The organism is Lentzea sp. NPDC051213, assembly GCF_044455585.1.
GTDB lineage: Bacteria > Actinomycetota > Actinomycetes > Mycobacteriales > Pseudonocardiaceae > Lentzea.
This window is the reverse complement of record NZ_JBITEX010000001.1, coordinates 1,208,155-1,264,515: the sequence shown is the minus strand read 5'-3', so window position 1 is coordinate 1,264,515 and position 56,361 is coordinate 1,208,155. Positions and strand designations below refer to the sequence as shown.

The 56,361-nt window shown below is 69.8% G+C and carries 55 protein-coding genes and 1 pseudogene (2 of these 56 cut by a window edge); 29 read left to right on the top strand and 27 right to left on the bottom strand.

What is annotated here, in order from left to right:
• From ACIA8G_RS05425 to ACIA8G_RS05400, 6 genes are all read right to left on the bottom strand, one after another.
• A protein-coding gene (locus ACIA8G_RS05425) for an ATP-binding protein (protein ID WP_396417023.1) crosses the window boundary here: on the bottom strand, positions 1-238 show its start. It extends 2,693 nt beyond the left edge of the window; only the first 238 of its 2,931 coding nucleotides appear in the window; the start codon lies at positions 236-238; its stop codon lies beyond the left edge, outside the window.
• Between the two features lie 241 nt (positions 239-479).
• On the bottom strand, positions 480-1,223 hold the full coding sequence (locus ACIA8G_RS05420; protein ID WP_396417022.1) for an ABC transporter permease: 744 nt from the start codon (positions 1,221-1,223) through the stop codon (positions 480-482).
• A complete protein-coding gene (locus tag ACIA8G_RS05415; protein WP_396417021.1) occupies positions 1,220-1,987 on the bottom strand; it encodes an ABC transporter permease in 768 nt (255 codons plus the stop codon). Before ACIA8G_RS05415 ends, ACIA8G_RS05420 begins: the two co-directional genes overlap by 4 nt.
• Positions 1,980-2,768 carry an ABC transporter ATP-binding protein gene (locus ACIA8G_RS05410; RefSeq protein ID WP_396417020.1) on the bottom strand — a complete coding sequence of 263 codons (789 nt, stop codon included), beginning with the start codon at positions 2,766-2,768 and terminating at the stop codon, positions 1,980-1,982. Before ACIA8G_RS05410 ends, ACIA8G_RS05415 begins: the two co-directional genes overlap by 8 nt.
• Entirely contained in the window at positions 2,765-3,745 is a 981-nt protein-coding gene (locus ACIA8G_RS05405) for an ABC transporter substrate-binding protein (RefSeq protein WP_396417019.1), read from the bottom strand. The genes ACIA8G_RS05410 and ACIA8G_RS05405 overlap by 4 nt, the downstream gene beginning before the upstream one ends.
• 68 nt (positions 3,746-3,813) lie before the next feature.
• Positions 3,814-4,626 carry a class I SAM-dependent methyltransferase gene (locus ACIA8G_RS05400; RefSeq protein ID WP_396417018.1) on the bottom strand — a complete coding sequence of 271 codons (813 nt, stop codon included), beginning with the start codon at positions 4,624-4,626 and terminating at the stop codon, positions 3,814-3,816.
• A gap of 41 nt (positions 4,627-4,667) precedes the next feature.
• Here ACIA8G_RS05400 and ACIA8G_RS05395 point away from each other — a divergent pair, with 41 nt between their 5' ends.
• The 13 genes from ACIA8G_RS05395 (at position 4,668) to ACIA8G_RS05335 (ending at position 22,349) form a co-directional block, all read left to right on the top strand.
• Positions 4,668-7,493: an AAA family ATPase gene (locus ACIA8G_RS05395; protein WP_396417017.1), complete on the top strand. Its 2,826-nt coding sequence runs from the start codon at positions 4,668-4,670 to the stop codon at positions 7,491-7,493.
• 229 nt (positions 7,494-7,722) lie between these two features.
• Positions 7,723-9,834, top strand: a complete 2,112-nt coding sequence (locus tag ACIA8G_RS05390) for a DNRLRE domain-containing protein (protein ID WP_396417016.1) — start codon at positions 7,723-7,725, stop codon at positions 9,832-9,834.
• 13 nt (positions 9,835-9,847) lie between these two features.
• Complete coding sequence (locus ACIA8G_RS05385) at positions 9,848-11,275, top strand: alpha/beta fold hydrolase (protein WP_396417015.1); 1,428 nt, start codon at positions 9,848-9,850, stop codon at positions 11,273-11,275.
• A gap of 340 nt (positions 11,276-11,615) precedes the next feature.
• Positions 11,616-12,491, top strand: a complete 876-nt coding sequence (locus ACIA8G_RS05380) for a peptidoglycan-binding protein (RefSeq protein ID WP_396417014.1) — start codon at positions 11,616-11,618, stop codon at positions 12,489-12,491.
• 53 nt (positions 12,492-12,544) lie between these two features.
• Complete coding sequence (locus tag ACIA8G_RS05375) at positions 12,545-13,369, top strand: CHAP domain-containing protein (RefSeq protein WP_396417013.1); 825 nt, start codon at positions 12,545-12,547, stop codon at positions 13,367-13,369.
• Between the two features lie 238 nt (positions 13,370-13,607).
• The gene (locus tag ACIA8G_RS05370) at positions 13,608-14,993 is read left to right on the top strand and encodes a hypothetical protein (protein ID WP_396417012.1); all 1,386 of its coding nucleotides are present in this window, start codon (positions 13,608-13,610) and stop codon (positions 14,991-14,993) included.
• On the top strand, positions 14,990-15,265 hold the full coding sequence (locus tag ACIA8G_RS05365) for a 2Fe-2S iron-sulfur cluster-binding protein (protein ID WP_396417011.1): 276 nt from the start codon (positions 14,990-14,992) through the stop codon (positions 15,263-15,265). Before ACIA8G_RS05370 ends, ACIA8G_RS05365 begins: the two co-directional genes overlap by 4 nt.
• 10 nt (positions 15,266-15,275) lie before the next feature.
• Positions 15,276-16,106, top strand: a complete 831-nt coding sequence (locus ACIA8G_RS05360; RefSeq protein ID WP_396417010.1) for a class I SAM-dependent methyltransferase — start codon at positions 15,276-15,278, stop codon at positions 16,104-16,106.
• Between the two features lie 126 nt (positions 16,107-16,232).
• Positions 16,233-16,670 (top strand): YbaB/EbfC family nucleoid-associated protein, encoded by a 438-nt coding sequence (locus ACIA8G_RS05355; RefSeq protein WP_396417009.1) that lies wholly within the window; start codon positions 16,233-16,235, stop codon positions 16,668-16,670.
• Positions 16,671-16,673: 3 nt separating this feature from the next.
• Positions 16,674-16,985 carry a type VII secretion target gene (locus ACIA8G_RS05350; RefSeq protein WP_396417008.1) on the top strand — a complete coding sequence of 104 codons (312 nt, stop codon included), beginning with the start codon at positions 16,674-16,676 and terminating at the stop codon, positions 16,983-16,985.
• On the top strand, positions 16,982-21,418 hold the full coding sequence (locus ACIA8G_RS05345) for a DUF6531 domain-containing protein (protein WP_396417007.1): 4,437 nt from the start codon (positions 16,982-16,984) through the stop codon (positions 21,416-21,418). Before ACIA8G_RS05350 ends, ACIA8G_RS05345 begins: the two co-directional genes overlap by 4 nt.
• A gap of 13 nt (positions 21,419-21,431) precedes the next feature.
• Positions 21,432-21,755, top strand: coding sequence for a hypothetical protein (locus ACIA8G_RS05340; RefSeq protein WP_396417006.1), 324 nt, complete (start codon positions 21,432-21,434; stop codon positions 21,753-21,755).
• Between the two features lie 129 nt (positions 21,756-21,884).
• On the top strand, positions 21,885-22,349 hold the full coding sequence (locus tag ACIA8G_RS05335; RefSeq protein WP_396417005.1) for an SRPBCC domain-containing protein: 465 nt from the start codon (positions 21,885-21,887) through the stop codon (positions 22,347-22,349).
• Between the two features lie 2 nt (positions 22,350-22,351).
• Here the strand turns inward: ACIA8G_RS05335 and ACIA8G_RS05330 are convergent, their stop codons facing one another.
• The 6 genes from ACIA8G_RS05330 to ACIA8G_RS05305 all read right to left on the bottom strand — a co-directional run bounded on the left by ACIA8G_RS05330 (position 22,352) and on the right by ACIA8G_RS05305 (position 26,991).
• Entirely contained in the window at positions 22,352-23,605 is a 1,254-nt protein-coding gene (locus ACIA8G_RS05330; RefSeq protein ID WP_396417004.1) for an ABC1 kinase family protein, read from the bottom strand.
• A gap of 3 nt (positions 23,606-23,608) precedes the next feature.
• Positions 23,609-24,358: a hypothetical protein gene (locus ACIA8G_RS05325; RefSeq protein WP_396417003.1), complete on the bottom strand. Its 750-nt coding sequence runs from the start codon at positions 24,356-24,358 to the stop codon at positions 23,609-23,611.
• A gap of 16 nt (positions 24,359-24,374) precedes the next feature.
• Complete coding sequence (locus ACIA8G_RS05320) at positions 24,375-24,914, bottom strand: DUF6073 family protein (RefSeq protein WP_396417002.1); 540 nt, start codon at positions 24,912-24,914, stop codon at positions 24,375-24,377.
• A gap of 239 nt (positions 24,915-25,153) precedes the next feature.
• A complete protein-coding gene (locus tag ACIA8G_RS05315; protein WP_396417001.1) occupies positions 25,154-25,831 on the bottom strand; it encodes a hypothetical protein in 678 nt (225 codons plus the stop codon).
• 54 nt (positions 25,832-25,885) lie between these two features.
• Positions 25,886-26,242 (bottom strand): hypothetical protein, encoded by a 357-nt coding sequence (locus ACIA8G_RS05310; protein WP_396417000.1) that lies wholly within the window; start codon positions 26,240-26,242, stop codon positions 25,886-25,888.
• A 32-nt stretch (positions 26,243-26,274) separates the two neighbouring features.
• Positions 26,275-26,991 carry a S1 family peptidase gene (locus ACIA8G_RS05305; RefSeq protein ID WP_396416999.1) on the bottom strand — a complete coding sequence of 239 codons (717 nt, stop codon included), beginning with the start codon at positions 26,989-26,991 and terminating at the stop codon, positions 26,275-26,277.
• Positions 26,992-27,260: 269 nt separating this feature from the next.
• Between ACIA8G_RS05305 and ACIA8G_RS05300 the strand changes: the two genes are divergently transcribed.
• Together ACIA8G_RS05300 and ACIA8G_RS05295 are read left to right on the top strand one after the other, a co-directional pair.
• Positions 27,261-27,560, top strand: coding sequence for a hypothetical protein (locus tag ACIA8G_RS05300; RefSeq protein ID WP_396416998.1), 300 nt, complete (start codon positions 27,261-27,263; stop codon positions 27,558-27,560).
• Between the two features lie 16 nt (positions 27,561-27,576).
• Complete coding sequence (locus tag ACIA8G_RS05295) at positions 27,577-27,972, top strand: hypothetical protein (RefSeq protein ID WP_396416997.1); 396 nt, start codon at positions 27,577-27,579, stop codon at positions 27,970-27,972.
• Between the two features lie 54 nt (positions 27,973-28,026).
• On the opposite strand, the gene ACIA8G_RS05290 is transcribed toward ACIA8G_RS05295, so the two are convergent.
• A complete protein-coding gene (locus tag ACIA8G_RS05290; RefSeq protein ID WP_396416996.1) occupies positions 28,027-28,683 on the bottom strand; it encodes a hypothetical protein in 657 nt (218 codons plus the stop codon).
• Between the two features lie 239 nt (positions 28,684-28,922).
• Entirely contained in the window at positions 28,923-30,065 is a 1,143-nt protein-coding gene (locus ACIA8G_RS05285) for an epoxide hydrolase family protein (protein ID WP_396416995.1), read from the bottom strand.
• 63 nt (positions 30,066-30,128) lie between these two features.
• On the opposite strand from ACIA8G_RS05285, the gene ACIA8G_RS05280 reads away from it, so the two are divergent.
• Together ACIA8G_RS05280 and ACIA8G_RS05275 are read left to right on the top strand one after the other, a co-directional pair.
• Positions 30,129-31,088: a helix-turn-helix transcriptional regulator gene (locus ACIA8G_RS05280; RefSeq protein WP_396417319.1), complete on the top strand. Its 960-nt coding sequence runs from the start codon at positions 30,129-30,131 to the stop codon at positions 31,086-31,088.
• Positions 31,089-31,184: 96 nt separating this feature from the next.
• Positions 31,185-32,273: a hypothetical protein gene (locus ACIA8G_RS05275; protein ID WP_396416994.1), complete on the top strand. Its 1,089-nt coding sequence runs from the start codon at positions 31,185-31,187 to the stop codon at positions 32,271-32,273.
• Positions 32,274-32,282: 9 nt separating this feature from the next.
• On the opposite strand, the gene ACIA8G_RS05270 is transcribed toward ACIA8G_RS05275, so the two are convergent.
• On the bottom strand, positions 32,283-33,080 hold the full coding sequence (locus tag ACIA8G_RS05270; protein WP_396416993.1) for a glutaminyl-peptide cyclotransferase: 798 nt from the start codon (positions 33,078-33,080) through the stop codon (positions 32,283-32,285).
• Positions 33,081-33,257: 177 nt separating this feature from the next.
• On the opposite strand from ACIA8G_RS05270, the gene ACIA8G_RS05265 reads away from it, so the two are divergent.
• Complete coding sequence (locus tag ACIA8G_RS05265) at positions 33,258-34,562, top strand: diacylglycerol/lipid kinase family protein (protein WP_396416992.1); 1,305 nt, start codon at positions 33,258-33,260, stop codon at positions 34,560-34,562.
• Positions 34,563-34,721: 159 nt separating this feature from the next.
• On the opposite strand, the gene ACIA8G_RS05260 is transcribed toward ACIA8G_RS05265, so the two are convergent.
• Genes ACIA8G_RS05260 through ACIA8G_RS05250 form a run of 3 tightly spaced genes read right to left on the bottom strand, consistent with a single transcriptional unit; the run spans position 34,722 to position 38,047 of the window.
• The gene (locus tag ACIA8G_RS05260; protein WP_396416991.1) at positions 34,722-35,270 is read right to left on the bottom strand and encodes a hypothetical protein; all 549 of its coding nucleotides are present in this window, start codon (positions 35,268-35,270) and stop codon (positions 34,722-34,724) included.
• 60 nt (positions 35,271-35,330) lie between these two features.
• Complete coding sequence (locus tag ACIA8G_RS05255; RefSeq protein WP_396416990.1) at positions 35,331-36,662, bottom strand: hypothetical protein; 1,332 nt, start codon at positions 36,660-36,662, stop codon at positions 35,331-35,333.
• A 5-nt stretch (positions 36,663-36,667) separates the two neighbouring features.
• On the bottom strand, positions 36,668-38,047 hold the full coding sequence (locus ACIA8G_RS05250; RefSeq protein WP_396416989.1) for an MFS transporter: 1,380 nt from the start codon (positions 38,045-38,047) through the stop codon (positions 36,668-36,670).
• Positions 38,048-38,202: 155 nt separating this feature from the next.
• Here ACIA8G_RS05250 and ACIA8G_RS05245 point away from each other — a divergent pair, with 155 nt between their 5' ends.
• The 3 genes from ACIA8G_RS05245 (at position 38,203) to ACIA8G_RS05235 (ending at position 41,442) form a co-directional block, all read left to right on the top strand.
• Positions 38,203-39,600 carry a DUF2252 domain-containing protein gene (locus ACIA8G_RS05245; RefSeq protein WP_396416988.1) on the top strand — a complete coding sequence of 466 codons (1,398 nt, stop codon included), beginning with the start codon at positions 38,203-38,205 and terminating at the stop codon, positions 39,598-39,600.
• 43 nt (positions 39,601-39,643) lie between these two features.
• The gene (locus ACIA8G_RS05240; RefSeq protein ID WP_396416987.1) at positions 39,644-40,471 is read left to right on the top strand and encodes a class II glutamine amidotransferase; all 828 of its coding nucleotides are present in this window, start codon (positions 39,644-39,646) and stop codon (positions 40,469-40,471) included.
• Between the two features lie 83 nt (positions 40,472-40,554).
• Entirely contained in the window at positions 40,555-41,442 is an 888-nt protein-coding gene (locus ACIA8G_RS05235) for a universal stress protein (protein ID WP_396416986.1), read from the top strand.
• 364 nt (positions 41,443-41,806) lie between these two features.
• Here ACIA8G_RS05235 and ACIA8G_RS05230 read toward each other — a convergent pair whose 3' ends face one another.
• Both ACIA8G_RS05230 and ACIA8G_RS05225 read right to left on the bottom strand, forming a co-directional pair.
• Positions 41,807-42,811 (bottom strand): AI-2E family transporter, encoded by a 1,005-nt coding sequence (locus ACIA8G_RS05230; RefSeq protein ID WP_396416985.1) that lies wholly within the window; start codon positions 42,809-42,811, stop codon positions 41,807-41,809.
• On the bottom strand, positions 42,811-43,209 hold the full coding sequence (locus ACIA8G_RS05225; protein WP_396416984.1) for a hypothetical protein: 399 nt from the start codon (positions 43,207-43,209) through the stop codon (positions 42,811-42,813). Before ACIA8G_RS05225 ends, ACIA8G_RS05230 begins: the two co-directional genes overlap by 1 nt.
• Positions 43,210-43,359: 150 nt before the next feature.
• Between ACIA8G_RS05225 and ACIA8G_RS05220 the strand changes: the two genes are divergently transcribed.
• Together ACIA8G_RS05220 and ACIA8G_RS05215 are read left to right on the top strand one after the other, a co-directional pair.
• Positions 43,360-45,183, top strand: coding sequence for a glycoside hydrolase family 15 protein (locus tag ACIA8G_RS05220; RefSeq protein WP_396416983.1), 1,824 nt, complete (start codon positions 43,360-43,362; stop codon positions 45,181-45,183).
• A gap of 35 nt (positions 45,184-45,218) precedes the next feature.
• Complete coding sequence (locus ACIA8G_RS05215) at positions 45,219-45,704, top strand: DUF1269 domain-containing protein (protein ID WP_396416982.1); 486 nt, start codon at positions 45,219-45,221, stop codon at positions 45,702-45,704.
• A 135-nt stretch (positions 45,705-45,839) separates the two neighbouring features.
• On the opposite strand, the gene ACIA8G_RS05210 is transcribed toward ACIA8G_RS05215, so the two are convergent.
• Positions 45,840-46,547: a hypothetical protein gene (locus ACIA8G_RS05210; RefSeq protein ID WP_396416981.1), complete on the bottom strand. Its 708-nt coding sequence runs from the start codon at positions 46,545-46,547 to the stop codon at positions 45,840-45,842.
• A complete protein-coding gene (locus ACIA8G_RS05205) occupies positions 46,544-47,560 on the bottom strand; it encodes a hypothetical protein (protein ID WP_396416980.1) in 1,017 nt (338 codons plus the stop codon). Before ACIA8G_RS05205 ends, ACIA8G_RS05210 begins: the two co-directional genes overlap by 4 nt.
• 181 nt (positions 47,561-47,741) lie before the next feature.
• On the opposite strand from ACIA8G_RS05205, the gene ACIA8G_RS05200 reads away from it, so the two are divergent.
• The 3 genes from ACIA8G_RS05200 to ACIA8G_RS05190 all read left to right on the top strand — a co-directional run bounded on the left by ACIA8G_RS05200 (position 47,742) and on the right by ACIA8G_RS05190 (position 49,601).
• Positions 47,742-47,978: a hypothetical protein gene (locus ACIA8G_RS05200; protein WP_396416979.1), complete on the top strand. Its 237-nt coding sequence runs from the start codon at positions 47,742-47,744 to the stop codon at positions 47,976-47,978.
• Between the two features lie 331 nt (positions 47,979-48,309).
• On the top strand, positions 48,310-48,504 hold the full coding sequence (locus ACIA8G_RS05195) for a hypothetical protein (protein WP_396416978.1): 195 nt from the start codon (positions 48,310-48,312) through the stop codon (positions 48,502-48,504).
• 89 nt (positions 48,505-48,593) lie between these two features.
• The gene (locus tag ACIA8G_RS05190) at positions 48,594-49,601 is read left to right on the top strand and encodes an RNA polymerase subunit sigma-70 (protein ID WP_396416977.1); all 1,008 of its coding nucleotides are present in this window, start codon (positions 48,594-48,596) and stop codon (positions 49,599-49,601) included.
• Between the two features lie 33 nt (positions 49,602-49,634).
• Here the strand turns inward: ACIA8G_RS05190 and ACIA8G_RS05185 are convergent, their stop codons facing one another.
• Complete coding sequence (locus ACIA8G_RS05185) at positions 49,635-50,201, bottom strand: dihydrofolate reductase family protein (RefSeq protein WP_396416976.1); 567 nt, start codon at positions 50,199-50,201, stop codon at positions 49,635-49,637.
• Positions 50,202-50,316: 115 nt separating this feature from the next.
• Here ACIA8G_RS05185 and ACIA8G_RS05180 point away from each other — a divergent pair.
• Positions 50,317-50,610: pseudogene (locus ACIA8G_RS05180) on the top strand (enoyl-CoA hydratase-related protein); the annotation flags it as partial.
• Between the two features lie 24 nt (positions 50,611-50,634).
• On the opposite strand, the gene ACIA8G_RS05175 reads toward ACIA8G_RS05180, so the two are convergent.
• The 4 genes from ACIA8G_RS05175 to ACIA8G_RS05160 are packed head-to-tail and all read right to left on the bottom strand — an operon-like array spanning position 50,635 to position 55,235.
• Positions 50,635-52,266: an alpha/beta hydrolase gene (locus ACIA8G_RS05175; RefSeq protein WP_396416975.1), complete on the bottom strand. Its 1,632-nt coding sequence runs from the start codon at positions 52,264-52,266 to the stop codon at positions 50,635-50,637.
• A gap of 46 nt (positions 52,267-52,312) precedes the next feature.
• A complete protein-coding gene (locus ACIA8G_RS05170; RefSeq protein ID WP_396416974.1) occupies positions 52,313-53,509 on the bottom strand; it encodes an ABC transporter permease in 1,197 nt (398 codons plus the stop codon).
• Positions 53,506-54,189: an ABC transporter ATP-binding protein gene (locus ACIA8G_RS05165; RefSeq protein WP_396416973.1), complete on the bottom strand. Its 684-nt coding sequence runs from the start codon at positions 54,187-54,189 to the stop codon at positions 53,506-53,508. Before ACIA8G_RS05165 ends, ACIA8G_RS05170 begins: the two co-directional genes overlap by 4 nt.
• Positions 54,186-55,235 carry a peptidoglycan-binding protein gene (locus tag ACIA8G_RS05160; protein ID WP_396416972.1) on the bottom strand — a complete coding sequence of 350 codons (1,050 nt, stop codon included), beginning with the start codon at positions 55,233-55,235 and terminating at the stop codon, positions 54,186-54,188. Before ACIA8G_RS05160 ends, ACIA8G_RS05165 begins: the two co-directional genes overlap by 4 nt.
• 110 nt (positions 55,236-55,345) lie before the next feature.
• On the opposite strand from ACIA8G_RS05160, the gene ACIA8G_RS05155 reads away from it, so the two are divergent.
• Positions 55,346-55,999 (top strand): response regulator transcription factor, encoded by a 654-nt coding sequence (locus ACIA8G_RS05155; RefSeq protein ID WP_396416971.1) that lies wholly within the window; start codon positions 55,346-55,348, stop codon positions 55,997-55,999.
• On the top strand, positions 55,980-56,361 hold the 5' portion of the coding sequence (locus tag ACIA8G_RS05150; RefSeq protein ID WP_396416970.1) for a sensor histidine kinase. It continues 791 nt past the right edge of the window; 382 of the gene's 1,173 nt are visible here — the first part of the coding sequence; its start codon is at positions 55,980-55,982; its stop codon lies off the right edge, out of view. Before ACIA8G_RS05155 ends, ACIA8G_RS05150 begins: the two co-directional genes overlap by 20 nt.

Below are 56,361 nucleotides of genomic sequence, written 5' to 3'. Positions count from 1 at the left end.
CCGGCAGCGAGTGGCGCAGGGTGTGCAGCACGTGCCGCAAGTTGGTCATGGCCTGCGCCTCGGTGGAGTCGGGCCATTGCGCGAACGCCACCCGCTGCCGCGGCTGCGGCTCGTGCCGGTGCAGCAGCAGGAAGGCCAGCACCGACTCGGCGCGGGCGGAGTCCAGCGGCGCCGGAGCGTCACCCCGGAGCACCAGGAACTGCCCGAGCAGCCGGATCGACAACGGCTCCTCTGTCACGATTCCGGACGGTAGGTTCCGCGCTCGTGCGTGTCTACTTGAAGACGGAATCCGTTTCAACGCCGTAAGAGGTGTCGGCCGCCGCGGCGTCCCCGTGGGGGTTTCGGTTTCGATCTCCGCTTTCAGTTCCGGCGCGACGGGGTTGTACCTGGCGTTGTGCTGACCCGGCTCGGTGTCGAAGGCGAGCGTGCCGTCGGCGAAGGTGCGGGTGACCCTGGGCCGCCTCTTCGCCTTGACCGGGCTACTGGTCTGATCGCTGCCAGTGGCGGAGCGAGAGTGCCTCGACGCGGGCGAGGACGGTGGCGGTCAGGTAGCCGAAGACGCCGACGAGGAGGAGCAGGCCCCAGGCGGCGGGCGCGTCGAGGTTCTGCTGGCGTTCGACGAGCAGGCGGCCTATGCCGTGGCCGGTGCCGAAGATGTCGACCAGCAGCGCGACGATCATCGCGGTGGACGAGGCCACGCGGGTGCCGAGCACGATCGCCGGCACGAGTGAGGGCAGGACCAGCTTCCACCAGCGCGCAGGCGGCGAGAGGCCGAGAGTGCGTGCGGTGTCCAGGCGCACGGCCGGGATGGCTCGGGTGGCGGTGACGGTGTTGAGCAGGATGGGCCAGACCACGGCGAACGCCACGTTGAGGACGCTGGTGGATCGGCCCGTGCCGAGCAGCAGAACCGCTACCGGCACGAATGCGGCACCGGGCACGGTGGCGATGAAGTCCAGGGACGGCGTGAGCGCGCGGTCGATGCGGCGAGAGGAGCCGATGGCCGCGCCGGTGAGCGCACCGGCGATGACGGCGACGGTGAGGCCCAGCAGATAGACCGACAGGGTTTCGGCGAGTGCCGGCAGCAGTGCGCCGTCGGCGTGCAACGACGCCAGGGCTTTGAACCATTCGGTCGGCGGCGGAAGCGCGATCGATGCCGCGTCGCCCATCAGCTGCCACCCGGCGAGCAGTGTGAGGAGCGGGAGGAGCCCGCGTTTGGAGCTCATGCCGCGCCTGCCTGGTCGAGGTTCGCCGCGCTGCCGGGCAGGGCGATCCGGACCGCCCGGCGCAGCGTCGCGTTGAGCAAGGCGCCAACGATTCCGCAGGCGAGGGCGTAGGCCCACATGCGCGCGGGATCAAGTGCCTGCATCGACTCGATCAGGCCGCCGCCGAGACCTTCCGGCGTCATGATCATCTCGGCGACGACGGTGACCAGCAGTGCGGTCATCGCGGTGACCCTGGCCCCTGCCAGCCACGCGGGGAGCGCCGCCGGGAACACGATCGTGCGAGCGGTCCTGGCTCGGCTGAGTCGCAACGTTCGCGCTACGTCGTGCAGGCGCGCGGGAACGGTGGCGACGGCGCCCGCGGTGTTGACCAGCACGGGCCACTGGGCTGCCCAGGTCGCGAGGATCAGCTCGGTGCCGGGACCAGGGCCGAACGACAGCAGCGCGACCGGCAGGAGTGCGACCGCGGGGATCGTGCGGAGGAAGTCGACCGAGGCCATGAGGTAGGTCCGCACGATGGGGATCGAGCCGATCGCGAAGCCCAGGACGCCACCCAGCACGAGGGCGAGTGCGGCCGAGATGACGACGATCGCGAGGGTGTGGGCGAGGTCGGCGGCGAGCTCCCCCGACGAGGCGAGGGCGATCAGGGATTCGCCGATCCCGCTCGGGGCGGGCAGGTAGTCGTAGTTCAGCACGCCGGTCGACACCAGCAGCTGCCACGCGCCGACTCCGGCGAGCGGGACGACCAGCCCGATGCGATCACCCATGGTCGGCGCGCAGGGCTTCCCCTAGTTGGTGGCGGACTCGCAGGTAGCCGGGCAGCTCCCTGGTGGCGAGCTGGTCACGCGGCCGGGGCAGTCCGGTCGGCAGGGCCTCGGTGATGGTGCCCGGTGCGCCGGCGAGAACGAGCACGCGGTCGCTGAGGTAGATCGCCTCGTCCAGATCGTGGGTGATGAACACGATCGTCGTGCGGGTCTCCCCGTGGATGTTCAGCAGCACGTCCTGCAGAGCCGACTTGGTGAGCGCGTCGAGTGCGCCGAACGGCTCGTCCATCAGGAGCACGGTCGGTCGCACCGCCAGCGCCCTGGCGATCTGGACGCGCTGCGCCATGCCTCCCGAGAGCCGCCGCGGATACTCTCCGCCGCGTCCTTCCAGCCCCACCAGGCGAAGCGCCCACTCCACCCGTGCACGCCGTTCCCGCCGGGGCAAGGTGCTCTCCAGACCGAGGGCGACGTTGCGCTCGACGGTGCGCCACGGCAGCAGTGCGTTGTCGTAGTCCTGGAACACGACGACAACGTCGGCAGGTGGTCCGTGCACCGCTTGGTCGCCCAGGATCACGGTGCCAGAGCTTGGGGCGAGCAGGCCGCCGAGCACCCGCAGCAGAGTCGTCTTGCCGACTCCGGAACGGCCGACGATCCCGACGATCTCGCCGGCGGCGACGTCGAAGGAGATCTCCCGCAGGACTTGCCGGGGGCCGTCGGTGGAGTTCAGCCGAACCCCGAGGCGGCCGACCTCGTACGCGACCTCGGTTCGCTCGACGGTGCTCACGGATGGTCCTGCCACACCAGCTTGCCCACGTCGGGTTCGGTGTCGATGGTGCCAACGCGCCGGGCGATGGTGACGTACGGGCGCAGGTCCTCCGGCGTGATGTCGATCGTCCAGTCGGGCAACGGCGACCCCTGGGCGACCGCGGGTGGCATCGCCAGCCACGTTTCCAGGTACTTGCGCGCCTCGGCGTCGTGGCCGTTCAGGTAGTCGACGGCCTCCTGCAGCGATCTGCGCCAGGCCCTGACCACGTCAGGGTGATCGCGGGTGTACGCCGCAGTGGCCGCGAACAGCGCTGTCATGCCGCTGGTGACCTTGCCGTCGCTCGCTTTCCGCACCGCCGTTGCGACCAGCTCGGACTGTGCGTGGAACCCGCGGTCGAGCAGTGCGCTGCTGTACGGGATTCCCGCCACGACGGCGTCGACCCGCCCGGCGGCCAGCTGGTCGCCCATCGCGGGGAAGGGGGTCTGCACCAACTCGACCTCGTGGAGGCCGACCCCTTCGTCCAGCAGCAGATACTTCAGGCAGTCCGGGACTGTGCCGGTCAACGCCGGGACGGCGATCTTCTTGCCCCGCAGCGCCGCGAACGAGTCGAGGGATCGGTCCTTGGTGAACAGGGCACCGTTCGGGCTACCGGGCGTCGAGCGCTGCATCCGGTTGACCACCTGGACGTCCAGGCCCTTGTCGGCAGCCACCAGCACGATCGTCGGGAGGCTGAAGACGATGTCGTACCGGCCCGCCGTCAACGCGGGCGCGAACGTCGTGGGCTCCTGGGCCTCGGTCCGTTCGATGCGCAGCCCGTGGCGCGCGAAGATCCCCTGCTTGTCCGCGACGTGCACGGGCAGCGTGCTGCCCAGCGGGATCATCGCCACCCGCACCACGGTGACACCGTCCGGCGAGGACGGGGCGTCGGCTCCGCAGGCGGCGACCGCGCCGGTCAGCAGCAGGGTCGCAGCGGCGCGAATCCAGGTCCTGTTCATGGCGGGCCACCTCGTTGACGTTCGCATGCGTTATCGATCGATCACAGTCGGATGTAACAGCAGCCGGCTCACCGGGGCCGCCTTCCCCACACCGAGACCATGCACAGCGAAGCGGGGAACAACTGATCCGGCTCGGCGAGCAAGGCGCGGTACCGATCGATCTCTGCGGCGGTCATCAGGCCGGCGCCGACGATCTGGTCCCGGACGAGGTCGACCGTCGCAAGGGTGAACCGCGCGACCGGCGGGGTGCGGAGCGGCACCGAGAAGCTCTCACCTCCGAGGTCGCTCAGCCCCGCATCGCGGAACAACCGCGGCACGCGGAGGCCGAGGCCGGGGTCGCCGCCGCGTTGCAGGATCAAGGCGTTGATCGCGCGCCGCACCTCCCGCGCGAGGGCGGCGGCCGCGTCGTCCGCGGGCTCGAAGCACTCGGTCGGCGCCGAGCTCATCTGCTCCAGCATCAGCCATCCGCCGGGCTTGAGTGCGGCGATCATCGACTGCAGCGCCGTCTCCCGCGCGAAACCCAGCACGGCGCGTGCGTGCACCAGGTCGAACGCCGACTCGGGCAGCGCGTCGGCGCCGATGTCGTGTGTGCGCAGCTCCAGGTTCGAGGCCTGCGGTGCCACGAACGCACTGGTGTCGATGTCGGTGGCGAGCACGTACCCGGCCGGGCCGGCACGGTCGCTCAGGTAGCCGGCGATCGAGCCGTGGCCCGCGCCGACCTCGAGACACCGCCAGCCAGGACCGACGCCCAAGGCGTCCAGGTGCCGGCGTGTCGCCGGGTCGTACAGGTCCTCCAGCAGGGCGAGCCGGGCACCCGCGTCCGGTGTGGAGTTGCCGAACGGGTAACAGGGCGGTGCCGCACAGCGACTTTCTGGGCACATAGGCCGATGATCGAGGCGGCGTACCGATGCACCAACGGGGAATGCCCGCAGCTTCGACCGAAGGGTTAGCTGCGACCGGCCTGTCCGGGGACGTGCTGCTCGACCGCGACGACGATCTCGGCGAGATCGATCGGGCCCTCGCACGGGCCCTGACCGGCGACGGCCAGGTCCTGCTGATCGAAGGTGCGCCCGGCATCGGCAAGACGACCCTGCTCGCGGAGCTGCGCGGGCGGGCCCGCGGCGGGGGAATGACCGTGCTGGCCGCCCGGGGTGGTGAGCTGGAGCGAGGCTTCGGGTTCGGGATCGTCCGCCAGCTGCTCGAGGCGCAGGTGGCCGGCGCGACCGAGGACGAACGCGATCGGCTGCTGGCCGGTGCGGCACGCCTGGCCACGCCGGTGTTCACGGCGGCCGACGTCCAGGAGAACAGCGGCGACGTCACCTACGCGACGCTGCACGGGCTGTACTGGCTGGTCGCGAACCTGGCGGAGCGAGCCCCGCTGGTGCTCTCCGTGGACGACGCGCACTGGGCGGACGCGCCGTCCCTGCGCTTCCTCGACCACCTCGCGCACAGGCTCGACGGCCTGCCGGTGATCATCGCGCTGACCGCCAGGTCGGGGAGCGCGGCGCACCGCGAGGACCTGCGGTCACTCACCCTGGAGGCAGCGCTGACGATCCAGCCGCGCCCGCTGAGCGACGCGGCGGTCGGTCTGCTGGTCGAGGCCGGCCTCGGTGACGACGCACCGGTCGCGCTGCGGCTGGCCTGCCGGAAGGCGACGGGTGGGAACCCCTTCCTGCTCTCGGAGCTGCTCAGGGAACTGCGCCGTGGCGCGGATGCCGATCCGGCGGTCGTGCCGCGCATCGGACCGGAGCGGATCGCCGCCTCGGTGCTCCTCCGCGTCAGCCGGCTGCACCCGGCGGCACCAGCGTTCACACGTGCGGTCGCCGTACTCGGTCACCACGCGACACTGGCCAACTGCTGCCGGCTGGCCGAGCTGAGTCCGGCACTGGCGCGATCACTGGTCGACTCGCTCGCGGACCTCGGCGTGCTGGAAGACGGCGACCCGCTGCGGTTCGTCCACCCGATCGTTCGCACAGCCATCTACGACGACGTACCGGCTGCCGAGCGTTCGGTGTCGCACGCCGCGGCGGCGCGAGTGCTCGCCGATCTCCACGCCGATCCGGAGGCGATCGCGGTACATCTGCTGAGCACCCATCCCGCCGGGGATCCGGCAGTGGTGAAGGTGTTGCTCGAGGCGGCTCGCAGGACGATGTCCAGTGGTGCGCCGGACACCGCCGCGGCGCTCCTGCGCCGAGCGATCGCGGAACCCCCGCCCGATGGCGAGCGGCCGGAGGTCGTGCTCGCACTGGCGCGCGCCGAACACGAGCTGAACTCGGCCGAGGCACCTCGCCTGTTCCTGCTCGCGGCCGAGGACGCGGCCGATCCCGTGGTCCGCGCCCGCGCGCTGATCGGCTTCGCCTGGGCGGTGCATCCTGATGTGGCCCGCCTGCGTCCCTACCTGGATTCGTGGCGGGAGGCCGCATCGGCGGTACGCGCGCAGGATCGGGAGATCGCGCTCGAACTGGAGGCGGCCCGGCTCGGCGCGTTGCTGTTCAGCCGTGAGGGTCCAACGTCCTTCGAAGACGAGGTCGAGCGCTTCCGCGACCTGCCAGGACGCACGGCGGCCGAATGCCTGCTGCTGTCCTTCGTCGCACGTAAGGCACTGGCCGAACGTCACGTCGCCGAGGCGGTCGCCTTCGCCCGCCGGGCCGCTGCGCACCCGACGCTCACCAGTCACGCCGGGCACCCGCTGTGGCGGACGAACATCATCTTTCCGCTGATGGCGGGCGAGCAGTACGACCTCGCCGAGCACATCCTGTCCCAGGCGCTCCTCAACGCGGAGCGCTCCGGCTCGCCGCAATGGCTCGGCAGAATCGGGTGGCTGCGCACTCTGATCCGGCACCGGCGCGGCGACCTGCGCGGTGCCGAGGCCGATGCCCGTCTGGTGATCGAGAGACAGCTCCCTGGCCGAGGGAACACGGCCAGCATTCTCATGGCACAGGTCCTCCTCGACCAGGGACGGGCCGGGGAATGCGCGGCCATGCTCGCCGAGCGCGGGCTCGGCGGAGGCTCGGCGCGCGACGACATGCCATCGGTCTGGTTGCTGACGATCACCGGGCGGCTGAAGACCACCCTGGGTGATCTCGACGGAGCCCGTTCCGATCTCGAGGGAGCGCTGGAGCGGGTCCGGAACTTCCGGAACCGCGTGCCCAACGAACACGACATCCGCGTCGCGCTGGTTTCCGTCCTGCACGCCCTCGGCGACGAGGACGCCGCATCCACCGCGGCCGACGACGCACTTGAAGCCGCTACCGCCACCGGTGTCCGGCGCGCGATGGGCGGGGCGCTGCGCGTGTCCGGCCTCGTTCGGGGAGGCGCGGCGGGGCTGGAGCAACTCCGCCACGCCGTCGAGATCCTCGCCGAGTCGCCGTCACTGCTGTGGCGGGCGGAGGCACTGGTCGACTACGGAGCCGCCCTGCGCCGCCAGGGACAGCGCACCGCGGCCCGCGAGCCGCTCCGCGAAGGCATGGACCTGGCTCACCGCTGCGGCGCGGCATCCCTGACCGAACGCGCCGCCGGTGAACTGCGGGCCGCAGGCGCCCGGCCTCGGCGGATGACCGAAACCGGCGCCGACGCCCTCACCCCGAGCGAACGCCGGGTCGCGGAGCTCGCCGCCGCCGGCAAGACCAACAAGGACATCGCGCAGTCCCTCTTCGTCACCCTGCGCACGGTCGAGATGCACCTCTCCAACGCCTACGCCAAGCTCGGCATCGACTCCCGTCAAGGCCTCGCGCAGGCCCTCGCCTAGGCCGTGTCCTGCAAGTCCGTTCGATGAGAGTCACGTCCGAGAGGGCTCCTGGCGGTGCCGCCGCGGACTCGTCATACCGGGCGTATTTCGGGTTCGCGGCGGTGCCGCCAGGAGCCCCCTCGGGCGCGACTGTCGCGGACGAGACTTGCAGGACACGGCCTAATCCTTCGGTCGGTGCTTCGGTCCGGCCCCGTCCCCCCGCAGTCACCTCGCGCGGGACGTTGGGGCCATGAACAGAGCGCTGAGCTTCGTGGTCTTCATCGCGGGCATCGCGTTGGTGCCCCTTGCTGCTCCGGCATCCGCTGACACGTCCGGCATCGAGCTGGTCAGCGCCGCCCCCGGCGGTGGCGCCGGTGACGGGAGCTCGCGCGATGCCGCGGTCTCCGCTGACGGGAGGTTCGTCGCGTACGCCTCGGACGCCGACAACCTCAGCGACGCCGACAACAACGCGTTCACCAACGTCTTCGTCCGCGACCGGGTGAACGGAACGACGATCCTGGTCAGTGGCGGGAACGGCAACGCGGGCAGCCCTTCCATCTCCGCCGACGGACGCCACGTCGCCTTCATCGCGGAGGGCACCGACACCTGCGTCAACCAGTGGTCAGAGATGGTGGCGTGCACCAACGTGTTCCTGCGTGATCTGGCCGACGGCACCACGATGCTCGTCAGCCGGGCGTCGAACGGCGACCCCGCGGACGGGCTCTCCGCCGCGCCCGCGATCTCCGCCGACGGGCGGGTGGTCGTGTTCCACTCGCTCGCCGCGAATCTGAGCGACTCCGACCAGGACGTCTGCGAGAACTGGGAGGGCAGTCCCCCTTGCCCGAAGGCGTTCGTGCGCGACCTCGCCACCGGCACCACCACTTACCTGAAGCCGGGATGGCCCACCGGGTGCGCGCCCGCGATCTCGCCGGACGGAGGCTTTGCGGCTGTCGAGGACTACGGCGACATCACGCTGGTGAACCTGCGGGATCGCACGCAGACCTCGGTCAGCCGGCGCAGCGATGGGAGCTGGGTCCCGTCGTCCTGCCCGTCGATCTCGCTGGATGGCCGCCGGGTCGCTTTCGCGGGCCTTGAGCACTCGGGGGACATCGTCTGCGGCATGCCGCCGGGCGGCTGCAGCAACGGCGACGAGGTCTACGTCCGCGATGTGCAGGCAGGCACAACGAAGTGGGTGAGCCAGCACGCCCCGTTCCCGTCCTTCAGCCACAAGGCCTCGAACGACCCGTCGATCTCCGCCGATGGACGCTTCGTCGCCTTCGACACCGCGAACCCGAACCTCACCGCCTCCGGTGCCGGCGTGTACGTGTCCGACCTGACGACCGGTGCGCTGACCTTCGTTTCACAGGGCGATGATCCGTCGCTGTCAGCAGACGGAACGGTGGTGGCTTTCGACGCCGTGCCTCCCGGTTACGCGGCCCGCAATGTCTTCGCCCGCGCGTGGAGCGTGCGGCCCACCGGTGCGGACCTGTCGTTGACGCTCACCGCCTCGACCACCTCACCGGCGGCCGGTCAGAACGTGACCTACAGCGTGACGGTCACCAACGCCGGTCCAGACGCGGCAACCGGTGTGACGGTCGGAGGCGACGGTCCGTGGTGGGGTTCGAACCTGGTTTCGGCGACACCGTCCCAGGGCTCTCACGACCCGGTGACCGGGCTCTGGACGGTCGGCACGATCCCCGCGGGCGCCACCGCGAACCTTCAGGCCGTCGTCAAGGCCAGCGCCGGCACGAACACCTACTACGCCACGGTGAACACGTCTGATCAGCCCGACCCGGACTCCATCCCCGGCAACTACAACGCGGCGGAGGACGACCAGGCGTCAGTCACGATCACGGCAGCGGCGAACTGCGCGTCGGCCACGACAACCGCAGCCGCCGACAGCTGGGTCGGTCAGAACGAACCCGCCACCACCCACGGCACAGACACCACGCTGCGAACGCGCAGCAAGGCCAACGCCAACGCGCGCACCCTGGTCCGCTTCTCGCTCCCGGCAGCTCCGGCCGGCTGCAAGGTGACCGGCGCGAAGGTGCGGCTGTTCGCCTCGACCGCGGCAACAGGCCGCACGCTGCAACTCACCAGGCTCGGCTCGTCGTTCACGGAATCCGGCGTCACCTGGACCAACCAGCCGGGCGTGACCGGAACGTCGGCCAGTGCGGCCTCTCGCGCCGGCTGGGTCGAGTGGACCGCGACCGACCAGGTCAAGGAGATGTACGCGAGCGGCAACCACGGCTTCCGCGTCCGGGACGCCGCCGAGGGCGCCGCCGCCGAACAGCGGTTCAACAGCCGCGAGAACACCACCAGCAAGCCCGAACTGATCATCACCTTCAGCCCGAACCCATAGGAGGGCGAGACTCGTGAAACACGCAACTGGCAGGTGGTCGCTCGTCCTGTCCGTCACCCTCGTCGCAGGGGCCTTCGGCTCGGGCAACCTCATGGCAACCGCCGCGGCCACCTCGTGCGACAAGGCTCCGACCGGCGTCAGCGTCTCGGACGAGTGGCTGTCGTTCGCCGTACCCGCGGGGCTGATGCCGGACCCGAAGTTCGACGGGCGCACCGCGAAGATCCAGGTGCACCGTGTCAAGCCTGTCTACGCCCGCGGCAAGTGCGCCGGCACACCCAACCGCGCGGCTGTGCTCGTCCACGGCAGCAGAGTTTCCGGCACACCCTCGTTCGACCTGCGGCACAACGCCCCCGGTGGCGGCACGCTCAGCACGCAACAGGCGCTCGCCCTGGCGGGAATCGACACCTTCGCACCCAGCCTGCTCGGCTACGGCCGTTCGACACGGTTCGCCGACGGCCTCGACGATCCCGGCAATGCGAGCCTCAGGCCCTACAACGCCGATGGCAGCTGTTCCCACCTCGAAGGGTGCGACCGCGCGCACCTCCCGATCTTTCCCCTGGACCAGCAGGGCACGCTGCTGCTGACCAACCCCCTCGACGGACAGCGGAGCGCGCACTCCACCGGCACTCGCTTCGCACGGACCGACGTGTTCGTCCGCGACATCCGCCAGGTCGTCAACTACGCCATCGCGCACGCGAAGCCGTCGGACCGCAAGGTCACCCTGATCGGCTGGTCGTTCGGCGCGAACTACGTCGCCGCGACGCTGCACGCCAATCCCGCGTTCAGCAAGAAGGTCAACCGCGTCGTGTTCCACTCCTCCGGTTTCGACACTCCGACTCAGGAAGTCGTCCCCGCGGACGGCTTCACGAGCTTCCCGACGAACCTCGCGACGCGGGACTCCATCGTGTCCGGCCCGACGATGCCGCCTGGCCGTGCCGCGGTCTGCACCGGCCATCGCATCCCCGGAACGCAGGAGCAGCTGTGGAACCAGATGATGCAGGAGGACTCGCTGGGCAGCACCTGGGGAGCGGGCACGGCCGGACTCCACCGCTCACCGACGTTCTCCTTGTACGGCTGGAATTCCGAAGTCGCCGCCGAACTGACCACCCCATCGCTGATCATCCACGGCACCGACGACACGGTCGCGAAACCGGAATGGGGACCCGCCATCTACAACAGCCTCGCCGCACCGAACAAGGTGCTGGTGCAGGTGCAATGCGGCAGCCACCTGTTGCACCTCGCAGGCTGTTCTGGCGACCGCTGCACCCCGGAGTCGGGAACGCCCTACGGAGGCCGCCCCGGCGAACCCTGGGCCGGTCCGTACTCCACCTACCAGGCCGCACTGACCGAGTGGATCAACAACGGCACCTTCGCCGCAACCACGCGAGGACACTTCGTGGTCAACGAGAGCGGAGTGGCGAATCCGTCGTCGGCACGCTGACGTGAAAGGTTGCCGGTACACCGCGTGGACCGAGTGAACAAACTCGGTTCGGACATTCTCTCACCCCACGGGATTCACCAGATTCCCGTGGGGTGATTTGTATTTCGGCAGCGGCGAGCAACGCCGCAGGCTCCGGTCGGTCCTGCCACGACCACTGACGCGACGCAGCCGCCGGTGTCAGAGCTTTGTCAGCGCCATGTCCGAGCCTTGTCCTCAGGCACCGCGCTCCCGCTGACCCTGGCCGTAGGAACTGCACCTCCACGACAAGCCGCACGCACACGATTCCCGGCGCTGAACCGAGGCCGTGGCAGGGCTTTGACCGAATGGAAAGAAACACCGCATGAAGACAAAGATGAAGACCCACGGCGCCATGACGGCACTGGCGACCTTCGCAGTCCTGGGCTGCCTGACGTCGAGCGCGACGCAGGCTTCAGCCGCAGCCCCACCGCCGCTGCCCGCAACCGCCGCCGCGCTGCCCGTCGTCAACATGGAGGCCACCGTCCTGGCCGCCCAGATCGATCCCCGGCGCGCCGACAACACGCTGACCCCGGGCGCCAAGGATTCCGTGCTGGCCGTCGAGCGGGCACTCCAGGCACGCAATCTGCTGGACGCCCAATGGGTCGACGGCTACTTCGGAACCACGACCATCAAGGCGTACGCGGCGTACCAGCGTTCGCTCGGATACACCGGCCTGGCCGCGAACGGGCTGCCCGGCGCGAGTTCGCTGACCACGCTCGGGCAGAGCCGGTTCACCGTCTCCCACGTGATCAAGCCAGGCTCGAAGGTCCAGCGTGACGGGTACGTCGTCAACACCCGCACCCAGGCGATGCTCACCGAGACCGAACGTCTGCTGGGACGTCGCCTCGTGCTGGACCAGGGCTCCTACAACCCCGGCGGCGACCCGACCTCCGCCGGCACCCACGACGGCGGCGGCGTCGTGGACATCAACGTCGACGGCATGACCGCCGCCACCCGCACCGCCGTAGCCCGTGCGCTGCGCCAGGTCGGCTTCGCCGCCTGGGTCCGCAGCCCGTCCCAGGGCGACTGGCCGTGGCACATCCACGCGGTGGCGATCAACGACACCGACCAGGCCACCCAGGCCCAGAACCAGGTCGGTGACTACTACCTCGGCTTCAACGGCCTCGCCAACCACCGCCCCGACGACGGCCCCCGGATCCCGATCAAGACCTGGGAGGACTACCAGCGCGCGCAGTGACCAGAAGCCCTGACACCACCCCGATCATCGACACTTCACGAAAAGGAAAACCCGTGAAAATCGCACGCACGATGCTCGCCGCCGCCGGGGCCGCACTGGCCCTGGTCGCACCCCTCATGGCCGCCACCGCCTCACCCGCGTTCGCCGCGGGCCGGGACGGCGACTGCGACAGCGGAGAGTTCTGCCTCTACTACAACAGCAACCAGGCCGGCTCGATCTCCGACTTCACCGGCTCGATCAGCGATTACGGCGCCACTCAACCGTCCTGCTACGAATTCAAGGGCGAAGGCGCCGGCAAGGGCGTGTGCGTGAAGAACAACGCGGCATCGGTGAAGAACCGCACCAGCCACACGGTGCGCGTCTACTTCAACAGCAACTACGGCGGCGCGAGCCAGGACTTCGCACCCGGCGCGTCCGGCAATCTCAACGCCACGCTGAAGAACAACAACGCCAGCCACAAGTTCCTCACCGGGGGCGGCGGCGGTTCACAAAGCCCCACCAACGACTACGACGGCCGCCCCCGCGGGTTCGCCCAGAACAACTGCACCGCCTTCGCGGCCTACCGGATCGCCAGCAGGCTCGGCGTCCCCAACTTCAGCAACTCCTACGGCGGAACCACCTGGGGCAACGCCGGCACCTGGGACGACGCCGCCCGCCGCGTCGGCGGCGTCACGGTCAACAAGACCCCGAAGGTCGGCGCCATCGCCGTCAACGACGTCCACAGGGTCGGTCACGTCGCCTACGTCAACGCGGTCCACTCCGACGGCTCGTTCGACGTCGAGGAGTACAACTGGAACAACCCGCTCGCCTACGGCACCCGCAAACACGTCCACGTGAGCAACGCCCAGGCCGACTTCCAGTGGATGCTCCACTTCTGACCGGCCAGTGATCACCTGCGAGGTGCCGGTAGCCGCTACCGGCACCTCGTGTTCGCCGGTTACCGCGCCCCTCCCAGATCCGTCGAGTGCACGGGAACGGCCGGGCGGCCGAGCGGACGTTTCGCAGGTCAGCAGGGTACCGGGGGTATGGGGATCCCGATGTTCGTCGATCTGGGTACCAGGCCCGCGTGACGTGGTTAGCATCCCCGTGTCGGACATGAAACTGGGGGAGGAAATCATGTCGCGCAGTAGACCCATGGCGATCGCGCGCCCGTTGTCCGCGCCGGACACGGTGCCGTTGGCTGAACTCGAACCCGACCTGACACCGGTCACCGAACCAGTGTGCGGGGTTCGTCCACTGGACGTTCCGTTGGTGGTGTTGGACGGCGAACGCAGGAGCACGCTGTTCGCGCTCGACGACGGTTCCCGCTTCTCGGCGTTGGCGCCGATGCGGGCGCTCGGCTCACTCGCCTCCACCCAGACCGGATTCCTGCTGGAGCACGCACCTGACTTCCACGGCCCGGTCGCGGACATCGCGCGGGCGGCCGCAGCGGTGTACGCCAAGGGTGACGCTGACGGATTCCGCGCGTGGCTCACGGACCAGGCGGCCGCGTTGCGGCTCGGGACGGTCGGTGACCCGGAACGCCTGATGGTTCCGCTGATCTATCTGAATCACATGTGGCGCCAGGGAAATCCGCACGCCGACCCGGCGACCGGGCCGAGCAGGCTCCCGGAACCGATGGCCGGTCTGCTCGAGCACTCGGCCGGGGCGGTGGGGATGATCCCGCGCTTCAACCAGATCGTGATGACGATGCTGGCGTTCGAGCTCGACGGCGTGGCCGGCGGCACCGAACTGTCCTATCAGGACGTCGCCGCGGTGGACCGCATGCGGCCGGCGTTCTGGCTCAACGAGGGCGACCAGAGCGAACTGGAGCTGTACCAAGCCTTCTACGCCGTCGAGGCGTTCGGTGTCCCGCTCTACGGCTGGGGCTGTCACGCGCTGGAGTGTGCCGCCGCCGACGACCGCAGTGGTGGCGCGCTGGCGTTGCGCATGATTCACGCGGTGATCAGGAACGTCTTCATGATCACCAAGCGGCTGATCCCGCGCATCGACGCCGACGAGTTCCGGCGGATCCAGGTCACCTGCGGCTGGGTCGGTGACGAGGTGACCGGCGTGGCCTCGGGGTACCAGCTCCCGTTCATGCTCATGCTCGACGCGCTGTTCCACGTCAACTTCAGCCACGACGGCGTGATCGCCGCACGCGCGAACAACCTGAGGTTCGTGCCGGAGGACTGGCAGGCGTTCTTCCGGATGATCTACGCGGTGCAGCCCGCGCTCAGGACGTGGGTCCACGAGTCCGGCGACAGCGAGCTCACCCTGGCGTACCGGTCCTGCACGGACATCTTCACCCTCTTCCGCTCCATGCACCGCCACCTCGGCGGTCAGGTGATCAAAGGAGGGACCACGACCGGCCGGGTGTTCGGCAGCGCCACGGAGAACTACGAGCAGTTCATGTCCGAGATGGCAGGTCTGGTCGACGACACCGCGGCCGCGGGCGACCTCTCCGGTCCCGCTGCACCGGACAGCGCCGATGCTGCAGCCAGCCGGGGAGTCCGCTCTTGATCACCGTCACCATCGCGGGCAGCTCCATCGAGGTCGCGGCCGGCACGACCATGCAGCACATCTGCGACGAGAACGACACGCCCGTCACGTTCGGCTGCCGGGCGGCCCGCTGCGGCGCGTGCATGATCAAAGTGATGTCCGGTGCTGACAACCTCAGCCCCGCCGAACCGGACGAGCGCGCGGTGCTCGACGTGCTGGCGATGTCGCCGGACTGCCGCCTCGCCTGCCAGACCACCGTGCACGGCGCCGTGACCATCGAAGTCGCGGACTGAGAGGAAAACCATGACCTACGTTCTGCGGCACTCGGACCACGAGACCCGGCGCCTGGAAACCCAGGCCGCGTTCTACGCAGAGCACACCGAGTGGTTGCTGAAGACCGCCGGGATCACCGCTGGGATGCACGTGCTCGACGTCGGCTGCGGCGCGGGCGACGTGACGATCCAGCTGGCGCGAATCGTCGGACCGACCGGGTCGGTGGTGGGCGTCGACGCCGACGCGAACGTGCTCGAAGCGGCGCGGCAACGGGTGGACCTCGCCAACGTCACGTTCCGCCAGGCCACCCTCCCGGATGTCCCGCTCGACCACCCGGTGGACGCCGTCGTCGGGCGGATGATCCTGATGCACCTGCCCGACCCGGTCACCGCACTCCGCGCACTGTCCACTGTGGTGCGTCCGGGCGGCGTGGTCACGTTCCAGGACATGAACACCACCAGGTTCCGGTCGGTGCCCGCGCTGCCCCTGCTGACCAAGTGCGTCACGACGCTCAACGACAGCCTGCTCGCCGCGGGCCGTGCGCTGGACACCGGCGAGCGCCTGCACTCGCTGTTCCTCGAAGCCGGGCTGCCCGGCCCCGAGCTCGCCGTGGTGGCACCTACGCCCCACGGTGAGGAGAAGGAGGCGGCCGTGGTGATGCTGGGCCAGACGTTGCTGACCGCACTCCCGTTCGCAGAGGAGTGCGGTGTGGTCGCGCCTGGCGAATTCGACCAGGACACGTTGACCGACCAGCTGCTCGACGAGCTGCGGTCCACTCCGTGCGCGGTGTACCTGGCCGAGATGGTCGGTGCGTGGACACGGGTGCCGGGCACCGAGCCGGCATTCGCACGGAGTACGTGACGCCGCCGGCGAACTTGCCGAGCGGCGACGTCCAGGCTGGCACAGTGCTGTGGAATAACGGGATTCTCCTCCCTCGCCCGCCGCCGCCCCGCTACCGTCATCGGAAACATCGTTTGGGGGAGAGCGATGACCGATCCTTTGGCCGACGTCTCGCGCATGGTCGACGACTGGGAGAAGAACGCTGTCGAGAAGGCAGCGAAGTACCAGGCCATGCAGCACGAGGTCGAGCGCATCTCGATCACCGGCACGGCTGCCGGCGGCGCGGTGCGGGTCACCGTGGGCAACAACGGTATTCCCACCGACATCACCATGACCGACGGCGTGAGCAGGCTGCGGCCCGAGGAGATCGCGGCGGCCGTGCTGGAGGCGATGCGGCAGGCACAGGCGGGTTATCCGGCCGAACTCGCGCGCGTCGTTCAGGAGACCGTGGGCGACACGCCGGCCGCGCGGCACATCGTGTCCGTGGCGGACCGCAACTTTCCCGCCGCGGAGCAGGAACCGCCGCCTCGGGCGCCGCGGCGGGACGACGACGGCGACTTCAGCGACGACAGCTTCCTGGGGTGATCTGTGGCTAGCGGATACGAGGTCGCCGCGGGCGAGGTTTCGGCGCTGGCCGGCCGCGTTGACGGGCTGGCCGAGCGGCTGCGCACGGCGGCGGACGCGGCGCGAACCGTCACGATGAACGACTCCGCGTACGGCGTGGTGTGCCAGCCGTTCGCGATGTTGTTGCAGCCGTTCGAGCAGATCGGTGTCGACGCGCTGACCAAGGCTGCCGAGACCGTGTCGGAGAACGCCGCGAAGCTGCGTGAGACGTCGCGGGTCTACGACGACAACGAGTCTGCTCAGGCCGCGCGCATAGGCGGGATCGACGGCGGATGACGAACCCTCTGCTCGCCACTCCCCAGAACGACACCTCCGCGGTCACCGGCATCGGCATCGCCGAGTCGTCCGTCGACCTGGCGACCGGGCTGAGCAACGGCGACTGGGTCGCGGCAGGGCTGGGCGCGGTCGGGGTCGGCCTCGAAGTGCTGTCGATGGTGATCGACCCCATCGGCACGCTCGCCTCCTACGGGGTGTCGTGGCTGATCGAGCACGTCCAGCCGCTCAAGGAGGCGCTCGACTGGTTCGCCGGCGACCCGCCGGTGATCAGGGCGTTCAGCGAGACGTGGGGACGGGTGGCCGGTGAGGTCGCCGCGGTCGCCAAGGAGCTGTCGCGCCAGGACGTGGCGGACTGGCGCGGTGCCGCCGCCGACGCCTACCGGGGTGTCGCCGCGCAGACCGCGGACGCCGTCGCCGGTGCCGGCGCGCTGGCCGACGGCATCAGCGCCGGTGTGATGATCATGGGCGAGGTCGTCGCCGCGGTGCGCGAGATGATTCGCGACCTGGTCGGTGAGGTGGTCGGCAAGCTGATCACGTGGGCACTCGAGGCCGTCGCGACGCTGGGGCTGGCGACGCCGTTGATCGTCGCGCAGGCGGCCTCCACCGTCGCCAAGGTCGTCAACAAGATCTCCGACCTGGTGCGCAAGCTGGTCAAGACGATCAGCAACGTCGCGCCGCGCATCCGCAAGGTGATCGACAAGCTCGGCGAGATCATGGAGAAGCTGCGCAAGCTCGGCCGCCGCGCGGATGGCGGCAGTCCGGGCACCACAAGTCCTGCCGGCGCACCGAACTCACCGGACGCTCCTCCGCCGATTCGTGGTGGTGACGCCACCTCGACGTCGTCGGCGTCGTCGTCGCCCAGCACACCGCAGTCGCCCAGCACCCCCGCGTCACCGAGCACTCCGTCGACGCCGGACACGCCGGACAGCCCCTCCTCCCCCGGCAGCACGACGAGCCCCAGCAGAACCCCCGACGGCCAGCGCAGCCCAGACCGGCCGGACAACCCGAAGGACACCAGCACCCCGGAACCACAACGCCGGTGCGAGAACGACCCGGTCGACGTGGTGACCGGCGAGGTCGTGCTGCCGCAGACCGACGTGGAACTGCCGGGCGCACTGCCGTTGCTGGTCCGCCGCACGCACATCTCGTCGTTCCGCAGCGGCCGGCTGTTCGGCGCCAACTGGGCGTCCACCCTCGACCAGCGCATCGAGCTCGACGAGCTCGGTGCCGTTTACGTGGCTGACGACGGCATGCGCCTGATCTACCCCTCGCCACGCCACGAAGCGGTGATGCCCTCGCACGGCCCGCGATGGCCGCTCGCCCAGACCGCCGACGGGTACACCGTCACGCGCTCGGACGGCACCACCGCCCAGTTCGGCCCCGACGGCAGGCTCGCCGCGATCGTGGACCGCAACGGCCACCGCATGTCGTTGCGTTACGACGACGCCGCGCTCGCCGAGATCGAGCACAGCGGCGGCTACCGGGTGCGGGTGGACACCGCGGACGGCCTCGTCACCGGGCTGCGTCTCACTCACGCCGGCGGTGAGATCGTGCTGATGCGGTACCGGTACGACCAGCGCCGGCTGGCCGAGGTGGTCAACTCCTCGAACCAGCCGATGCGGTTCGACTACGACCAAGACGGTCGCATGACCGGCTGGCAGGACCGCAACGGCAGCTGGTACCGGTACGTGTACGACGACCGCGGCTGGTGCGTCCGGACCGTTGGCGCGGAAGGGTTCCTCGACGGCGCGTTCGAGTACGGCGCGGACGTCACCGTCTTCACCGACTCGCTCGGCGCGCGGAAGACGTTCCGGCTCAACGAGCTCCGGCAGATCGTCGAGGAGACCGACCCGCTCGGCAACACCACGGTGAGCCAGTGGGACCGCTACGACCGGCTGGTCGCGCAGACCGATCCGACCGGCGCCGTCACCCGGTACGAGTACGACGCGGCGGGTGCGGTCGTCCGCATCGTCCGCGCGGACGGCACCGAGACCACGGTGCGGCGCAACGACCTCGGCCTGCCCGTCGAGATCACCGAGCCCGGCGGCGCCGTGTGGCGCCGGGAGTGCGACGAGCGTGGCAACGTCACCGCGGTCACGGATCCGCTCGGGCACACCACCCGGTACCGGTTCGACGAGCGCGGCAACCTCGCCGCCGTGGCGGACCACCTCGGCCACGAGCGCCGGATCCACACGAACGACGCAGGCCTCACCACCGCCCTGATCGACACGGCGGGCAACACGCTGCGGTACGAACGAGACGCCCTCGGCCGCGTCACGTCCGTTGTGGACGCCACCGGCGCGACCGTCCGATATGGATGGACGATCGAGGGGAAGCCGGCCTGGCGCACCCTGGCAGACGGCGCGACGGAGCGGTGGCGCTACGACGGTGAGGGAAACTGCGTCGAGCACGTTTCCCCTGCCGGGCAACGCACACAGGTCACCTACAACGCGTTCGACCTGCCGTCGTCACGGACCCGGCCGGACGGCACCACACTGCGGTTCGGCTACGACACGAACCTGCGCCTGGTCTCGGTGACCGATCCCGAGGGCGCTGTGTGGCGCTACGACTACGACCCAGCGGGCAGAATCGTCCAGGAGACTGACTTCCACGGCCGCGTGCTGCGGTACGGCCACGACGCCGCCGGCCGTCTCGTCGAACGCGTGGACGCCACCGGAACCGTCGTCACGCAGACGCGCGACGTGCTCGGCCGGGTGATCGAGCAGCGGTCCGGCGACAACGTCACGACGTTCTCCTACGATGACGCCGGCCGGATCACCAGAGCGGTCAACCCGGACGCGGACCTGGTCTGCGAACGCGATCTGCTGGGCCGGATCGTCGCCGAGACCTCCAACGGCCACACGGTCACGTCCACCTACGACGAGCTGGGCCGTCGCGTCCGGCGCACCCTTCCGTCCGGTGTGGACAGCGACTGGCAGTTCGACCCGGCCGCCCGACCGGCCCGGCTGGAGTTCGGCGGCCACCGGATCCGGTTCGGCTACGACGCGCTCGGCCGCGAGCACGAGAGGGTGATCGACGACAGGTTCGTGCTGAGCCAGACCTGGGACGCGAGCCACCGGCTGGCCTCCCAGACGCTGACGGCCGGCGACGACGTCCTGCAGCAGCGCAGCTACCAGTACTCCCCCGCCGGTGACCTGCGGGAGGTGACGGACAGGCTGTCCGGGCCGCGGAAGTTCGAGCTCGACGTGCTCGGCAGGGTCACGGCGGTGCGGGCGGCGGGCTGGACCGAGCGGTACGTCTACGACGCGGCGGGCAGGGTCAGGCAGGCGGATTCACCCGACGGCACGTCCGGCCCGCGCGACTACGCCGGGGCACGACTGGTGCGGCGCGGCGCCGACCGGTACCGGTACGACGCGCAGGGCCGCGTGGTGCTGCGCCAGCACAAGCCGCCGTCGGCGAAGGTGCGCAACTGGCATTACACCTGGGACGGCGACCGCATGGTCGGACTCGTCACCCCGGAAGGCGACCGCTGGCGGTACCGGTACGACGCGCTGGGCAGGCGCGTCCGCAAGGAACGCCTGGCAGCCGACGACACGATCGCCGAACACGTCGACTTCGTGTGGGACAGCGCCCGTCTCGTGGAACAGACCCACATCACGGGCACGACCAGCCGCACGACCGCGTGGGACTGGGAACCGGGCAGCTTCCGGCCGGTCGCCCAGCTGGTGCTGGCCCCGCAGGAGGAGATCGACCGGCGGTTCCAGGCGATCGTCACCGACCTCGCGGGCAGTCCCAGCGAGCTGGTCGACCCGGACGCCGGCACCGTGTGGCACAACCAGGCCACGCTCTGGGGCTCCACCTCGGACCCGGACGGCACCCCGCACCGCTTCCAGGGCCAGTACTTCGACGCGGAGTCGGGCCTGCACTACAACTTCCACCGCTACTACGACCCCGGCACCGCGCGATACCTCAGCGCCGACCCGCTCGGTCTCGCCCCCGGCCCCGACCCGTACGCCTACGCCGCCAACCCGCACCGCGAGGCCGACCCGCTGGGCCTCACCGTCGAGGACTGCACCACCCGGCTGAACCTCGGCTCCGGCCAGAACCCCATGCCGGGCGCGGTGAACACGGACATCACCCCCGGTCCCGGCGTCGACGTCGTCGCGGACGCGAACCACCTGCCGTTCGCCGACGGGTCTTTCAACGAGGTGCACTCGGTCAACCCCTACGGCTACCAACCGGTGTCGGCGGAGACAGCGCGGGTGCTCGAACCGGGCGGTACGCTCACCGTCAGCGGGAGCCCGGTGAACAGGTTCATCCGGCGCGCCCCGGACGACCCGAGCGCCTTCGGGCTCGAACTGGTGTCGGAAGGTCCGCTGACCCCACGACATCAGTTCGGCACTCAGACCAGAGTGGACGGATCCACGTTCGACACCGGCAACCACATAACCCGGGTCTACCGGCGAATCTGACGAAGGAGGACCGGTGGCGGCGTCGATGCGGGCCATCATGGACGGGCTCGTGGACCGGCTGCACCCCGACCTGCCGGGTGAGGAGCTGGGCGAGATCTTCGACCACCTCATCTACATGACCGACGACAACGGCGTGGATCTGACGGCGGTTCTGCGCGAGTGGCTGTCCTCCGACGACGTGCGCCGGGTGGACGCGGCCCTGTCGATCAGCGTGCTGTTCCTGTACGACACGCGGGAGAAGCTGGTCGCGAGCATGGGGCCGGCGGCGGAGCGGTTCCCGGAGCTCGCCGCCAAGGTGGACGGCGTGCTGGCCAGGTGGGATCAGCAACGCGGCTGAGCAATCGGGAGTAACTACCAGGAACGATAGTAACTCCGCACGTGTTCACCCCACTGGCCCTAGCCGACCCAAAGGACGTCCCGAATACTCCGACACCATCCACTTAAGAATCAGATAGCGGAGGGTGATGTGGACGAGGTCACGGCCGACGACGTCGACATCGAGGTCGAGGTGCCCGGCTCGCAATCTCGTGTGTGGGCCACGCTTACCACGAAAGCGGAACTGACGTCCTGGCTCGCCGAGGACGCCAGGGTCGGCGCGGGCGTGGGCGACCCGTTCGAGCTGTTCTGGGACGTCGCGAACCCCGACATCAACAGCACCATCGGGTGCCGGATCGTGGAGTGGGAGGAGCCGCGGCGTTTCACCATCGAGTGGAAAGGTCCGGTCCAGTTCGCTTCGATCATGAACGGCGACCCGGTGCCCACGTGGGTCGCGATCGATCTGCGCGCGGCGGGTGACAACACGACGATCGTGCATCTGCGGCACGGCGGCTGGGGCGCGACGCCGGAGTGGGGCGAGGCCAGGGCCTGGCACGAAGCCGTCTGGCGTGGCGCGCTCGACCAGCTTCGGACCCTGCTGCTCAACGCCCGTTAGCCTCAGCATTCACCCAGCGCCTCGGCGAGGTAGCCGACCGCCTCGCGCTGGAAGTCGAGATCCGGCAGGGCGGTCCTGAGCAGACCCTCGACGGCGAGCAGCGACATGATCGCCATGGTGAAACCAGGATCACCCAGGATCGCGTGCCTGCGCTGCACGGCGAACAGTTCCAAGACGAACCGGACGATGTGGAACCGATCAGCGGACGCTCCAGACATCTCCTCGAGGATCCGGCCGAGGTCGTCGGCCAGCTCGCCCATGTTCACCGGGCCGACGAGGGGTGTTCCGCTGTCGGCGACGATCCTGGCGGCACTGTGCGGATCGTTGAACGACACTGCGAGCATCAGCTCGGCGAACGCCCGGCGGTCACGTTCGACCAGCACGGCTGTGTACCCGAAGTCGAGCAGTACCAGCCTGCCCTCCGGCGTGACCAGCAAGTTGCCGGGGTGGAAATCGCAGTGCACCAGCCCGTGGCGGAAGATCATTGCGTAGAGAGCACGCAACGCCGTGCGCACTGCACGCGCCTGGGCGCCTTCCGTCAACGAGGGCGAGTCGATGCGCAGACCGCACTCGACCAGGTCCATCGCGATCACCTCCTCACCGCACAGCTCATCGATGATCGCTGGCACAGCGATGTCCGGCGACCCGGCGAACGCCTCGCAGAAGAAGCGCTGGGTCCGCGCCTCGGCAGCGAAGTCGAGCTGTCCCATGATTGCGGTCTCGAGCTGGTCGACGGCCGTGGCCAGCGGATAGGTCGCCATCGCCGGGATCCGGTTCGCGATCTGGACCAGTGCCCGGATGATCCGCAGATCGGCTCGGAATCGCTCGGCGACCCCCGGTCTGCGAACCTTGAGCACGATCCGCCGGCCGTCACGGGACAGACGCGCGTGGTGGATCTGCGCGACCGAACCGCAGGCGGCGGGCACGGGGTCGACAGCGGCCAGCAGCCCGAGCTGCCGGGCTGACAACGTGGACTCGACAACGTGCCGGATGCGCGGGTACGGATCGGGCGTGGCGCGATCGCACAGCCTGCCGAGCACGACCCGCTGGGGCTCGGACAGCAGGTCCGACCTCGTCGCGAGGAGCTGCGCGGCCTTGTGGAACGCACCGCCGAGATCCTCAGCAATGCGTGCCAGCCGCCGCGTCACCGCGGCGCGGCGATCCCGTTCGACAAGGTCGAGGAGCAGCCCGAACGCCAGCGGGACCACCCGCCCGCCCACGGCCGCCAGACGCCGCGCCACCCCGGTGTCCACCATCGATCACTCCCGCAACATCGTCACCGCCGACGAGGCATCCGTGACCGCGGTCGCGGCTTCGCGGAGTCGCTCCGCGGTGAACAACTTCCGCGCGACGGGGTCGCCGTGGGTCATCGCCACCAGCCGCATGACACTGGAAAATCCCTCCTCCGGCCGCACAACCCGGATGACCGTCGGCGTTGGCATACCGTCGACGACCGCGACCCGATCGGCGCGCAGTTGCCGGAACGGGTCGATCGCGCCGACCTTGATCAGATCGACCGCGACGAGCACACCGTGTTCGTCCACCCTGCCCACCCCCACGACGGGATCGCGGTCCTTGTAGGGCCACATCCCGCGGACCGTGAACCCGCCGTCGGCCGGTTCTGCGCCGATCGCGGCTGTGAGCAGCCGGGGCGTGAACATGCGGATGTCGTCGTAGCCGAAGTCGGTCCCGACGACCTGGTCTTCGCATCGGTGCCGGGCGACCGCGACCGGCCCTTCGGCCGTCGCCGGCCACACCCACATCTGCGGCCGCTTCACGAGCGCCTGCTCGCGCATCAGCACGGCAGTACCCGCGAACGGGCTTCCCGGCAGCACGCACAACACCGAATCGCAGTGCCCGGAGGCCGAGTGCCACACCTGGCCGATCTCCAGCCGCATCTGGACCGTGTCCGCCACGAGAACTTCGACACTGATGCGCCGCACACCGTCACGCAACACCGGACGTCCTACGTGCGCCTTCAGGGCCCGCCGCAGGGTCTCCAAGTCCATCTGCGAACTCGTCGGATCAGCCTGCGGCGACCTGGGCCGTCAGATCGCGCCAGAGCACGCGCGCCGAGACAAGCGTCCCCACCGGCCGCTGCGTCCGGATGTCCAACAGCTTGATCGGCCGCACGCTCACTGTCCGCTCATCCCCGATCGGCGGCACGGTGCGCACAGTGGACTGCAGTTGCATCGGCTCGGCTGTGCGAAGCACCAGATCGTGCTGGGACATGGACACGATCACCGCGATTGCGGCCTTGCAGTCGCCGGCTTTCACCACCCCCACCGCGGGCGAGCGGGTGTCGAGAACGACCGAAACCGGGCCGAACACCTTGCTCTCACCGGTCACAGACAGGGCGACAAACCTTGCTACAACAGTGGAGGTCTCCCACGACACCTCGACGGTGCCGTGGTCCAGCAACGGCACGGCGCGTTCCGCGACAAGGGTTCCTTTCAACGTCACCGTGTCTGTGCCGATCCCTTCGACCTCGTAGGTCTCCTCAAGAGTGATCTCGACGATGTCGGTTCCGACATCGGGAACCGAGAACTCCGCAACATCGACCATGACGATCTCCCCTAGATAGCTTCACTTACAGATACCAATCTACTCCTCTCTGACGTACCCACAAGGCGGCGCCCAGGGCGAGATTGACGCGAGCCGCACTAGAACATCCCATCGGCCACGGCGTCGTTTCCGCCGCGGATCTCACTATAATAATCATTAGCTAGCTGGACTTCCCGTCCAGCGCAAGGAACATCTGCGCGTGCTTTGCGGCGATGAGCATCGTGGCAATTGAGCAGGAGCTAGACGTCCCCGCACCCGGACTCGCCCGGCAACAGCGGCCGGAACACCACGACGAACGACGTCGCGCCGATGCGGAACCGCGTCCCCTTCGGCACGTCGCGCGCGAACCCCGACACCTCTGCGGCGTCCAGCACCACGCAGGAGCCGGCGTCGATCTCCACGTTCAGCGGCGCGAACGGCCACGGGCGCGCGTCCTGTGAAGAGCCAGGCGCCCACCCCACGGCGACGATCTTCGTCGGCTGGTAGGGCGTCGCCGTGCCGTCCACGTGCAGCGTCGAGTGGAAGTCGGCCAGGTCACCCTCCGGGTTCGCGGCCCTGGTGACGAACCGGTGACCGCCGGAGTTCAGCACGAACACCTGCGTGTACCCGTCGACCACCGAGTTGTTCTTGATGTCCTGGTCGCGGTCGAGCCCTGCGTCGTGGGCGTCCTGGTAGAAGCCCACCGCCCTGTCATGTCCTATGTGGACCATCTCGGCCGTCTGCAACGCACCTGCCGCCGGGCCCGGCCGGATCACCGTGCCGTCGCCGTAGAGGCTGAACTCCGGCAGCTCTGCGGGCCGGGGACTGGGCATGCCGACCAGCTGCTTCGCCTGCAGCGCAAGCCCGTCCGGCAACGCCGGGGCGTCCGTCCCGCAGCCGGCCAGCACGATCGCGAGGATCGCCAGGTACCAACGCATCACATTCCCCCTCTCGGGGTTGCCCCAGGACGGGCCTGGGGCAACCCCTCGTGGTCAGGAGACGGAAAGCGTGTAGGTTCCGTTGCCCGCCCTGTTCACCAGCACCACGCTGTAGCAGTCCAGTGCTGGTCCGGGCGCGGTGAACTCGACCTGTTCCGCCTCACCCGGCCCGTGGCCGGTCGAGGACGCGGCGGCCTGAGCCCGTGTTGCGATGACCGGACGACTGCCGTCGGACGACATGACCGCGTTCTCCTTCGAGGAGTACACACAGAGGAGCTTCACGTCGTCCCCGGCCTCCTCGTCGGCCCAGAACTCGCCGTCCTCGCCGAAGTGCCGGGTTTCCCCGCTCGGGCCCGTGGCGACGTGATGCACGTGCCAGAGCAGGAAAACACGACCTCGCGCAACGCTCACGTGCGGTTCCGTCCGTCAGATTCGGGCGTGACTCAGCCGGTGTACTTGGTGATCCACTCGCGGAGCGCGCTCACCTCGATCAGTGCCGCAGAGCCCTGCGAGCAACTCACCCCGAAACGGGACCGGCTGGGAACGAGTCCGATCAGGCGGTAGTCGCCTTCGACGCCCGAGACCATCGGTCCACCCTCGTCGCCGAAGCAGGGGCCGCCGTTGTTCGGGTACCGCGTGCAGAGCCTGTCCTTGTCGGCGCCGCACACCGAGTTCGGTTCGGTATGTCCCTTCACCTGCTGCAGATGTGCGTTCGGACCGCCGCAGCCTGCCTCCGGGCAGTTCTGGCCCCAGCCCAGCACGATCCCGTCGGTTCCCGGCGGCGCCGGCTGGTCGGCGATGGCCACCGGTGTGGCATCCGCCCGGCTGCTCAGCTTGATCAGCGCCACGTCGCTGGTGGGGTGCGGCACGATCGCGGCGGCGGGCACGAGCTGGCCCCTGGTTCCGTAGTAGGTGGAGCCGACCCGGACGTTGAACGACTCGGGGCCCTTGCCTTCCACGCAGCGCTTCGCGGTGATGAGCCACGAGTCCGCGATCAGCGCGCTCCCGCAGAGGTGCGGGGACTGTCCCATGCTCACGGTGTCCTGCACTGATCCCACGAAGTAGATCTGCGTGCCCGGTGTGGGGTCCATGATCGCGTGGGCCGCAGGTGCGGTCGCGGCCAGCAACACCACGGCCATCAGGGTGGCGAACAGTTTCACAGGTCGGCTCCTACCGGACGATCATCTGCAGTGGACAGTTGGGCGCGGACGACAGACCTCAACCGTCACCACCCCCCTTGCGCGGCTCGCCCCCTTGATCCGACCTGCGGATTCAAGATGGCTTCAGGAAACGTGCACGACCCGTGGCGCACTGTTGCCCTGCCATCTCGAAGCACGCCGGACGGAGGCGCACCGTTGCCTCCCTGCCGGCGAAATCTACGGCGGAGGCAACCGAGAGGTCATTGCAGCAGGTAAGAGGGGGAACGCACGTGAAATACCGCTATTCCACATCAATTGGACTATGCGCAGGAGCGCTGCTCGGCACGTTCGTTGCGGCCGGAACCGCCGAGGCAGCCGCCCCGGACTGCGCGGTGGTCAAGCACGAGGCGGCAACCGCCTCGCAGTCGCTCACTGTCACCAACCGCTGTACCTACCAGGTCCACTTCCGCATCCGGACGGCCGAGAGCCTCACCGGTTGCAAGACCTTGAATCCGGGCGGGATCACCACCTACCGGTGGCCGCTGAAGGACGCGTATCAGGGCATCGAATGGAACTGCAACCAACGCTGAAAACGGAGTGATCGCAATGCTCAAACGCACCACGGCCGCCGCCATCACCGCGGCGTCCCTCGCCACGCTCGTCTTCGCGGCCCCGTCGGCGAACGCGGCCGACCCCAGGACCCAGTTCACGAAGCTCGAATACGGCGCGAGCTACGCCGTCGGCTACCTGCGGTGGCACGCGCGATCCGTCGACGTCGACTACTCGCTCAAGGCCAGCTACTGCCGCCGTCTGGTGGTCGACGCCTACAACGCCAACAGCCAGTTCCTCGGGACGGGGAAATCACCGCTCTTCTGCAACTACACCGACACGAAGACGGTGAACGTGCCCTCGAACCAGGTCGGTGGTGCCGCGTACGTCCGCACCTACCTCCTCGACGAGAACAACATCATCCTGGACCAGGACATCGAGTTCCGCCCGTAGTCAGAGCTCTGGGATCGCCCTGGCGACCAGGATCGACGGCGCCGCTCGAAGTGATCAGCAGGTGACCTTGACGGTCGCGGTCGCCTGGAACGACACGTGCACGTGGTCCATGTGGTTGGCCGTGGGACTCCCCCGGTCCTCCATCGGCGACCAGCCGCTGCCGTCGTTGTAGCGCTGGCGCCAGATCACGTAGGTGACGCCGAACGCCTTGCGGTTGGCCAGCACGTGGTCGGCCAGAGCGTTGCCGGTGGCGGTGTTGACCATGAAGTCCAGCGCCAGGCCGGCCGGATGGTCGCCGCCGCCGGCTCGGCCGGCTGCGCCGCCGATGTCGTTGACGTCGAACTTGCCGTCGAGGTGGTGACCCACCTGTGCCACGTGCGGCTTGACTCCGTCCAGGGTGGTCGGACAGGGCGGTGGCGGCGGTGGTGGTGGCGGCGTGGTGGTCGAGGGCGTCGTCGTGGTCACCGGAGGCGTGGTGGTCGACGGAGACTGCGAGGATGGCGGCGCGGTCGATGACGAGGCAGGCCGCAGGTCCTGGCTGACGGTGTTCGACGAGGCGGCCAGCTGGGCGGCCGCTCCGGTTGGATCGACCTGCTGGTCGGAAGCGCGGACCACCCAGAAGGTCACGACCAGGCCCGCGGTGAGGGTGGCGGCGACTGCGATGGGCAGCTTCCGGCTGGCTGTCTGCTCAGTTCTATGTCGGCCCGGCATTCGGGAGCACCTTGCGTTGGGGACGGGGCAGGGTCACACGGCGGGCCACATTACGAAATGAACACGGAAAAGTCACGGGCGAGTGTTGCTGCCCACATTTCCGCTGATGAGCGCGTCGCTACCGTAGGTGACAGCCCTGTCGGTCGTGGACGGTCACGTCGCGCTGTCCGTCGAGGTCACCGGTCCGGGACGCGCGGGACCGGCCGGCCGCTGAGCGGCCTGCCGGCCGTCACGCGGGGTCAGGAAATGCTGCGGAAGAAGGTGCGGATGTCGTCCGCGAGCAGCTTCGGTTCCTCCATCGCGGGGAAGTGACCGCCCTCGGCGAACTCGCTCCAGTGGCCGATCGCCTGCCACGGGTCCATCGCGCGGCGCACGAGCGGGTGGGTGTCGAACACGACCCACCCGGACGGCACGCTGGAGCCCATGACCAGGTCGAGTCCGGAGTGCTCGGACTCGTAGTAGAACTGCGCGCTCGAGGCGCCGCTGCGGGTGAACCAGTACAGGCTGATGTTCGTGAGGAGCTGGTCGCGGTCGACCGTCTCGTCCGGCGTCCGGTAGGCACCGCCGCTCCTGGTCTTGAACTTCTCGGCGATCCACGCGAGCTGACCGACCGGGGAGTCGGTGAGCGCCGCGCCGATCGTGTCGGGACGGTGGTCCTGCATCAGGAGATACCCGCGCTCGGCCGCGGCCTCGGTGCACAGTGCCTCGATCTGGGCGATCTCGTCATCGGTCAGGCCGTCGGGGATGGGGAACTTGTCGCCGAGCAACCCGAGCAACCGGGCGTCGCAGCCGGTGTGCGTGCCGATGACGCGCTCCGGGTAGGCCGCCGCGAGGCGGCCGGTCGTGCCCGCACCGACGTCGGTCCCGTGGGCCGCGAACCTCTCGTAGCCGAGACGCGTCATGATCTCGGCGTAGGCGTCCGCCGTCCGCGCCAGCTCCCAGCCCGTCCCTGACAGCGGGGTGGAGAACCCGAAGCCGGGCAGCGACGGGATGACCACGTGGAACTCGTCGGTCAGCAGCGGGATGAGTCGCTGGTAGTCGACGAACGATCCCGGCCAGCCGTGGTTGAGGACCAGCGGGGTGGCCTCCGGGTTCGCCGACCGAACGTGGACGACGTGGAACGTCTGGCCGTTGACGACCGTCGTGAACTGTTCGTGCTCGTTGAGCTTCGCCTCCTGCGCACGCCAGTCGAATCCGTCGCGCCAGTACTCGGCGAGCTCCTTCAGGTACACCAGCGGGATGCCGCGGCTGAAGTCGGTGCGATCGTCCCGGCCCGGCACGGGGAACGGCCAGCGCGTGTGTGCCAGCCGGTCGCGCAGGTCGTCGACGTCCGCCTGCGGGATGTCGATGCGGAACGGTGTGAGTGCGTTGTTCTCGGTCATGACGTCGACGTTGTCAGCTAATGCGGCAGGTTAGCTTCCGCAATTGCTGGAATGATCGAGACCATGTTGGAGACCTCGGCCCGGCTGCTCGAACTGCTGTCGTTGCTCCAGCTCAAGCGCGACTGGACGAGCACCGAGCTCGCCGGCCGGCTCGACGTGAGCAGGAGGACCGTGCGCGCCGACATCGGCAAGCTGCGGTCGCTCGGGTATCCCGTGGATGCGCGTCCCGGCGTCTCGGGCGGGTACCGGCTGGCCGCCGGGACGGCGATGCCCCCGCTGCTGCTCGACGACGACGAGGCCGTCGCCGTCGCGGTCGGACTGGGTGCGGCCGCGACCCAAAGGCTCGGAGTCGAAGAAACATCGCTCACCGCGCTCGCGAAGCTGGAGCAGGTGCTGCCCTCGCGTCTCCGTCGGCGCGTCGAGGCGGTACGCGAGGCGACGAGCGTTGTTCCAGGGACTGGGCCGCCGCTCGATCTCTCGGTTCTCGGCGCGGTCGCCGCCGCGATCCGCGGCCACGAACGGCTCCGGTTCGGGTACACGAAGCCCAGGGGCGCCGAAGAGGCGCGCCACGCCGAACCGCAACGCCTGGTGAGCTGGGGAGCGCTCTGGTACCTGCTCGCGTGGGATCTCGACCGTGACGACTGGCGGGTCTTCCGCGTCGACCGCATGGTTCCGCACGCGCCGACGGGTGCGCGGTTCCGGCCGCGCGTGATCCCGGAGGACAACGTCGTGGAGTACGTCGTCGCACGCGTCAGCAAGGGGGCCTGGAAGTACCGCGCCCGGGTACTCGTGCACGCTCCCGCCGCCAAGGTCGCCGCGAAGATCTTCATCCCGGTCGACATCGAGGTGGTCGACGAGTCCACGTGCCGTCTCGACGTGGGTTCCGACGACCCGGACCGGCTCGCGCTGTGGATGGCGCAGCTCGACTTCGACATCGAGGTGATCGACGGAGACGAGCTCGCGGTGGCGTTCGATCGCCTCGCGACGAGGTTCCGCCGCGCGGCGGGTGGCGCATCCAAGTGAAGCTCGGCAGGAGATCTGCCCGTTCGGGCGGTGTTGAGGGCAGTACCAGGCTCGAGGTCTGGCGAGGCGAGATGCGGGCTGCCTAGCGTTGATCAGGTGCACGATCATCTGGCCGCACAGGACAATTCGCAGCGCAGGCCGTCCGCGAAGGACCAGCCGGAACCGTCGCTGCTGAAGCTGCAGCGCGCGGCGGGCAACCAGGCTGTGCAGCGCGCGATCACGATCCAGCGCCTGTGGACCGCCGACCAGCGGCGGCAGGCGTTGCGAGCGGCAACTCCGTTCATCCGGGCGCTGACCCCGGTGCTGGCCATGGTCGGCTGGCAGATCACCGGACTCGCCATCGGCCTGCGCGGTTCGTTCGACGCCGGGGCGGGGGTGGGCGCGGGCGTCGGCGCCGACCAGATGTTCTTCATGAACCTGGTGTCCGGCGAGCTGACCGGCGATGTGATCACGTTCGCCGAGGTGGGCGTCGCCGTGACCGCGGGTGGCAGCACCGGGATCGTCGTCGGCATCCGGCTGGGACCGTCCGGCCGGGACGGCAACATGTCCGGCGCCTACGAGGGTGGCAGTGTGGGGGCGAGCGTGAAACTGCTCGCAGGCGTCGGATTCTCCATCGGCACCAGCATCTTCTCGGGCCAGGAAGGCTGGGCCACGGCCGCGATCAGCCTCGGCGCCGAGGCAGGCATGCGCGGCTCGTACAGCTACGGCGTCAGCACCGAGCAGACCGTCGCACCAGCCGTCGCCGCATGGGTCCAGGGCGTCGCGCAAGGTGTCGCCAGTGGCCTGCAGACGGCATCGGCCGTCGGTCGCGGCATCAGCGACCTGGTGGCACAGACATTCGGCAGCGTGGTGAGCATCTACGACCCGGACACGTGGAATCTCGCCGGCTACTCCCCCTCCGAACAACAGGCGTGGCGCCAGCTCGGCGGGTACATGAAACGCGTGATCACCGCCTCGACGCTGGACGCGTTCCTCGCAGGTGAATCGCGGGGCGTCCCGGTGTCACGGCGGATCGCGAGCGTCGGCGATGTCGGGGTGTTCATCAGGGTGTCCGAGGCGATCAACGGGCGCTACCGCCGGGAGAACGGCCTGAGCTCGCGCGACGAGATCTGGCCCGCGAACGCCTTCAACAACCGCACCTATTTGCAGTTCCTGGCATTCCTGCGCGAACAGCGGCTCCTGTAGCACCACCGCTCACGGCCGTGGCTGCAGCCCGATCCGGTAGCGGTGGTGGTAGTGCCTGCCGGTGAGCCACAGCTCCCCGGCCGCGTCCTGCACCGCCGCGATCCCCCCGATCACCTGGTCCCGCCCCGTCGGCAGTTCGGCGATGGTGATGGCGGTGAGGTCGGCGTCCGCGGTGACGGCGCCGGAGGCGATGTCCACCCGGATCATCCAGTCCGTGCCGGTGACCGCCGCCCAGACCTGCGGGCGGCCGTCGATGATCACACAGTGGAGCTCGCCGAGCTGCGCGGTGGACCATTCGCGGGTGTCGACGTGGAGCTCGCGGATCAACGCGGCGGTGTCACGGTCGCGCAGCAGCAGTCTGGTGGAGCCGTCGGACTGCACGAGATGCGTTCCGTCGTAACAGAGTCCCCAGCTTTCCTCAGTGATCGTGGCACGGCGCCGTTCCGCCAGTGACCGCGGATCGAGCAACACCGCGGCACCTGCGCCGGTACGCCACAGCCCGGCCGGTGTCAGCGCGGTTCCGTTGCCCGGCTGCACGGTCCGCTGGGCCTGGATCTCGCCGGTGGCAGGCGCCACCGCGCGGATCACCGGCCCCGTGTTCTCGACGAGGAGATCGCCGACCAGTTCCAGACCGCGTGCGTCGGCACGGTCGTTGGGGACACGCGCGAGCACCTGGGCGCGGAAGTGCCGCGAGGTGGAACGCAGGCCGGCCGGTGCGGGACTGGCCGTGGTCGCTGGTGCCGAGCTGACGTGGGCCACGCGGTGGGGAGCTGAACAGGCGGTGAGGGCCAGCAGTGCCGCGGCCATTGACCAGAGAACTCTGTTGATGCGCAACGGTTTCACCGCACCGATCGTCGCGGCGGCCTGACTGCGGCGCTTCCACCGTCGTGGGTGACCGCCGCCTGGCCCGTTCATCCGGCTGGGGTGAGGCCGTCCACGAGGTGCGCGGCCAGGCTGGACGGACAATCCACTTTGGAGGCCGCCGTGACCGATGTGACTGTGCCGCAGGGACGACAACGCTGGCTGGCCCGGCTCGCCTTCGTGACGGCGGGAACCGCCGTCGTGGTGGTGCTGGTGGCGGCCGGGGTGCGAGCCGGGATCGGGCTGGTGCTGGTCGGTGCGGCGGGGACGGTGATCGCGCTGGTGGGCGCCTGGTGGTTCCTCGCCCACCGCGGCCTGGTGCGATGGCTGGCCGGGATGCTGGTGCTGCTCGCACCGCTGACCGTCGTCGTCCTGTACGTGCAGGCTCGCTTGGCGTGGGTGGTCATCGTGTGTGCGCTGCTGTGGGTGATCGCGCTGGCCTGTGCACGGCGCGCGCTCGCTCTGGGCGGCGAGTCAGGCCGTCCGGCCGAACTGGAGGTGCCACCGCCCCGGCGGCCGTACCTGATCATGAACCCGCGGTCCGGTGGCGGGAAGGTCGGGCGGTTCGGCCTCCCGGAACTGGCGAGGGTGCGCGGCGCGGAGGTCTGCGTGCTCGACGGGTCGCAGGACGTCGCCGTGATCGCCCGCCGAGCTGTCGACGAGGGTGCCGACCTGCTCGGGGTGGCGGGAGGTGATGGCACCCAGGCGATCGTGGCCGGCATCGCGGCGGAACACGGGGTGCCCTTCATGGTCATCTCTGCGGGCACTCGCAACCACTTCGCCCTCGACCTCGGTCTGGACCGGGACGATCCCCGCCGTTGCCTGGACGCGCTCACCGACGGCGTCGAGGTACGGGTGGATCTCGGCATGGCCGGGAACCGCGTCTTCGTCAACAACGCGTCGTTCGGCGCGTACGCCGAGGTTGTGCGGAGCCCCGCCTACCGCGACGGCAAGACGCGCACGACGCTGAACCTGTTGCCCGGCCTGCTGATCGGGCCGCGGGCGGCGGCGCTGCGGGTGCGGGTGGGCGGGGCCTGGCTGACCGGGGCGCAGGCGGTGCTGATCAGCAACAACCCGTACGGGTCAGGCGACCTGGCAGGGCTGGGACGCAGGCCGCGGCTCGACTGCGGCGCGCTGGGCGTGCTCGCGGTGACAGTGCGCAACGCGGCCGAAGCCGCCGGCCTGGTGCGCGGCCGGCGGCGGTCGAGTGCGATGTACGTGGCGACGGCGACGGAGGTCGTCGTCACGGCGGGCACACCGTCGTTGCCGGTCGGTGTGGACGGAGAGGCGGTCACGATGCCGACTCCCGTGCGGTGTGCGGTCAGGCCAGGGGCGTTGCGCGTGCGGGTGCCGCGCCACAGGCCCGGGGTGCAGCCGCACCGGCCCGAGGTGGACTGGGCGCGGTTACGTGGGCTGGCCCTGTCCTAGTGGCGTGGCTCAGAACACTAGCGGCGCCAGGACACTCGGCGGGCCGTGCGCCGAGCTACCCGGCGTGATCCGAACATCCCAGGAACTCCCCTTGTTCGTCGCACCGTGCGTCGTGCGGTGCGGCGGGCCACGCGGCGTGATCCGAACACGTCTGCCTCCTCATGCCTTCGAGCCTGCCGTTTCCAGGTCGTGCAGTTCTTTGGCCTCTTCCGCGTTCACCAGCCCGATCGCGATCAGGTCGAAGGGGCTGATGAACCCATCGGAGATGCGGAAGCCCCTGGCACGGGCAACGGCGTCGCGCAGCGGCACGGCCCAGTGGTGCTCGATGAGCAGGAGCGCCGCCGCGCTGTCGTTGGGAATGTCGGCGAGCACGTCCCACGCGTCCGCGTCGTTGAACGGGTGGACGCCTCCTTTTTCCGCGGCCGACTCGGCTCCCGCGACCGCGCCGGACTCGGCGCCTGCCTGTCCCGCGGCACCGAGGCCGATCAGCGCGCCGATCTTGCTGCCCAGCTCGACCGCTTCCGCGGGCGAGAGATTGCTCAGGTGCTCAACCGCGATGGTGCCCTGCGGGTCCTTGTGGACGGCGATGGCATCGATCACGCGGATGGTGTCGGTCTTGCGGAGCTTCTCCAGTTCGGCGATCACCTCACCGCGGAAGTCCGGGTGGGTGAAGCCCAGCACGATCAGTTGGATCGGCCCGATGGCCATACGACCCCTCCTCGATTCGATCAGTCGTCTCATCGTCGTGGCGCGTGGACCAAGGCCACCTCATCCGCTGCGGGTGGAACGCATGGCGAACACGGTCACCAGCAGCTCGTAGACCGCCAGCACCGCCGCGATCCACAACAGAGCCGTCGACGACGAGATCAGCAGCGCGAGCACGATCGCCACGGCGACGCCTCCCACGCGTACCGCGTCGAGGTGCGGTGCGGTCCAATGTGGACCGTGTGCGGCAAGTGCCTGCCGGCCCGTCACGGCACCACGGCGGATCGCGTCCCAGGCCGCGACGGTCCGGCGGCGCAGCCACACCGGTCCCCTGCCCGGTCCGATCACGTACATCAGCAGGGCCAGCAGCAGGCCTGTCCAGATCATCTGCCAGCCGCGCGTGCGCAGCTGGCTGAAGACCGTCGTCAGCACGTCTGCGGCACCGTCGCGGTAGAGCCCCTCCGGCACGCCCGCGAGGATCTGCTGCCGGACCGCGCGCAGCGCCACCGTGACCACCACCGCGGAGACGACCAGCCACAGACCTAGCTGCAGCGCCGTGCGCCGGCGGTCAGGCGAGACGAGCAACGCGAGCACGAGCAGCAGAAGAGTGCTGAGCAGAAACAGGATGAGGCTTCGCTTGGCCGTCGCCACGGCTTGCTGGGCCGCCCACAACTGCCCGGAGTCGTAGACGGTGAACTGCGCGAAGTTCGCAGGCAACGTGACGCCGAGCGAATCCTGCACCCGGAGGCGCAGATCCGCCGGGATCTCCCCGCTGCTGAGGTCGGGCAGCGAGAGCTGCTTGCCGAACAGGGTGGGCAGCTGCGCGCTGAGCGTCCGGAGCATCTCGTTGATCAACGGCAGCAGGTCGATGTCGACCCGGTCCTGGTGGACGGCCACGACGTTGCTGTCGCCCTCGATGACGGCGAGTGCGCGTTGGTGGGCGCGGCGGTTGAGCTCGGTCCAGACGCGCTGGAACTGGTCGCTGCCCAGGACTTTCGTGGCCGTCGCGCGCACAGGGGCGTGGAGCTGGCTCGCCAGTGGCCCTGCGACGAACGCGGCCTGCTCTGGCAGGACCGCCCGCAACCGCTGTTCGACGTCGACGGCCTCGAAGAGCTTGACCGTCGCGAAGTCCGCCACCGCCGCGGCGACCTCCGGGTCCTTCGGCAGGGGTGCGACCGTGGCGACCCAACGGTCGGTGTTGAGCGCGGTGCGTGCGCTCCAGATGCCGACGACGCTCATCACGAGCGCGAACGCCGTCAGCGCTATCAGCACGGCGGCACCGGCTCGACGAAGCATCCTCACCGTTGCCGCGCGCCGATGCCGACGGTCGAGCCGTGCCCGCAGCGCGTACACCTCTGCTCGCAACCGGAGCAGCTCATCAGGCTCGTTCGTCATGCCGGTCACCGCACCGGGCTCGATGTGGTCCGCGGCAGGAACGCGGCCGCCACCATGCCGCCGAGCGCGATCATCGCCAGTACGACCAGCGCCAGGGCGTACGAACGTTCCGGTGTCCTGGTGATGCCGGCGACGAGGATGGTGCCGGCGATCGCGGCGCCCAACGAGGATCCGAGGTTGGACACGCTGCGGGACAGGCCGGAGATCTCGCCCTGCAGGGCGTCGGGGAAGCTCGACTGCACGACGTTCACCGACGGGGTCAGCATCGCGCCGATGCCGAGTCCGATCAGGAAGAGGCCCGGCAGGAAGGCCCACACCCGCGGTGAGAGGGCGAGCAGGGCGAGGAAGAGCGCGATGCCGGTGATCGTGACGGCGAAGCCGGTCAGGACGAGGGTGCGCTGGGCGTGCCGTTTCGCGAGGCGCTCGGCCGACAGGGACGCGAGGAGCACGCCCGCGGTCGCCGCCGTGAGGATCAAGCCGGTCTCGATCGCGTTGTAGCCGCGCACGACCTGGAGGTAGGCCGAGACCACGAACGAGATGCCCATGAGCACGAGCCACTGCACGTTCTGCGTGACCAGGCCGAGGTTGGAGGTGCGGCTGCGGAACAAGTCGGTCGACAGCAACGGTTCGACGCCGGCGCGTTCCTTGGCGCGCACCGAATGGAAGAACCACACGAGCGTGAAAGCACCGGCGACGAGCAGCCCCACCATCAGCCAGAGGTTGTTGTCCGCTGCCAGCACGCCCGACACGATCAGGACGAGCCCCACTGACGACAACACCGCGCCACGGACGTCGAACGGCCGGGCCGGGTCCGGTGGTCTGGGATCCCGGACGTACCTGCGGCTCAACACGAAGATCACCACGACGACCAGCGCCTGGAACAGGAAGGCGACCCGCCAGCTGAGCGCCGTCGTGATCAGCCCGCCGATCAACGGTCCGGTGGCCGCGCCGATGCCCGCCATGCCGTTGATCGCGCCGAAGGCGCGGGCCCGCGAGGTGACGCCGGTGAACAGCATCGTCGCCAGGATGTAGACGGGCGGGATCAGCAGCGCGGTACCGACACCCTCGAGGATCGAGTTGCCGAGGATGAGGAGAGGCAGGCCAGGCGCGAACGCGCTCAGCACGGCACCGGCGCCATAGACGGCCAGTCCCGCGGTGAGACATCTCTTGCGGCCGTAGCGATCGGTCAGCTTGCCGCCGGGGATCATCAACGCCGCCATGACGAGCAGGAAGATCGTGATCGCCAGCTGGACGCCCTGGACGGTGGTGTCCAGGTCCCGGCTGATGTCGTTGATCATCACGTTCATGTTGGAGCCGGCGAAGCTGCAGATGAACTGGGCGAGGGCGAGGGGGACGAGCACTCTGCGCAAGGCGTTGGAGTCCACCCACGCAGACTCCAGCGGCAGTGTCCCGAGCGCTTCACGCGCCGTGGATGAGGCACCGCACCGGTACTCCTCCGTGGCGGGTGGTGTGCAGGCGACCGCGGGAGTGTTGTGTCGCAGGTGGACCGGAGCCGCCGGTTCCTTCTGGGAGGTGCGCGATGACCGGTCCAGTGGCCGCGAGGATCGCCACGGGTCTGGCCGCCCGCAAGGAAGTTCCGCTCGACGCCCACGCGCAGCCTCCGCAGGACGGTGGCCGGCCCGACCCGGTCGAGGTGCTCGCCGCACAGGACGGCACGCGGGTGCCGGAGCTGGTGCCCATCCGGTACGGCCGGATGCTGGCCTCGCCGTTCGCGTTCTTCCGCGGCGCGGCATCGGTGATGGCGGCCGACCTCGCGACGACTCCGTTCTCCGGTCTGACTTCTCAGCTCAGCGGGGACGCGCACATCGGCAACTTCGGGGTCTTCGCCTCCCCGGAGCGGCAACTGGTGTTCGACCTCAACGACTTCGACGAGACGCTGCCCGGCCCCTGGGAGTGGGACGTCAAACGCCTCGCGGCCAGCCTCGCCGTCGCCGCCCGGGAGAACGGGCTGGGGCGCAAGGCGAGGGCGACCGCCGTGCGCACCGCTGTCGGCCGGTACCGGTCGGCGATGGTCCACTTCGCACAGCAGGGCGATCTCGACGTGTGGTACGCCCACGCCGGGGTCGACGAGGTGGAGATCCTCCTCAAAGCACACGCGGACAAGGCCAAACAGCGCCGTTTCGCGCACGAGCAGGCAAAGGCCCGTGCGCGGGACAGCCTGCAGGCCTACCGGAAGCTGACCTCGGTCGTCGACGGATGCCGCCGCATCACCGCCGATCCGCCGCTCCTCGTGCCGGTCGGCCACCTGCTGCCCGACGCGGACCGGGAGGACCTGGAGTTCCAGATCCAGGACCTGCTCGCCGGCTACGCCGCCACCCTGTCCGCCGATCGACGTCATCTGATCAACGGGTTCCGGTTCGTCGACATGGCACGCAAGGTCGTCGGTGTCGGCAGTGTCGGTACCCGGTGCTGGATCGTGCTGCTGCACGGGCGTGACGAGAACGATCCGTTGCTGCTGCAGGTGAAGGAGGCGTCGCGATCGGTTCTCGCCGACCACCTGCCCCATCCTCCGCGCGCGAACCACCGCAGCGAGGGCGAACGGGTCGTGGCCGGGCAGCGGCTGATGCAGGCCGCCGGCGACATCTTTCTCGGCTGGGAGACCGCGGAAGGCATCGACGGACGCACCCGGGACTTCTACGTCCGGCAGTTGCGCGACTGGAAGGGCTCGGCCTCGGTCGAGACGATGGACGCGGTCGGCCTGCGGCTGTACGGCGCGCTGTGCGGGTGGACGTTGGCCAGAGCGCACGCGCGCACCGGCGACCGGATCGCGATGGCCGGGTACCTCGACGAGGGCAAAGCCTTCGACGTCGCGCTCGCCGAGTTCGCCGAGAGCTACGCGGATCGCAACGAGCAGGACTACCGGCTCCTGGCGCAGGCAGCGCGGTCCGGGCGGATAACAGTTCAAAGTGGACTGTGACGATCCCTCGCCAGGAACCGAATTCCACCTGAGGAGACCAAGCATGTGCCGATGGCTCGCGTATTCCGGTTCCCCTGTCCTGTTGGAGGAGCTCCTCTACGTCCCGGCGAACTCGCTCGTCACCCAGAGCAAGCACTCCCGGCTGGGAGTGGAGACCACCAACGGTGACGGCTTCGGTGTCGGCTGGTATGCGACCGCGCCGGCGCCGGGCCTGTTCCTCAGCACGGAACCCGCCTGGAACGACCGCAACCTGCGTGAGCTGGCAGCGCAGACCGCGGCGGGTGTCGTCTTCGCGCACGTCCGCGCCTCCACCGGCACAGCGGTCCAGCAGACCAACTGCCATCCGTTCCGGCACGGTCGCCGGCTGTGGATGCACAACGGGCTCATCGCCGATTTCCCGTTGGTGCGCCGGGAACTCTCGTTGGTGGTCGATCCCTCGCTCTACGCCGAGATCGAGGGATCGACCGACTCGGAGATCCTCTTCTTCCTCGCGCTGACCTTCGGCCTGGAGGAGGATCCGCCCACCGCCGTCGCCCGCACCGTCGGTTTCGTCGAGGCGATCGGCAGGAACCACGGCGTGGCGCATCCGATCCAGATGACGATCGCCACCACCGACGGCGAGACCACCTGGGCCTTCCGCTACTCCAGCGAAGGCAGGTCGCGCAGTCTGTTCCACAGCACCGACATCACGACGCTGCGGCAGCAGTATCCGGACAACCCGACACTGCACTCGCTCTCCCCCGACACGCGGCTCGTGGTGTCGGAACCGCTGGGCGACCTGCACGGTGCCTGGCGTGAGGTGCCGGAGTCGACCTGTCTCATCGCGCGGGGCGGCGTCGAGGAGCTCCGCCCGTTCCAGCCCCGCCGGTGACGGCAACGGCGTCGCCCGCTCCGGGTGATGCGGCAGGGGAGACCGTTGTTCCACACATCCGAGGCCGAACTGGAGGAACCACGATGATGGAACCCGCCGCACCGGTCGTTGCCGGTGTCGACGGCTCGTCGTCCGCGCTCGCCGCGGTGATGTGGGCCGCCGACGAATGCGCCCGGCGCTGCGCCCCGCTGCGGCTGGTGCACGCGTTCTCGTTGCTCACCGAAGAACATCTCGCCGTCACCGGGACGGGCGACGACGTCCGGCGCGCCGCCGAGGAGCGGGCCGTGGCGCGGCTGACCGAGGCCGCCGCGGCCGCCCGCGCCACGGAGCCGGAAGTGGAGGTAGCGACCGAGACGCTCAGCGGTGGCGCGACGAGCCTGCTGATCGAGGAGTCCCGGCGCGCGCGGCTGCTGGTGCTCGGAGCACAGGGCATCGGCAACGTCCGCGGCCTGCTGGTCGGGTCGACAGCGGCCGCACTCGCCTCGCACGGGAGGTGCCCGCTGGTGATCGTGCGTGGCCTGGCGGCGGTCGACGGCCCGATCGTGGTGGGCCACGACGGTTCGCCGACGAGCGAGGCCGCGCTGGCGTTCGCCTTCGAGGCCGCCTCACTGCGCGGAGCCCGGCTCACGGTGATCCTGTGCCGGCCCGGTTTCACCGTGGAGAGCGCTTACCACACCTCCCGTTTCGCCGCGGCCAGGGACGCGGCGGAGGATGACGACCGCGAGGTGCTCGCCAGGTGGCAGAACCGGTACCCGGACGTGCGGGTGGAGCGCGCAGTACCGCGGGACCGCCCGGTCAGGGTGCTCATGCGGTACGGCGCCGAGGCGCAGCTCCTGGTGGTGGGCAGTCATGGACGCGGCGGGTTCGACGGCATGTTGCTCGGCTCGACGAGTCAGGCTCTCGTTTCGCACGCGCCCTGTCCGTTGGTGGTCGTGACCTCGGCGGAACGGCGAGTCGGTCTCATCCGGTGACGGATGCGGGAAACCGCGCGCAGACACACCGAGGAGGCCGCGCACCGGCCGGATCGGGAAGACGTCGTTGCGGGACAACGACATCCACAGATCCGTGGGGTGCCGACCCCCTCGGGACCAGGGTGGGCCGCGTGCCAGATCGCTCTCGCCGGCTAGCGCCGCGAGCCTGCCCACCTCGACCGCGCCCAGACTTCCGCCGCCTGCGAACACGAACGCGGTCTTCACGACCCATTCTGCCGCCGGGGAGACCGGCTCACGAGGGGCCAGTCCCCCGCCGGCGTGATGTCGCCGGCCGAACCACCCGCGCCAGGTGACCCGCCGAAGGCCGCCCGCCACCAGCCTGGCGGTTCACCTGCTCTTCGTGTCATTGCACCCGTGGGGTTTCCCCGTGTTGCCGGCTGTGTGATCGGGTGCGCAGCAGGGCGGCAGCCCAGCCCGCGCGCGGGTCCGCGTCCACGAGCAGCACCTTCACCAGCACGGTGAGCGGCACCGCCAGCAGCGCGCCGAGCGGTCCGAGCACCCACGCCCAGAACGCCAGCGAGAGGAACGTCGTGGTCGTCGACAGCCCCGCGGCGTCGCCGGTGTAGCGGGGCTGCACCAGCGACTGCACCACGAAGTTCAGCACCCCGTACACCGCGAGCACCGCCACCGCGCGGCGCGTACCGTGCTGCAGCAGGGCGAGGGCGGCGGGCGGCAGCACCCCGAGCAGGAAGCCGACGGTGGGGATGTAGTTGGTGACGAAGGACAACACGCCCCACAGCAGGGCGAGCGGGATGCCCAGCAGTGCGAGCGCCACCGTGTCCAGTGCCGCCACGATCGCACCGAACACCGTCGTCACCAGCAGGTAGCGCCGGGTGCGGCGGGCGAACTCCCGCAGCGCGACGGTCAGGTGCGGCCGCTGGTCCGCGATCTCGGCCAGCCTGCTGTCCGTCCAGTGCACCTCGACGCCGAGAAACAGCAGCAGCGCCAACAGGAACACCAGGCTCGTGGTGAGCCCGGTCAGGTCGCTGAGCAGACCCCCGAGCGAGGAGAGCACCTTGCCGCGGTCGAGGCCGGCGAGCACGTGGTGCGCCTGCTGCACCAGGTGGTGGTCCGCGTACTCGGGCAGCATCCCGGCCAGCCGCACACCGGACACCACCACCGTCACCGCGATCGCGGTCAGCACCGCGTACACCAGCACCACGACAGCCGTCGTCGCCAACCACGACGGCGCGCCGCGGCCGCGCAGCCACCGGTGCGCGGGGCTGATCGCGATCACGATCAGCCCCGCCAGCACGGTGGGCGCCACCAGCCACGCGACCGCCTTGAGCCCGGCGACCACGACCACCGCCGACGCGGCGCCGAGCAGCATCGTCAATGCGCGTGGCATCAACGGGGTGACGACTCGAGCGCCGCCTCGTTGCCGTGCACCACGACGGCCCAGATCACCACCACGCACAGGGTGATGACGATCGTCGACCACAGCGGGTGCACCGAGACGAACGCGAGCTGTGCCACCGCGTTCACGACGGCGAGTATCACCGTGACCACCCTGGCCCACGCGGAGCCGGAGAGCAGCGCCGCGCCCGCGAGCGCCACGAGCACGCCGAGCAACAGGGTGATCCAGCCCCACGTGGTGAGGTCGAAGACGATCACCTGCTCGCCGTTGGCGACGTAGTACTCGCCGCGGAACAACCCGACGAGCCCCTCGATGGCGTTGAACGCCCCCATGACGATCATCATGATGCCCGCGAACCAGATCCAGCCGAGCCAGCCTGTGTCCTGCATCGTGCCTCCGTTGTGTAGCGAAGGGTTGGTGCGGCAACCGTGTACCGGCGCCGTCGCGTGGATCTTCACCCGCCGCGTGTGAGTGCCAGGGCACGTGTCCGCTCCACCGGGTGAAGACCGGGGTCTGTCCGCCGGTCGAGCCTCTTCACCATGACCACACCCCCATACGCGCCGATCGCCGATCACGGGCTGATCGGCGACCTTCAGACCACCGCGCTGGTGTCCACCGACGGCACCGTGGACTGGTTCTGCTGCCCTCGGTTCGACTCGCCCTCGGTGTTCGCCTCGCTGCTGGACCGCAAGCGCGGCGGGTTCTGCCGCATCCGGCCCGCCGGGTTCACCGGCACCGGAAAGCAGCTGTACTTCCCGGACACGGCGGTGCTGATCACCCGGTTCATGACAGAGGGCGGCACCGGGGAGGTCATCGACTTCATGCCGCCGCTGCCGGACGAGGGTGCCACCGAACGGCACCGGCTCGTTCGCCTGGTGCGGTGCGTCCGCGGGCGGATCACGTTCGAGCTCGACGTGGCCCCGCGGTTCGACTACGGCCGCCGGGCCCACCGCGCGCACCTCACCGACGACGGAGTGATCTTCGCGTGCGGCGAGTTCGGCGTGGTGCTGCACGCCGTGCGTGAACCGGGAGACGCCCGGCTGATGTCCGGGCAGATCACCGACACCGGCGACCTGCGCGCCACGATCTCCCTGGAGGAAGGGCAGACCCGCGGCGTCGTGCTGGAGTCCGGTGTGGACGGTCCGCCGCGCGCCGTCCCCGCCGCGGAGGCGCAGTCGCTGTTCGAGCGGACCGTGCGGTTCTGGCACGACTGGCTCGCCCGCGGCACCTACCGGGGCCGGTGGCGGGAAGCGGTCGATCGTTCCGCCATCACCCTGAAGCTGCTCACCTACGCGCCGACCGGGGCGATCGTCGCCGCCCCGACGGCAGGACTGCCCGAACAGCTCGGCGGCGAGCGCAACTGGGACTACCGCTACACCTGGATCAGGGACGCCTCGTTCGCCGTCGGGTCGTTGCTGCGACTGGGATACACCGACGAGGCGGCGGCGTTCGGCGGCTGGCTCACCGAGCGGTTCGTGGAGGGTGAACCGCTGCGGGTGATGTACGCGGTCGACGGGTCGGCCGACCTCATCGAACACGTGCTCGACCACTGGGAGGGGCATCGGGGGTCGACACCCGTGCGGGTGGGCAACGACGCGGCCGGGCAGTTGCAGCTCGACATCTACGGCGAACTGCTGGACAGCGTGCACGCCGCCCACCTGAGCGGCGTGCGCATCGGGCATCGGGGCTGGCACGCGGTGGTCGAGCTGCTGGACTGGCTGGCGGAGAACTGGAACCAGCCGGAGGAGGGGATCTGGGAGACGCGGGGAGGACGCGCGGACTTCACCTACGGCCGGGTGATGAGCTGGGTCGCGTTCGACCGGGCGATCCGCATCGCCGAGAGCGAGGGAAAACCCGCGCCGGTGGCGCGGTGGCGCTCGCAGCGCGACCGGATCTACGGCCAGATCTGGGAGCAGGGGTGGGATCACCGCACCGGAGCGTTCGTGCAGCGGTACGGCTCGCAGGTCCTCGACGCGTCGTTGCTGCGGATGGCACAGGTGGGGTTCGTCGCGCCACGCGACCCGGTCTGGCTGGACGCACTCGACGCGATGGAGTCGCTGGTCAGCGACAGCCTCGTGCGGCGCTACGACACGGACGCGGCACCTGACGGACTGCGTGGCTCGGAGGGCTCGTTCTCGTTGTGCACCTTCAACTACGTGACCGCGCTGACGTTGTCGGGACAGGCCCGCAAGGCACGGCTGGTGTTCGAGAAGATGCTGACCTACGGCAACCACGTGGGGCTCTACGCCGAGGAGATCGCGGTGACCGGGGAACAGCTGGGCAACTTCCCGCAGGCGTTCACCCACCTGGCCCTCATCGACGCCGCCGTCACCCTCGACGAGCAGCTCACTCGCGACGGGTGAGGACGCGGCGGTGCCCGCCTCGAACAGTGATCGGCATGGCGACTTTGACCGTGTGGAAGTTCGACACGACCGAGGGAGCGCACAGCGCGCTCCAGGAGCTGACGAAGCTGCAGGACCAGCAGCTGATCGTCGTCCGCGACGCGGCCTACGTGTACTGGGAGCCGGACGCGAAACGGCCGAAGACCAGGGAGCTCGGCAAGCTCACCGGTGCGGGAGCGCTCGGCGGCGGCTTCTGGGGGCTGTTGTTCGGGCTGATCTTCTTCGTGCCCGTGCTGGGTGCGGCGATCGGCGCGGGCGTCGGCGCGCTGGCCGGATCGATGTCCCGTGCGGGCATCGACGACGACTTCATCAAGGAGGTCGGGGACACCATCACGCCCGGTACGTCCGCGCTGTTCGTGATGTCCGAGCACGCCGTCGTCGACCGGGTGGCCGAGAGGTTCAAGCCGACCGGCGCCACCCTGCTGACCACCAACCTCACGACCGAGCAGGAAGAGCTGCTGCGGGAGACGTTCGCGTCCTGACCCGCACGATGATCGCGGCGGTGGCCGGCAGGCAACGGCTGCCGGGGTGCTGCGCCTGCGCGCCTCCGCCCGCCGATGGACCGGCCGGAGCACGGAACACCGTGCTCCGGCCGGTTCTGGCGTTCGTTCTGGCGTTCACCGTGCCGGATCCCCTGCCTGCACCTGCACGGCCGCCTCACTCAACAGGGAATGCACAACCCGCAGCACGTCCGCGACGTGGTCGCGATGCTCGCTGATCACGTCGGCCCGGCGGGTCGCCTCCCGCACGAGGCTCTCCGCCCGCCGGCGCGCGGTCTCCTCCATCAGCCGCACGTCGTGGCAGGTCCGCCTGCGCCGCAACGCCAGCGCCAGCTCGAAGTCCTCGGTGACCTTCGCCCGGTGGCGGGCTGCCGCCTCGTCCAGCGCACGGCGGCCCGCCTCCCCCTCCCGCAGGATCCGTGCCATGCGCACACGGGTCTGGGCCAGCAACTCCCGATGCTCGGCCTGCGTGCGGCGGGCAGACTCCCGTGCGTGGTCCTCCAGCGCGGTGGCCCGTTCGGTGATCTCAGCCGCCTGAGCGAACGCTGTCTCCACGACGTACCGCAGGCGTTCGCCGGCCGCGTACGGGGACTGCGGCACGGCGCGCAGCCGGTCTAGCCGCTCCCGCAGCGCGCGGTTCTCCTCCCGCTCGCGCTTCAGGTGCCCGGCGAGTGCCTCCGCTCTGGCCTCCGCCGCGTCGCGGTCCGCGGTGAGCGCCTCGATGTCGCGCTCCGCCTCGTGGACGTAGCACCACACCTGATCGCGACGAAAACCCAGCCACGCGACGTCGAACCCGGTGCGCAGCGGCACCAGCTCCGCGGTCACGGCCGCACCAGGGTCAGCGGCACGCGGCACAGCGCCCCGATGCCGTCCTCGGGAGCACGCCGGGTACCGGCGGTGATCACGTGGACCCGCGAACCGCTCAGCAACGCCGCGCGCACCGCCACGTCCGCGAGCAGCCCGCAGCGGCGGCGAGATCCCGCGGGGTGGCCGGGAGCGACGTCGGTCGGCGCGAGGCCGTACCACGCGGTGGCGGTGACGTCCTCCGGCTGACCGACGAACAGGTCGTCCACCCTGCCGGCTGCCAGTGCGCCGAGGGTGTCGTCCACGCCCTCCACCCCCAGCTGCCGGGCGCGCCCGCGTTCGTGGAAGTCCGCCAGCACTCCCGCGGTCCACGTGTGGGCGGCCGCGCGCACCTCGTCCTCGACTCTGCTCGGGCTCAGGTCGGTGCCGACCCTGCGAACCGTCGTGTCGCGCCGGACGGGTGCGGGAAGCGCGTCCCACAACGCAACCGCCACGTCGTCCTCCCCCGCCACGATCAGCACCCTGGCGTCCTCCCGGGCCAGCATCGCCGCGGCAGCCGCCGCAGCGGATCGCACACCCTCGCGCCAGTTCCAGCCGCCGTAGCACAACGACACCCGTCCGGTGCCGGCCGTGCCCAGCTCGGCGGTCTCGCGGTCGGCGGCCACGACCACGCACGGCGGCCGCTCCTGCACCCAAGCGAGCAGCGGGAGCACATGCGCGGGCGAGCTGAACCAAGCGTGGTCCAGATGGTGCAGTCCCGGCGCGTGGAAGACCCGCGGTGGCACCTCGTAGCCCGCGAACGCCACCAGCGTTCCCGCGGACGGATCAGCGGCGTGCGCCCGGTGCAGCGCGGCACCGATCGGACCGACGACGTCGTCGTCCGCCCCGTCGCCCCGCAGCTGGTCGGCGAGGCGAACCCAGCGCGACCGCCACGAGTGCGACGGACTCGATCCCATGTAGACGGACGCGACCGGCCGTGCGGGCCAGACGACGTCGATCAGATCCCGCAGCGCGGGTCGGCAGGTCTTGGGCACGGCAGCGACTCCTCTTTCCCCGTCATGGACTGGCCACAGGTTCCGGGGACGTGGTGATCCGCTTCCTCACCCGGCGCGGATGAACCGGGTTGCCCGCACGCGTGCACTACCGCCCCGTGCGGGGGAAGTCCGCCGTGCGCACGGCGAGCAGCGTCGGAGCACGAAGGAGGTGCGGTCTTCCATGAGCCGTCAACCAGATCGTTCCCGATCACGTCGCATCGTGCTGGCCGTCGTGCTGTTCTCGTTCCTCGTCGCCGGTACCGGCGACGACGAGTGCGGGCAGACGTCTCCGCTCGCGGTCACCGGTGTGCTCGCGGCCGTCGGACTGCTGCCGAGGCTGGTCGGGTTGGCCGGGCGTGCGCTCGTCATGATGTCCCATCCGGGCAAGACGGTCCGGCCCACCTGCCCGGCGAAATGATGCGGTTCGATCACATGATCATCCACGACAATTCCATCGGGGAGAGTCATCGCCATGTCCGACAGTTCGGAGTGCGAGCGACCAGCGCGCGACACCAGTCCGCCCAGGTTCCGAGTCCCTGTCCCGGCCGTTCGGCGCCGGTCACGATCGTGACCGGGCCCGCGGGGTGCGGCAAGACCACGTTGCTCGCGGAGTGGGCGCGCCGTCGCGCCCACCGGGTCGCGTGGCTGTCGCTGGACGAGCACGACAGCACGCCCGCACGGCTGCGCATCGCGGTTCGCGACGCGCTCACCGGCGTCTGGCCGGACCAGGACCATCTCGACCCGATCCCGTGTCCGAACCTGGCTTCTCCTCGGCGATCGTGGCCGCGTTCGACCACGTACCCGTGTCCGCGTGCCTGGTGCTGGACAACGTCCACGAACTGCGCGACCCGGATGATCTCGCCACCATCGACCTGCTCACCCGGCAGCCGCCGGACCGGCTGAAGCTGGTGCTGCTCGGCAGACTCACCACCAATCCACTGTGACCTCTCGGCAGCGGTCCTACCGATCAGAAATCCTCCGCCACGCCGTCAGTTCTGGCAGCCCCCTCACACCGGTGGAAGGATCGATGACCATGACCGACGCTAGACCGCTGGGCGCCGACGAGGCCACGTTCATCGCGGCGGTCCGCTCAGGCGATGCGGCGCGGTTCGCGCTCATCACGGAGCGCCACCGGCGTGAGCTGCAGGTGCACTGCTACCGGATGCTCGCGAACTACGACGACGCCCAGGACCTGACGCAGGAGACGTTCCTGCGAGCGTGGAACAAGCGGGAGTCGTTCAAGGGCCACGCCGCACTGCGGACCTGGCTGTACCGGATCGCGACGAACGCCTGCCTCGACTACCTGGAGAAGCGCAACGACCGCACACCCGTGCCGGCCGAGCTGCCGGACTCCGGGTCCGAGGTGCTGTACCTGCAGCCGTACCCAGACCGGATGCTCCCCGAGGACCCCCAGGAATCGGTGGTGAGGCGGGAGACGATCGAGCTGGCGTTCGTCGTCGCCGTCCAGCACCTGCCGCCGCGGCAGCGAGCGGTGTTCATCCTCCGCGACGTCCTCGGCTGGCCGGCGTCGAATGCCGCTGACGCCCTCGAGCTGACCGTCGCATCCGTGACCAGCGCACTGCAGCGGGCGCGCGTGACGATGCGCGAGCAGCTGCCCGGCCGCCGCCTCGACTGGCGGAGCCCCGCCACGCACGAGCTGTCGAATGACGAGCGCGGCGTGGTGAAGTCGTACATCGACGCCCATGAGCGCAACGACCTCGACGGGCTGACGTCCCTGCTGCGCGACGACCTGCGCTTCGCGATGCTGCCCGAGCGGGGCACCTTGACCACGACGGCCAAGGACGCGGTGGACGGCTGGGTCTCCGGTGGACTCTTCCAACCCCCTTACGACGACTGGCGCGGTATCAGCACGACGGTCAACCGCATGCCGGCCGCCGCGCTCTACATACGCACCCCTAACGACCCGGAGTACCGGCTGTTCGCCATCGCGGTCCTGCACATCGTCGACGGAAAGATCGCCGAGCTCACCGGTTTCGACGCCTCCGACAAACCATGGCTGGACCTGCCCCCGACACTGTGATCACACCTGGCCTCACGAGCACGTGGCCCGTGCTCATCGCCTCGTCTCGTATCGGGTCAGCACCACGCCGCCGGGAAACGTCCGGGTCTCCACCAGGTTCAGGTTCACCCAGCTGTCCAGCGCCGTGAAGAACGGCGTGCCGCTGCCGACCATGACCGGGTAGGTGGCCAGGGCGTACTCGTCGATCAACCCGGCCCGCATGGCCGCCCCGGCGAGCGTTGCGCCGCCGATGCTCATCAGGCCGCCGTCCTCGGCCTTGAGGCGGGTGATCTCGGCGACCGCGTCGCCGGTGACCAGGCGGGTGTTCCAGTCGACCTCGTCGATCGTCGAGGAGAACACCACCTTCGGCGTGTCCAGCCAGTTCCGCGCGAACTCGACCCGCGCCGGCGTGGCGTCCGGCTGTTGGTCGCCGGTCGGCCAGTAGGAGCTCATCGTCTCCCACAGCTTGCGCCCGTACAGCGTCACATCGATTGCCCGCTCGTGGTCGAGCCACCACTGGAACAGCTCGTCGCTCGGCGGCCCGCTCCAGCCGATGTCGTCGCCGGGCGCGGCGATGTAGCCGTCCAGGGTCGCGTTCATGCCGAAGATCAGTTTCCGCATCGGTGCCAGCCTCCTGTGGGTCGATTTCACAGGTACAGACGGGCGCGGCGCGGAAAGCTAATCGGTGCGCGATCTGCGTGCGTGGAGAAGATCGGGTGGAGCGGTGTGAGCAGGAGTGCCACCAGAGGGTTCCGCCGAGCCAGGCGCACAGGGCCGAACGCCTCTACTCCTCGGCGTGGTCAACCGCGTGGTCGAGCCGGGAACGGCGCTCGACCACGCGATCGAACTCGCGCGGCACCTCATGGCCGGCGGCCCGCTGGCCATCGCCGCGACCAAGCGCATCCTCACCGAACAGCAGGACTGGACGCTGGAGAACATGTGGGACAAGCAGGACGCCCACTTCCGAGCGGCCATCGAGACCGAGGACGCCCGCGAAGGCGCTGCCGCGTTCAAGGAGGGCCGCGAACCGGTCTGGAAACGGCGTCAGGAGGGATTACCGCAGACCTGTTCGCGGAGAAAGCTCCGCCACGGCCCTCGCCTGGTCGGTCAGCGAACCTGCCGGCGGCGCGGACTTCGGCTGTCCGTCCGGAGCGACGTCGGGCCGCGGCGCACCGGGACACGTCGCCCCAGCGGCCGGCAGCACGCCGTTGATCAGGTAGTCGTCCACGCGCTTGGTGGCACAGGCGTTCCGCGCGTACATGCCGTGGCCGCCTTCGTCGGTCACGGTCAGCAGGCGGCCGGAAAGCCTGCGTGCCATGGCCGGACCGCCCTCGTACTGGGTACTCGGGTCGAACTCGGCCTGCACCACGAGCCCGGCCGGATAGCCGGCTCGCCGCAGCCGCGTCAGCTTCTCGGCGGGCGGGGACGAGCTGAAGACACAATGCTGCGGCGCGGCGGCCATCGCACCGGGGCCGTAGGGGTAGCGTTCCCGGAAGATCCGCATCTGCCGGTAGTAGACGTTGAGATCAGTGGACCATTTCGCCTCGCACGTCACGGCGTACCAGACACCGTTGACACGCTCGGTTTCCCGGCCTTCCATCAGCACACCCAGCGCTGAGCCGGCATCCGCGGGCAGTGCGCCGGTCTCGGAAGCCTTGCGAATCGCGAGGATCGTCAAGGTGGTGACGTGCCAGCTCGGGCGCTCGACGGTGTCGTACCCGAGCATCCGGTCCAGCACGTCCCTGGTGACCAATGGCGCGTGCGGCGGCCCACCCGGTACCGGCTTGAGGGCCAGCCGCTCCCCCAGCGCGTCCATCGCCGCGCGCACCTCGTCCTGGGTGCGGCCGAGGCCGTAGGTGTCGTTGCGCTGAGCCACCCATGCCGCCCAGGCGTCGAAGTTCTGCCTGGAGGCAACGGCCTGGGTCTTGTTGGCCTCGTAGTAGAACCAGTCCGGGTGCATCGACGAGTCCAGGACACTGCGGTTCAGGTGCTTGGGGAACAGGCTGCCGTAGACCGCGCCCAGGTAGGTGCCGTAGGAGAAGCCCAAGTAGTTGATCTTCTTCTCGCCGGTGGCCGCACGGATGATGTCCATGTCCCTGGCGGTGTTGGCGGTGGTGATGTGCTCACGCAGATCACCACCCGTCCGTGCGCACTGCTCCTCGAGCCTGCGAGCTTCCTCGGTGATCGCGGCGAACTGCTCGTCGGTCGGCCTGTTCGACGTCGTACGGGCCCCGCTGTCCACATCGCACCACAGTCTGGTCGAGTGTCCCGTTCCCCTCGGGGAGAACCCGATCAGGTCGAACGTCTTGGCGATCTCCTGGTTGCCGAACTGGCCCGGCATCAGGATGCCGTCACCGCCAGGCCCGCCGGGGTTGAGCATCAGCACGCCCTGGCGCCGGGCGGGGTCCTTGGCCTTGCGCCGGTGCACCGCGATGCTCAGGGTGCCTGCCTGGGGCCGCCGGTAATCCTTCGGCACCGCGATCGCCGCACACTCGGGGAACTCCGCGCTGGCCGTGGCCGCCACGGGATCGGGGAACAGGACGTTGCAGTCCTTCCATTCGGCGGTCTGCGCGTAGAACGGGGCGAGCCCCCGGTCGTACGCAAGAGCCGCCGGATTCACCGCTGTGACAACACTTCCCGCCGCCAACGCCGTGACGAGCAGGGTGACGCCTCGTGTGGTTCTCATGGTGTGAAGGTCTACCGGCGGCCGCGTTTCCGGATGGTTTCCGCGATCAGGTCGCCGCGAGAGCCACTGTCGGCGCCAGTGCCGCCGCTCGCCCGGCCGGCACCCACCCCGCCAGCACGCCAACGAGGACCGACGACGCGACGCCGCCCGCGATCGCCTCTGCGGGCAACGCGACCAGCCATCCGTTGCTCACCGCGTAGCCGATGCTCGCGACGAGGCCGAGCAGCACGCCGGCCATTCCGCCGAGTCCCGACATCAGCACGGCCTCGGTGAGGAACTGTGCTCTGACCTGGCTGCGGCGCGCTCCCAGCGCACGCCGCAGCCCGATCTCGGACCGGCGTTCCAGCACGGAGATCACCATCGTGTTGGCCACCCCGACGCCGCCGGCGAGCAACGCCACCGCTCCGAGCCCGAGGAGCAACGTCGTGAACGTGGCCTTGGCCTGGAGCTGGGCCGCCAATGCGTCGGAGGGTCTGCTCACCGCGACTTCTTCAGGGTGCTCCGGGTTCACCGTCGCGGGCAGCAACGCGCGCACATCGTCCACTCTGGACGGATCTGACCGTTCGTAGACCGTCGTCGGATGCCCGTCGAAGCCGAGATGGCGCCGCGCCGCAGCCCAGCCGACCATGGCCGACCTGTCGAACTCGGCCGCGAGCGGCACGGGTTCGAGCACACCGAGCACCGTGAACCACCTGCCGCCCAGGTAAACCTGGTCTCCTGCCGTGTCGACCGCGAGCCGTTTCGCCGCCTCACTGCCCAGCACCACCACGGGGTAGCGCGACGTGGCGTCGTTGAGCCACGATCCCGTGCGGACGACGGCTTCGAGCGTGCCCAGCAGATCCGGCTCGACCGCCTCGACGGTGATGCCGCCGGTGGCGAGCGGGTCCACCTCGTCGTTGCGCAGCACCGGTACTCGCTCGATCGTGCCGGCGGCCGCGGCGCGGTGCACCGACTCGATCCGGGTCACCATGGCCGACGCGTTCTCCGGCAGCTTCGCGGGCTTGCCCAGCGAGGTGTTCCCCGCTCCGACGCGCAACAGGTTGGTGCCCAGGGCGTCGAGCCGCGCTTGGAGCTCGGCCTGACTCGACGCGGAGATGCCGAGCACGGCGACCATCGCGGCCACGCCGATCGCGATGCCCAGCGCCGACAGCACCGCCCTGGCAGGGCGTCCTGTCACGCCACCGAGTCCCTCTCGCACCAGGTCCGCGACACTCGTCCTGGCGGGCCTAGGCAGGTCCGTCATGCCGGCCTCCTCGCACTGTCGTGGCGCACGGCGCCGTCGAGCACCTCCACCTGGCGAGGCAGCGACCGTGCGACGGCCAGATCGTGCGTGATCACCGCGATCGTCGTGCCTTCCGCGTTCAGCTCGTGCAACAGGTCCAGCACGGCCTGTCCCGACGAAGAGTCGAGCGCACCGGTCGGTTCGTCGGCCAGCACGATCGCCGGACGGCCCACCAGGGCACGGGCGATCGCGACACGTTGCTGTTCGCCACCGGACAGTTCGGACGGCAGGTGGTCGATCCGGTGCCCGAGGCCGACCCTGTGCAAGGCCTCCTTCGCGCGCCGTCCCCGCTCCGCGCTCCCCTCTCCCTGATACAGCAGGCCGTTCGCCACGTTCCCCAGCGCCGACAGGTGCGAGGTGAGGAAGAACCGCTGGAACACGAACCCGACCCAGTGCGCGCGAACCGCCGAGAGCGCACGGTCGTCCAACGTCGCCACGTCGTGCCCCAGCAGCCGGACCGTGCCCGACGTGGGGCGGTCGAGCGTCCCCATCAGCTGCAGCAGTGTCGACTTGCCCGAGCCCGACGGGCCGACCACGGCGAGCAGTTCGCCCGCGTCCACGCTGAGATCCACCGCGCGCAGCGCGTGCACCTCGCCCGCGTACACCTTCGACACACCGCTCAGTTCGATGACCCGCGTCATACGCCCGCCACCCTCACCCGCACGCCCTCACGCAGCTCCGGTCCGCTGATCTCGACCTGCCCCGCGGCGAACATGCCGAGCTCGACCGCGACCTTCCTGGTGCCCGCGCCGTCGACGACCTCGACGGCGTGCCCGCCCGCGGGGAGCGCGAGCAGTGCGCCCACGGGCACGACCAGCACGTTCTCCCTGCGGTCGCCGACGAACTCGACCTCGACAGGAGCCGCGTCCAGCGCACCGGCCGCGGCCGGGTCGGTGAGCAGGACCTCCGTCTCGATCACCGGTCCCTTGCCCTCACGGGCGACGGCGACCTTGCCGATCGCGCCGACGCGTCCGGTTGTCCTCGCGCCACCGGGCAACACGACGTGGACCTCGGCGTCCGCAACGGCGAGGGACTGCCTGCCCGCGGGCACCTCGACGACGACCAGCCGCGTCGTTCCCGTTCCGGACAGGACCTTGCCCTGCGCGGGCCCACCGACGGGCAGTGTCACCTCGGACACCCGCAGCGGGCCTGGCGTGATCACCACCGCGCCCACCGCGACCGTGCCGGTCTGAGCGTGTCCGATCTTGCGCTGCCACCTCCGCACCGCGGCCGCGGTCGTGCCGTCGAACCTGTCATCCACAGCAGACACGCCGTACCCCAGCGCTTTCAGGTTCTCCTCCAGCACGCGGACGTCCGCCCCCGCGGTCATCCCCTGCCGCAGCTCACGCCAGAAGGGCTTGTCCCCGAACAACAGCGGAACGGCGACGTCGTTCACGAAGTAGACGGCCGCACCACGATCGACCACGTCGCCGATCTTCGGCAACGTCGTGACCACGCCGGCCTCACCGGAAGCGAGAACGTCGTACTTGCCCGCGTATCCCAGGCGTCCCGGCAGCGACTCGTGCTCGACGAGAGTCTGCCTGCGCACGTCGACGGTCTTGCCTGGCTGAGTCTGCTGTCGTCGCCCGGCGTCGTCGCCGTCGTCCAACACGATTGTCGCGGTGACGCCGGCCACCACCGCGACGCCGGCGAGCGTCGCAAGCAGCGACGACCTCCCTGGCCTCATCAGTCCTCCTCGACTCGGTACCGGCTCCGATCTACTCGGACGGGTGTTTCCAGAAGCTCTCCGCGCACCCGGAAACAACCTGGAAACCACCACGCACGCATACTCGGGGGATGCGGGTTCTGGTAGCCGAGGACGAGGTTTCGCTCGCGGAACTGGTGGCGGCCGGCCTGCGCCGCGAGGCGATGGCGGTCGACGTGGTGCACGACGGACTCACCGCGCAGGAACAACTGGCCGTGCACGACTACGACGTGCTCATCCTCGACCGCGACCTGCCGGGCAGGCACGGTGACGAGGTGTGCGCCGAGCTGGTCGCGGCGGGAAGCCGGACCAGGGTGCTCATGCTCACCGCCGCGAGTTCGCTGGACGACAAGGTCGGCGGCCTGCGGCTCGGGGCCGACGACTATCTCACGAAGCCGTTCGAGTACCCGGAACTGCTCGCGCGGGTACACGCGCTGGGCCGGCGGTGCCACCAGGGCCTGCCACCGGTGCTGGAGCGCGGTGGTGTGCGCCTGGACGTGGCGAACCGCGCCGTGACCCGCGACGGCGTGCCGATCAGCCTGACGCCCAAGGAGTTCGCGGTGCTCGCGGTGCTGCTGCGTGCCCAGGGCGCGGTGGTGAGCACCGAACGGCTCCTCGAACTCGCGTGGGACGAGCACGCCGATCCGTTCACCAGCGCGGTCAGAGTCGCCATGTCGAAGCTGCGCACCAAGCTCGGTGCGCCGGCCGTGATCGAGACGGTGCCCGGTGCCGGTTACCGGATCTGACCCGCGACCCACCCGGTTCACCGTCCGGGTACGGCTGACCGCGCTGTACAGCAGCCTGTTCCTCGGTACCGGCGCGGTCTTGCTGGCCGCGATCTACCTGCTGATGCGCGGCCGCTTTCCCAGTCTGCTGCGCCGCGCCACCGGTCCTGAGGGTGCAGGGCTCAGCGTCCCCGCCGTCGCCCCGGCACCGCCGATCGACGGCGGTTCCGGTGACGTCGTGGCGAACCGCATCCAGACGCTGACCCTGGACGCCCTCCTGCTGTTCTCCGGGGTGTGCCTGGTCGTCGTCGCGGTGCTGGCCGCTGTGGCGTGCTGGTGGCTGTCGGGCCGTGTGCTGCGTCCGCTGCACACGATCACCGCGA

Bases quoted from the DNA above. Each gene is read 5' to 3' on its own strand.
- ACIA8G_RS05420 (WP_396417022.1), bottom strand. From the start codon at position 1,223: ATGAGCTCCAAACGCGGGCTCCTCCCGCTCCTCACACTGCTCGCCGGG.
- ACIA8G_RS05415 (WP_396417021.1), bottom strand. From the start codon at position 1,987: ATGGGTGATCGCATCGGGCTGGTCGTCCCGCTCGCCGGAGTCGGCGCG.
- ACIA8G_RS05405 (WP_396417019.1), bottom strand. From the start codon at position 3,745: ATGAACAGGACCTGGATTCGCGCCGCTGCGACCCTGCTGCTGACCGGC.
- ACIA8G_RS05400 (WP_396417018.1), bottom strand. From the start codon at position 4,626: ATGTGCCCAGAAAGTCGCTGTGCGGCACCGCCCTGTTACCCGTTCGGC.
- ACIA8G_RS05395 (WP_396417017.1), top strand. From the start codon at position 4,668: ATGCCCGCAGCTTCGACCGAAGGGTTAGCTGCGACCGGCCTGTCCGGG.
- ACIA8G_RS05390 (WP_396417016.1), top strand. From the start codon at position 7,723: ATGAACAGAGCGCTGAGCTTCGTGGTCTTCATCGCGGGCATCGCGTTG.
- ACIA8G_RS05380 (WP_396417014.1), top strand. From the start codon at position 11,616: ATGAAGACAAAGATGAAGACCCACGGCGCCATGACGGCACTGGCGACC.
- ACIA8G_RS05370 (WP_396417012.1), top strand. From the start codon at position 13,608: ATGTCGCGCAGTAGACCCATGGCGATCGCGCGCCCGTTGTCCGCGCCG.
- ACIA8G_RS05360 (WP_396417010.1), top strand. From the start codon at position 15,276: ATGACCTACGTTCTGCGGCACTCGGACCACGAGACCCGGCGCCTGGAA.
- ACIA8G_RS05355 (WP_396417009.1), top strand. From the start codon at position 16,233: ATGACCGATCCTTTGGCCGACGTCTCGCGCATGGTCGACGACTGGGAG.
- ACIA8G_RS05345 (WP_396417007.1), top strand. From the start codon at position 16,982: ATGACGAACCCTCTGCTCGCCACTCCCCAGAACGACACCTCCGCGGTC.
- ACIA8G_RS05330 (WP_396417004.1), bottom strand. From the start codon at position 23,605: ATGGTGGACACCGGGGTGGCGCGGCGTCTGGCGGCCGTGGGCGGGCGG.
- ACIA8G_RS05325 (WP_396417003.1), bottom strand. From the start codon at position 24,358: ATGGACTTGGAGACCCTGCGGCGGGCCCTGAAGGCGCACGTAGGACGT.
- ACIA8G_RS05320 (WP_396417002.1), bottom strand. From the start codon at position 24,914: ATGGTCGATGTTGCGGAGTTCTCGGTTCCCGATGTCGGAACCGACATC.
- ACIA8G_RS05315 (WP_396417001.1), bottom strand. From the start codon at position 25,831: ATGCGTTGGTACCTGGCGATCCTCGCGATCGTGCTGGCCGGCTGCGGG.
- ACIA8G_RS05295 (WP_396416997.1), top strand. From the start codon at position 27,577: ATGCTCAAACGCACCACGGCCGCCGCCATCACCGCGGCGTCCCTCGCC.
- ACIA8G_RS05290 (WP_396416996.1), bottom strand. From the start codon at position 28,683: ATGCCGGGCCGACATAGAACTGAGCAGACAGCCAGCCGGAAGCTGCCC.
- ACIA8G_RS05285 (WP_396416995.1), bottom strand. From the start codon at position 30,065: ATGACCGAGAACAACGCACTCACACCGTTCCGCATCGACATCCCGCAG.
- ACIA8G_RS05280 (WP_396417319.1), top strand. From the start codon at position 30,129: ATGTTGGAGACCTCGGCCCGGCTGCTCGAACTGCTGTCGTTGCTCCAG.
- ACIA8G_RS05270 (WP_396416993.1), bottom strand. From the start codon at position 33,080: ATGGCCGCGGCACTGCTGGCCCTCACCGCCTGTTCAGCTCCCCACCGC.
- ACIA8G_RS05260 (WP_396416991.1), bottom strand. From the start codon at position 35,270: ATGGCCATCGGGCCGATCCAACTGATCGTGCTGGGCTTCACCCACCCG.
- ACIA8G_RS05255 (WP_396416990.1), bottom strand. From the start codon at position 36,662: ATGACGAACGAGCCTGATGAGCTGCTCCGGTTGCGAGCAGAGGTGTAC.
- ACIA8G_RS05245 (WP_396416988.1), top strand. From the start codon at position 38,203: ATGACCGGTCCAGTGGCCGCGAGGATCGCCACGGGTCTGGCCGCCCGC.
- ACIA8G_RS05240 (WP_396416987.1), top strand. From the start codon at position 39,644: ATGTGCCGATGGCTCGCGTATTCCGGTTCCCCTGTCCTGTTGGAGGAG.
- ACIA8G_RS05235 (WP_396416986.1), top strand. From the start codon at position 40,555: ATGATGGAACCCGCCGCACCGGTCGTTGCCGGTGTCGACGGCTCGTCG.
- ACIA8G_RS05230 (WP_396416985.1), bottom strand. From the start codon at position 42,811: ATGCCACGCGCATTGACGATGCTGCTCGGCGCCGCGTCGGCGGTGGTC.
- ACIA8G_RS05225 (WP_396416984.1), bottom strand. From the start codon at position 43,209: ATGCAGGACACAGGCTGGCTCGGCTGGATCTGGTTCGCGGGCATCATG.
- ACIA8G_RS05220 (WP_396416983.1), top strand. From the start codon at position 43,360: ATGACCACACCCCCATACGCGCCGATCGCCGATCACGGGCTGATCGGC.
- ACIA8G_RS05215 (WP_396416982.1), top strand. From the start codon at position 45,219: ATGGCGACTTTGACCGTGTGGAAGTTCGACACGACCGAGGGAGCGCAC.
- ACIA8G_RS05200 (WP_396416979.1), top strand. From the start codon at position 47,742: ATGAGCCGTCAACCAGATCGTTCCCGATCACGTCGCATCGTGCTGGCC.
- ACIA8G_RS05190 (WP_396416977.1), top strand. From the start codon at position 48,594: ATGACCGACGCTAGACCGCTGGGCGCCGACGAGGCCACGTTCATCGCG.
- ACIA8G_RS05185 (WP_396416976.1), bottom strand. From the start codon at position 50,201: ATGCGGAAACTGATCTTCGGCATGAACGCGACCCTGGACGGCTACATC.
- ACIA8G_RS05175 (WP_396416975.1), bottom strand. From the start codon at position 52,266: ATGAGAACCACACGAGGCGTCACCCTGCTCGTCACGGCGTTGGCGGCG.
- ACIA8G_RS05170 (WP_396416974.1), bottom strand. From the start codon at position 53,509: ATGACGGACCTGCCTAGGCCCGCCAGGACGAGTGTCGCGGACCTGGTG.
- ACIA8G_RS05165 (WP_396416973.1), bottom strand. From the start codon at position 54,189: ATGACGCGGGTCATCGAACTGAGCGGTGTGTCGAAGGTGTACGCGGGC.
- ACIA8G_RS05160 (WP_396416972.1), bottom strand. From the start codon at position 55,235: ATGAGGCCAGGGAGGTCGTCGCTGCTTGCGACGCTCGCCGGCGTCGCG.
- ACIA8G_RS05155 (WP_396416971.1), top strand. From the start codon at position 55,346: ATGCGGGTTCTGGTAGCCGAGGACGAGGTTTCGCTCGCGGAACTGGTG.